The sequence below is a fragment of the Streptosporangium fragile genome, assembly GCF_039534445.1.
GTDB classification, from domain to species: Bacteria; Actinomycetota; Actinomycetes; order Streptosporangiales; family Streptosporangiaceae; genus Streptosporangium; species Streptosporangium fragile.
This window is the reverse complement of the sequence record NZ_BAAAVI010000019.1, coordinates 55,664-113,334: the sequence shown is the minus strand read 5'-3', so window position 1 is coordinate 113,334 and position 57,671 is coordinate 55,664. Positions and strand designations below refer to the sequence as shown.

Annotated in this window: 44 protein-coding genes (2 of these 44 running past the window's edge); 18 read left to right on the top strand and 26 right to left on the bottom strand. The window is 70.7% G+C overall.

Going from position 1 to position 57,671, the window contains the following annotated elements; genetic code table 11:
• Together ABD841_RS15310 and ABD841_RS15305 are read right to left on the bottom strand one after the other, a co-directional pair.
• Positions 1-1,095, bottom strand: the 5' portion of a protein-coding gene (locus ABD841_RS15310) for a serine/threonine-protein kinase (protein WP_344971867.1). Its footprint begins 543 nt before the window's first position; the window shows 1,095 of its 1,638 coding nt (coding positions 1-1,095); the start codon lies at positions 1,093-1,095; its stop codon lies beyond the left edge, outside the window.
• Positions 1,096-1,265: 170 nt separating this feature from the next.
• On the bottom strand, positions 1,266-1,769 hold the full coding sequence (locus ABD841_RS15305; protein WP_344971865.1) for a cupin domain-containing protein: 504 nt from the start codon (positions 1,767-1,769) through the stop codon (positions 1,266-1,268).
• 57 nt (positions 1,770-1,826) lie between these two features.
• Between ABD841_RS15305 and ABD841_RS15300 the strand changes: the two genes are divergently transcribed.
• The 3 genes from ABD841_RS15300 (at position 1,827) to ABD841_RS15290 (ending at position 4,581) form a co-directional block, all read left to right on the top strand.
• Positions 1,827-2,513: a TetR/AcrR family transcriptional regulator gene (locus tag ABD841_RS15300; RefSeq protein ID WP_344971863.1), complete on the top strand. Its 687-nt coding sequence runs from the start codon at positions 1,827-1,829 to the stop codon at positions 2,511-2,513.
• 209 nt (positions 2,514-2,722) lie between these two features.
• Positions 2,723-3,391 (top strand): response regulator, encoded by a 669-nt coding sequence (locus ABD841_RS15295; protein WP_344971861.1) that lies wholly within the window; start codon positions 2,723-2,725, stop codon positions 3,389-3,391.
• On the top strand, positions 3,385-4,581 hold the full coding sequence (locus ABD841_RS15290) for a sensor histidine kinase (protein WP_344971859.1): 1,197 nt from the start codon (positions 3,385-3,387) through the stop codon (positions 4,579-4,581). Before ABD841_RS15295 ends, ABD841_RS15290 begins: the two co-directional genes overlap by 7 nt.
• Here the strand turns inward: ABD841_RS15290 and ABD841_RS15285 are convergent.
• A complete protein-coding gene (locus ABD841_RS15285; protein ID WP_344971857.1) occupies positions 4,530-5,237 on the bottom strand; it encodes a hypothetical protein in 708 nt (235 codons plus the stop codon). The two genes, ABD841_RS15290 and ABD841_RS15285, sit on opposite strands and share 52 nt — an antisense overlap.
• Positions 5,238-5,603: 366 nt before the next feature.
• On the opposite strand from ABD841_RS15285, the gene ABD841_RS15280 reads away from it, so the two are divergent.
• The gene (locus tag ABD841_RS15280) at positions 5,604-6,353 is read left to right on the top strand and encodes a TetR/AcrR family transcriptional regulator (protein ID WP_344971856.1); all 750 of its coding nucleotides are present in this window, start codon (positions 5,604-5,606) and stop codon (positions 6,351-6,353) included.
• A complete protein-coding gene (locus ABD841_RS15275) occupies positions 6,350-8,866 on the top strand; it encodes a PEP/pyruvate-binding domain-containing protein (RefSeq protein WP_344971854.1) in 2,517 nt (838 codons plus the stop codon). The genes ABD841_RS15280 and ABD841_RS15275 overlap by 4 nt, the downstream gene beginning before the upstream one ends.
• A 107-nt stretch (positions 8,867-8,973) precedes the next feature.
• Here ABD841_RS15275 and ABD841_RS15270 read toward each other — a convergent pair whose 3' ends face one another.
• The 8 genes from ABD841_RS15270 to ABD841_RS15235 all read right to left on the bottom strand — a co-directional run bounded on the left by ABD841_RS15270 (position 8,974) and on the right by ABD841_RS15235 (position 21,099).
• A complete protein-coding gene (locus ABD841_RS15270; RefSeq protein WP_344971852.1) occupies positions 8,974-9,426 on the bottom strand; it encodes a hypothetical protein in 453 nt (150 codons plus the stop codon).
• Between the two features lie 354 nt (positions 9,427-9,780).
• Positions 9,781-10,611 (bottom strand): SAM-dependent methyltransferase, encoded by an 831-nt coding sequence (locus ABD841_RS15265; protein ID WP_344971850.1) that lies wholly within the window; start codon positions 10,609-10,611, stop codon positions 9,781-9,783.
• Positions 10,612-10,637: 26 nt separating this feature from the next.
• Positions 10,638-11,846 carry a cytochrome P450 gene (locus ABD841_RS15260; protein ID WP_344971848.1) on the bottom strand — a complete coding sequence of 403 codons (1,209 nt, stop codon included), beginning with the start codon at positions 11,844-11,846 and terminating at the stop codon, positions 10,638-10,640.
• On the bottom strand, positions 11,843-12,652 hold the full coding sequence (locus ABD841_RS15255) for a thioesterase II family protein (protein ID WP_344971846.1): 810 nt from the start codon (positions 12,650-12,652) through the stop codon (positions 11,843-11,845). The genes ABD841_RS15260 and ABD841_RS15255 overlap by 4 nt, the downstream gene beginning before the upstream one ends.
• A complete protein-coding gene (locus tag ABD841_RS15250; protein WP_344971844.1) occupies positions 12,649-17,244 on the bottom strand; it encodes a type I polyketide synthase in 4,596 nt (1,531 codons plus the stop codon). The genes ABD841_RS15255 and ABD841_RS15250 overlap by 4 nt, the downstream gene beginning before the upstream one ends.
• Positions 17,241-19,343 (bottom strand): amino acid adenylation domain-containing protein, encoded by a 2,103-nt coding sequence (locus ABD841_RS15245; protein ID WP_344971842.1) that lies wholly within the window; start codon positions 19,341-19,343, stop codon positions 17,241-17,243. Before ABD841_RS15245 ends, ABD841_RS15250 begins: the two co-directional genes overlap by 4 nt.
• A 15-nt stretch (positions 19,344-19,358) precedes the next feature.
• Positions 19,359-20,249, bottom strand: a complete 891-nt coding sequence (locus ABD841_RS15240; RefSeq protein ID WP_344971840.1) for an NAD(P)-dependent oxidoreductase — start codon at positions 20,247-20,249, stop codon at positions 19,359-19,361.
• A 1-nt stretch (position 20,250) separates the two neighbouring features.
• Complete coding sequence (locus ABD841_RS15235; protein WP_344971838.1) at positions 20,251-21,099, bottom strand: SAM-dependent methyltransferase; 849 nt, start codon at positions 21,097-21,099, stop codon at positions 20,251-20,253.
• Positions 21,100-21,754: 655 nt separating this feature from the next.
• Here ABD841_RS15235 and ABD841_RS15230 point away from each other — a divergent pair.
• Positions 21,755-22,972 (top strand): cytochrome P450, encoded by a 1,218-nt coding sequence (locus ABD841_RS15230; RefSeq protein ID WP_344971836.1) that lies wholly within the window; start codon positions 21,755-21,757, stop codon positions 22,970-22,972.
• 171 nt (positions 22,973-23,143) lie between these two features.
• Here ABD841_RS15230 and ABD841_RS15225 read toward each other — a convergent pair whose 3' ends face one another.
• The gene (locus tag ABD841_RS15225) at positions 23,144-23,689 is read right to left on the bottom strand and encodes an EF-hand domain-containing protein (RefSeq protein WP_344971835.1); all 546 of its coding nucleotides are present in this window, start codon (positions 23,687-23,689) and stop codon (positions 23,144-23,146) included.
• Positions 23,690-24,550: 861 nt separating this feature from the next.
• Between ABD841_RS15225 and ABD841_RS15220 the strand changes: the two genes are divergently transcribed.
• Together ABD841_RS15220 and ABD841_RS15215 are read left to right on the top strand one after the other, a co-directional pair.
• Positions 24,551-24,745, top strand: a complete 195-nt coding sequence (locus ABD841_RS15220) for a DUF5999 family protein (protein ID WP_344971834.1) — start codon at positions 24,551-24,553, stop codon at positions 24,743-24,745.
• Positions 24,742-25,308: an ATP-binding protein gene (locus ABD841_RS15215; protein WP_344971833.1), complete on the top strand. Its 567-nt coding sequence runs from the start codon at positions 24,742-24,744 to the stop codon at positions 25,306-25,308. Before ABD841_RS15220 ends, ABD841_RS15215 begins: the two co-directional genes overlap by 4 nt.
• A 115-nt stretch (positions 25,309-25,423) precedes the next feature.
• Here ABD841_RS15215 and ABD841_RS15210 read toward each other — a convergent pair whose 3' ends face one another.
• Positions 25,424-27,718, bottom strand: a complete 2,295-nt coding sequence (locus ABD841_RS15210; protein WP_344971831.1) for an ATP-binding protein — start codon at positions 27,716-27,718, stop codon at positions 25,424-25,426.
• Between the two features lie 415 nt (positions 27,719-28,133).
• Here ABD841_RS15210 and ABD841_RS15205 point away from each other — a divergent pair, with 415 nt between their 5' ends.
• The 5 genes from ABD841_RS15205 (at position 28,134) to ABD841_RS15185 (ending at position 33,852) form a co-directional block, all read left to right on the top strand.
• Positions 28,134-28,736 carry an RNA polymerase sigma factor gene (locus ABD841_RS15205; protein WP_344971829.1) on the top strand — a complete coding sequence of 201 codons (603 nt, stop codon included), beginning with the start codon at positions 28,134-28,136 and terminating at the stop codon, positions 28,734-28,736.
• Positions 28,729-29,751 (top strand): CU044_5270 family protein, encoded by a 1,023-nt coding sequence (locus tag ABD841_RS15200; RefSeq protein ID WP_344971827.1) that lies wholly within the window; start codon positions 28,729-28,731, stop codon positions 29,749-29,751. The genes ABD841_RS15205 and ABD841_RS15200 overlap by 8 nt, the downstream gene beginning before the upstream one ends.
• 201 nt (positions 29,752-29,952) lie before the next feature.
• Positions 29,953-31,662 carry a heparinase II/III domain-containing protein gene (locus ABD841_RS15195; protein WP_344971825.1) on the top strand — a complete coding sequence of 570 codons (1,710 nt, stop codon included), beginning with the start codon at positions 29,953-29,955 and terminating at the stop codon, positions 31,660-31,662.
• Positions 31,663-31,714: 52 nt separating this feature from the next.
• Positions 31,715-32,677, top strand: a complete 963-nt coding sequence (locus tag ABD841_RS15190) for a metallophosphoesterase (RefSeq protein ID WP_344971823.1) — start codon at positions 31,715-31,717, stop codon at positions 32,675-32,677.
• A 161-nt stretch (positions 32,678-32,838) separates the two neighbouring features.
• Entirely contained in the window at positions 32,839-33,852 is a 1,014-nt protein-coding gene (locus ABD841_RS15185; RefSeq protein ID WP_344971821.1) for a DUF2804 domain-containing protein, read from the top strand.
• Between the two features lie 124 nt (positions 33,853-33,976).
• On the opposite strand, the gene ABD841_RS15180 is transcribed toward ABD841_RS15185, so the two are convergent.
• The 4 genes from ABD841_RS15180 to ABD841_RS15165 all read right to left on the bottom strand — a co-directional run bounded on the left by ABD841_RS15180 (position 33,977) and on the right by ABD841_RS15165 (position 36,708).
• Positions 33,977-34,846 carry a restriction endonuclease gene (locus tag ABD841_RS15180; protein WP_344971819.1) on the bottom strand — a complete coding sequence of 290 codons (870 nt, stop codon included), beginning with the start codon at positions 34,844-34,846 and terminating at the stop codon, positions 33,977-33,979.
• Positions 34,847-35,111: 265 nt separating this feature from the next.
• Complete coding sequence (locus ABD841_RS15175) at positions 35,112-35,468, bottom strand: hypothetical protein (protein ID WP_344971817.1); 357 nt, start codon at positions 35,466-35,468, stop codon at positions 35,112-35,114.
• Complete coding sequence (locus ABD841_RS15170; protein ID WP_344971815.1) at positions 35,465-35,926, bottom strand: hypothetical protein; 462 nt, start codon at positions 35,924-35,926, stop codon at positions 35,465-35,467. Before ABD841_RS15170 ends, ABD841_RS15175 begins: the two co-directional genes overlap by 4 nt.
• Positions 35,927-36,333: 407 nt before the next feature.
• Positions 36,334-36,708 (bottom strand): ADP-ribosylation/crystallin J1, encoded by a 375-nt coding sequence (locus ABD841_RS15165; RefSeq protein WP_344971813.1) that lies wholly within the window; start codon positions 36,706-36,708, stop codon positions 36,334-36,336.
• Positions 36,709-37,185: 477 nt separating this feature from the next.
• Between ABD841_RS15165 and ABD841_RS15160 the strand changes: the two genes are divergently transcribed.
• Positions 37,186-38,247 (top strand): hypothetical protein, encoded by a 1,062-nt coding sequence (locus tag ABD841_RS15160; protein WP_344971811.1) that lies wholly within the window; start codon positions 37,186-37,188, stop codon positions 38,245-38,247.
• Here ABD841_RS15160 and ABD841_RS15155 read toward each other — a convergent pair.
• From ABD841_RS15155 to ABD841_RS15115, 9 genes are all read right to left on the bottom strand, one after another.
• The gene (locus ABD841_RS15155; protein ID WP_344971809.1) at positions 38,171-38,761 is read right to left on the bottom strand and encodes a helix-turn-helix domain-containing protein; all 591 of its coding nucleotides are present in this window, start codon (positions 38,759-38,761) and stop codon (positions 38,171-38,173) included. The two genes, ABD841_RS15160 and ABD841_RS15155, sit on opposite strands and share 77 nt — an antisense overlap.
• Before the next feature lie 307 nt (positions 38,762-39,068).
• The gene (locus tag ABD841_RS15150; protein ID WP_344971807.1) at positions 39,069-39,926 is read right to left on the bottom strand and encodes a hypothetical protein; all 858 of its coding nucleotides are present in this window, start codon (positions 39,924-39,926) and stop codon (positions 39,069-39,071) included.
• Between the two features lie 138 nt (positions 39,927-40,064).
• Positions 40,065-41,606: a serine/threonine-protein kinase gene (locus tag ABD841_RS15145; protein WP_344971805.1), complete on the bottom strand. Its 1,542-nt coding sequence runs from the start codon at positions 41,604-41,606 to the stop codon at positions 40,065-40,067.
• A 24-nt stretch (positions 41,607-41,630) separates the two neighbouring features.
• The gene (locus ABD841_RS15140) at positions 41,631-44,864 is read right to left on the bottom strand and encodes a type I restriction endonuclease subunit R (protein ID WP_344971803.1); all 3,234 of its coding nucleotides are present in this window, start codon (positions 44,862-44,864) and stop codon (positions 41,631-41,633) included.
• Positions 44,861-45,490, bottom strand: coding sequence for a DUF4276 family protein (locus tag ABD841_RS15135; protein ID WP_344971801.1), 630 nt, complete (start codon positions 45,488-45,490; stop codon positions 44,861-44,863). Before ABD841_RS15135 ends, ABD841_RS15140 begins: the two co-directional genes overlap by 4 nt.
• Positions 45,487-46,614, bottom strand: a complete 1,128-nt coding sequence (locus tag ABD841_RS15130) for an AAA family ATPase (RefSeq protein WP_344971799.1) — start codon at positions 46,612-46,614, stop codon at positions 45,487-45,489. Before ABD841_RS15130 ends, ABD841_RS15135 begins: the two co-directional genes overlap by 4 nt.
• Before the next feature lie 35 nt (positions 46,615-46,649).
• The gene (locus tag ABD841_RS15125; protein WP_344971796.1) at positions 46,650-47,720 is read right to left on the bottom strand and encodes a restriction endonuclease subunit S; all 1,071 of its coding nucleotides are present in this window, start codon (positions 47,718-47,720) and stop codon (positions 46,650-46,652) included.
• Between the two features lie 185 nt (positions 47,721-47,905).
• Complete coding sequence (locus tag ABD841_RS15120) at positions 47,906-49,903, bottom strand: type I restriction-modification system subunit M (protein ID WP_344971794.1); 1,998 nt, start codon at positions 49,901-49,903, stop codon at positions 47,906-47,908.
• Between the two features lies 1 nt (position 49,904).
• Entirely contained in the window at positions 49,905-51,776 is a 1,872-nt protein-coding gene (locus ABD841_RS15115) for an N-6 DNA methylase (protein ID WP_344971792.1), read from the bottom strand.
• A gap of 321 nt (positions 51,777-52,097) precedes the next feature.
• On the opposite strand from ABD841_RS15115, the gene ABD841_RS15110 reads away from it, so the two are divergent.
• The 4 genes from ABD841_RS15110 to ABD841_RS15095 all read left to right on the top strand — a co-directional run.
• Positions 52,098-53,333, top strand: a complete 1,236-nt coding sequence (locus tag ABD841_RS15110) for a metallophosphoesterase family protein (RefSeq protein WP_344971790.1) — start codon at positions 52,098-52,100, stop codon at positions 53,331-53,333.
• Complete coding sequence (locus ABD841_RS15105; RefSeq protein ID WP_344971788.1) at positions 53,330-56,782, top strand: AAA family ATPase; 3,453 nt, start codon at positions 53,330-53,332, stop codon at positions 56,780-56,782. The genes ABD841_RS15110 and ABD841_RS15105 overlap by 4 nt, the downstream gene beginning before the upstream one ends.
• Positions 56,783-56,926: 144 nt before the next feature.
• Positions 56,927-57,493 (top strand): integrase core domain-containing protein, encoded by a 567-nt coding sequence (locus ABD841_RS15100; RefSeq protein ID WP_344971786.1) that lies wholly within the window; start codon positions 56,927-56,929, stop codon positions 57,491-57,493.
• 172 nt (positions 57,494-57,665) lie between these two features.
• On the top strand, positions 57,666-57,671 hold the start of the coding sequence (locus tag ABD841_RS15095; protein WP_344971784.1) for a phosphotransferase enzyme family protein. It continues 924 nt past the right edge of the window; the window shows 6 of its 930 coding nt (coding positions 1-6); it begins with the start codon at positions 57,666-57,668; the stop codon falls past the right edge of the window.

The window sequence follows — 57,671 nt, the reverse complement described above, 5'->3', positions numbered from 1 at the left end:
CGCCAGCACGGCGACCGCACCCAGCGCGATCCGGGCGTGCCGTCCCCGCAGGATTCCGGCCGCGGGGCCCGCCGTACGCGCCCGGGCCGCCTCACCGTACGCGGACGCGGGCGAAGACACGGTCACGGACGCGGGCGGGAGCGCGGACGCAGACGCGGGCGGGGGCACGGACGCGGATGGAAGCGGGGGCGCGGACGCGGTCGTGGTCCCGGGATCGGGCAGGGCGGTACCGCGGACGGGCGGTGTCGTCGCCCGGCGGGCGACGTCGGCCAGGACCTGGCGGACCACCTCCGCGCTGGCGGGGCGTGCCGCGGGCTCCTTCTCCAGCAGGGCCAGCACCAGCCTCTCCAGCTCCGCCGGAATGCCCTGGCGGTACCGGCTGGGCGGGTCGGGACGCTCGCTGACGTGCCGGGAGATCACCTCCCCGGCCGGGCCGACGAACGGGGGACGCCCGCACAGCAGCTCGTAGCACACGCAGCCGAGCGCGTACAGGTCGGAGGCCGCGTCGCCCGGCTTGCCGAGAATCTGCTCGGGCGACAGGTAGGCGGCCGTACCGATGACGCTGCCCGCGGAGGTCAGCCGCATCGCGGCCGCGCTCGCGACCCGGGCCGTGCCGAAGTCGACCACCTTGAGCGCGCCGTTCGCGGCGCGGTGCAGGTTCGCCGGTTTGACGTCGCGGTGCACGACCCCGGCCCGGTGCGCGGCGTCCAGTCCGAGCGCGGCCTGCCCGGCCAGGCGGCACACCTCCACGACGCCCATCGGCCCCGTCTCGGCCAGCTCGGCGGCGAGATCACGGCCGGTCAGCAGCTCCATCACCAGGAACGGCCGGCCCTCGTGCTCGCCCACGTCGAAGACCGTCACCACATTGGGGTGGACGACCCGCGCCGCGGTCCGCGCCTCCAGGGCGAAACGCTCGCGCATCGAGACGTCGGTCACCTCCGGCAACAGGATCTTGACCGCCACCGGCCAGTCCCGTTGCAGGTCGTGACCGCGCCACACCTCGCCGGTCCCGCCCCGGCCGATCAACCCGTCCAGCCGGTACCGGCCGGCGAGCACGGCCGACGCCCCTTCCCAACCAACCACGATTCCTGCCATCGCTCCCGTATCCGGCAATTCGGCCCCCACCTTACGGGGGCACGCCGGGGCCGTATGCCGGGAACGCGACAGCACGCGGGAACCGGTCGCGTCCGCGTCCACCCGCACCACGGCGCGCGTCCCCGTCCGAACAGGCGCGACGCCTGATCCCGCGCGGCCGGGCGGTCGGGCTAGCGGCCCGGCAGGTGCGCCGGCGGCGGCCCCAGAAGCTCGATCCCGTGCCTGCGGGCGGCGTGGCCGAGGCGGGCGGGATCGATGGGCGAGAGGTCGGGCAGGCGCCGCTCGCGGGCGGGCTCGCCCACGGCGGCGGCGAAGCGCTCGAAGCCGGACGGCGTGGTGATCTGCAGCGACCGGAGAGGCTCGTCCGGCCCGACGACGAAGCTGTGCGCCAGTCCCACCGGGAAGAACACGACGTCGCCGGGCCCGGCGGTGAAGACCTCGCCGTCGCAGTGGAACTGCGCGACCCCGGACAGCAGGTAGAACAGCTCGTCCTCGGCCAGGTGCCGGTGGAGGGGCGGGGCGAAGCCGGGCGGGTTGACGAACTCGGCGACGGTGAGCCGGCCGCGGGTCTCGGCACCGGTGGCCTTGACCGTGACGAGACTGCCCAGGAACCAGAACGCGTCGCCGTCGTCTCCACGCCGGATGTACGGGCGGGCGGGGGACGGCTGTGCCATGGCCACCCTCTTTTCAATAGATACCGGTATATTCAATATACCGGTAGTATTCCCGATGTGGTCAAGGATCGGCAGCAGAGAAGGCGGTACCAGTCCGCGCTCCGCCAGGACAGCGCACGCCGCACCCGTCAGGCGATCGTCGCCGCGGCCGCCGACCTGTTCGTGGAGCGCGGTTACGCCGCCACCTCGCTGACCGACATCGCCACCGCCGCCGACGTCGCCCGCCCCACCGTCTTCGCCGCCTTCGGTTCCAAGCCGGCCCTGCTGCGGGAGGTGCTCGACCAGGCCCTCGCGGGCGACGACGCCCCCGTCCCGGTGGCCGACCGGCCGTGGTTCCGCCCGGTCTGGGAGGCGGCCACCCCGGCCGCCGTCCTCGACGCGTACGCGGAGGTGTGCACGCTGATCGGCGGCCGCGCGGCACCGATCTTCGAGACCGTCCGCCGGGCGGCCGACGTGGTGCCCGCGGCGACCGAGCTCTGGGAGACGCTGCAGGGCAACCGCCGCGCGGGAGCCCGGATGGTGGTCGAGCATGTGCGGACGCTGGGGCCGCTACGCCCCGGGCTCGACGGCGAACGGGCCGTCGACGTCCTGTGGCTGCTGAACGACCCGGCCCACTTCGACGCGCTGGTACGGCAGCGTGGCTGGGCCAGGGACGCCTTCCGCGACTGGCTCGCCGGCATGATGCGCGACGCCCTGCTCCCCGCCGAGACGTCCCGCTCGCACGGGGCCCCGGCCGCCTGGTGACCTCTGTCGATCTATCGATGACCTTGCACACCCTCCCGGAACAGACACTCGATACGCGAAAAGGCGAGCCGGGGCCCGCTACGCGGCGGACCCCGCCTCCGCCACGCGGCGGAGGCGGATCCGGCCCGCGTCCACACCGGAGAGGGTCGTCACCGCGCGTCGGTTCTCTGTAGCCTGGCGGTCATGCCGGGCAGGAGGCGGAACCGTTCATGACGATCAGACTGGTCATCGCGGACGACCAAGCCATGATCCGCGCCGGGCTGCGGCTCGTCGCGGAGACCGCGCCCGACGTCGATGTCGTCGGGGAGGCCGCCGACGGGGAGCAGGCCCTGGCCGTGACCCGGCGGCTCCGGCCGGACGTGCTGCTGATGGACATCGCGATGCCCCGCCTCGACGGACTGGGTGCCGCCCGGCGGCTGCTCGCGGACCCCCACCCACCCAAGATCATCATGCTGACCACCTTCGACACCGACGCCAACCTGCACGCCTCGCTGCGCACGGGGGTGAACGGCTTCCTGCTGAAGACCTCGCCGCCGGAGCAACTGATCGAGGCGGTACGGGCGGCCGCGTCCGGCGACGCGCTCATCGACCCGGCGGTCACCATGCGGGTGATCGCCTCGTTCGCCACCCGCCACGAGCCGACCGTCCCGCCCGAGCTGGCCACGCTCACCCAGCGCGAGCTGGAGGTGCTGCGCCTGCTGGCCCGCGGCCTGTCCAACCCGGAGATCGCCAAGGAGCTCGGCATCGGCGACGCGACCATCAGGACCCACGTCGCCCGCGTGTTGCAGAAGCTCGGCCTGCGCGACCGCGTCCAGGCCGTCGTGTTCGCCTACGAGGCCGGGGTCGTCCGGGCCGGGCAGCGGGAGCGGCCGTGCTGAGGCCGCTCGGCGACTGGCGGCCGACCCGGCTGGACGTGCTTCTCTCCCTCGCCGTGGGGGTCGCCGGCCTCGTGGAGTCCTTCGGGCGGCAGGGCCCCGGGCCGGGTCAGATCGAGAGCCCGGTGCCGCTGGCGGCGGGGGCGGTCGTCGCCGCGGCGCTGGTGCTGCCGCGGGGCAGGTTCCCCATGACCGCGCTCCTCGGGCTGATCGCGGTGGGCCTGGCCGTGCGGGAGGTCGCGGGCGCCGGGTACTACGCCGCCTGGCATTTCTACTCCACGCTCATCCTCGTCCACACCGTGGGCAGCGCGGCGGAGCTGCGCAGCCGCCGCGGGTTCGCCGGGCTGGGGTGCGTGCTGGTGGCGTACGCCTTCCTGCAGACGTTCCAGCGCAACGACGTCGCCGAGGTGCTGATCGGCGCCATCTTCATGGGTGTGGCGTACGGCAGCGGCATCCTGCTACGCCGCCAGATCGACCGGACGATGCAGCTCGCCGAGCGCACGACGCGTCTGGAGGTGGAACGTGAGGAGCGGGCCCGGCGGGCGGTGGAGGAGGAGCGGGCCCGGATCGCCCGGGAACTCCACGACGTCGTCTCGCACAAGGTGAGCATCATGACCCTGCACGCGGGCGGGGTGCGGATGCTGCTCGGCGACGACCGCGCACGCGAGCGCGACATGCTGCTCGGGGTGGAGAAGGCCGGCCGCGAGGCGGTCGACGAGCTCCGCCTCATGCTGGGGGTGCTCCGCGAGGCCGAGGGCCCCGACCTCGAGGTCGCCCGGCCGGGCCTGGACCGTCTGGAGGAGCTCCTCACGCACGTCCGGGAAGCCGGGCTCCGGGTGCGTCTCCAGACCGTCGGCGAGCGGCGGCACCTGTCGGAAGGGCTGGACCTGTCGGCCTACCGCGTGATCCAGGAGGCCCTGACGAACGTGCTGAAACACGCGCGGGCCACCCGGGTCGGCGTCGTCGTCGCCTACGGCCCGGACGAGCTGACCGTGGAGATCACCGACGACGGCGCCGGCGCCCCAGGAGACGGCCACGACCGAGGCGGGCACGGTTCGGGCGGGCACGGCCTGATCGGCATGCGTGAACGGACCGCGATGCACGGCGGCGACCTGTCCGCCGGTCCCGCCCCGGGCGGCGGCTACCGCGTGGCCGCCCGGTTCCCGGTCGAGGCCCCGGCGACGGCCAGGTGAGGCGGCTCCTCCCCGGCCCACTCGGCGTCGCTCATCCGTAGCATCCGCAGCCCGATCACCCCGGAACCGGCCAGGTAGAGCAGGCCGCCCACGACCGTGCCGATCGGGAAGGCCGGGGTGCCGAAGATGCCCGCGAGCATCGCGAAGGGAGCCCACCACGGCGCGCGGCCGGCGTACGCCAGAGCCAGGCCGAGCAGGAACAGGCCCAGCAGCCCGAGGAAACCCGGGATCTGGAAGGCGAACCTGGCCCCCGGGTCGGCGAGCGCCTCCTCGGCGAGCTTCGCGCCCTGGGCGGGCGGCAGGGCGCTTTCGAGCCGGGAGTAGAAGAAGTCGCCCAGCATCAGCGCGGAGAAGTTCACGACGCCGAGCAGCGCGAGGCCTCCGGCGACGTGGCCGAGGACGACGCCGCGACGCCGGATCAGGTGGACCATCCCGATGATCCCCGGGACCATCAACACCCAACTCCAGTGCAGCAGCGAGGCGCTGACGGAGACCTGGTCCGGGTACCTGCCGTAGATGCCGACGATCTCGTCGGTCCCGCCCTGCCGGAGGTTGGGATCGACGACGACGCCCACGATGTAGAGGAGCGGCGCGGCGATGAGGCAGAGCCCGGCCGCCCGTCTGCGGAACATATGCGGATCGGAGAACACCGACATGAGGCCTTTCCTTGCGTCCGGCCCGCACCGGGAGCGGGCGGGGTAGAGCCGGAAACCTAGGCGGCGCGGAGCCGCACGTCGTCCCCCGCATGACCGATCGCCGCTCCGCGATCGAGCGGACCGCGCGCCCCGCCATCGTGGGCGCCCCCGCGCGACCGAGCCGGCCGCCCACCCCGCCGCCCCGGACACCACCCCGCAGCCGAACCGATCACCCCACCGCTCCGGGCACCACCTCACGACCGGGCCCGCCGCGGGTTCGTCTCCGTGGGCCCCCTCCCGTTCCCGTCCCAGGGGCCGGCGTGGTATCAATTAAATGACCGGATAAAGGGATCTGGTCAAAAATTTCATGAACGGTTCGGGCAGAAGATGACAGCACAGGCCAGAAGGGTGGGGCGGCCACCCCAGGACGCCTCCCACCGGCTCGCGCGGGCGCACCGCATCCTGGACGCCGCCGGCGACCTCGTCCTGCGCTGGGGGTACGACAAGACCACCATCGAGGACATCGCCCGGCAGGCCGATGTCGCCAAGGGCACGATCTACCTGCACTGGCGCACCCGCGAGGAGCTGTTCGCCGCGCTGCTGCGCCGTGAGCGGGTCGAGATGCTCACCGAGGTGCGGCGGCGGATCGCCGAGGGCCCCGGCACGCTCCGCGAGCTGCTCCGGCTGCTCGCCGTCGAGCTGATGCGGCGGCCGCTGATGCGGGCGAGCATCCTGGGCGACTCGGAGGTGCTGGGCAGGCTCATCCGGCGCAAGCGCGAGGGCACCCAGGGCGCCGAGCCGAGCCCCGGCTTCGGGGACTACCTCGCCGTGCTGCTCAGGCACGGCGCCCTGCGGACCGACCGCTCCCCCGCCGAGCACATGACCGTGCTCGCCTCGATCCTGTACGGGTTCCTGTTCGTCCCCCGGATGATGCCGGAGGGTCACGGACCGCCCGACGAGCGGCTGGCGGAGCTGCTCGCCGACACCGGGAGCCGCGCGCTGGAGCCCGGCGTCCCCGTCCCGGCCGACGACGCCCGCGCGATCGCGCGGGCGACCCTGGAGTACGTCGACGTCGCCGTGGAGACCGCGCGGCGGAAGCTCGGCGTCTCCCTCGGCACCGAGGAGAGTGCGCGGTGAAGGTCCTCCCCCTCCCCGACGAGGCCGCCGATCTCGCCCTGGCGGGCGGCAAGGGCGCCTCGCTGGCCCGGCTGGCCCGCGCGGGCCTGCCGGTCCCCCCGGGCTTCCACGTCACCACGGACGCCTACCGGGACTTCGTCGCCCGCGACGGCCTCCATGAGCTGATCATGGAGGCCGTCTCCGGCGCGTCCCCGGAGGAGGCCGCCCCGCGGATCGCCGCCCTGTTCGCCGGACGCGAGATGCCACCGGAGACCGCCGAGGAGATCCGCGCGGCGTACGCGAAGCTCGGTGACGACGTGCCGGTCGCCGTGCGGTCGTCCGCCACGGCCGAGGACCTTCCCGGGATGTCGTTCGCCGGGCAGCAGGACACCTACCTCAACATCCGGGGCGAGGCGCTGCTCGACGCGGTCAAGCGCTGCTGGGCCTCGCTGTGGACCGCGCGCGCCATCGCCTACCGGGTCGCGAACGGTGTCCCGCAGGACGACGTGGCGCTGGCGGTGGTGGTCCAGGAACTGGTGCCCGCGGACGCGGCGGGCGTGCTGTTCACCGCCGACCCGGTCACCGGGGCCCGCGACCGGATAGTGATCAATGCGTCGTGGGGCCTGGGCGAGGCCGTCGTCGGCGGGCAGGTGACGCCCGACACCGTCGTGGTCGACGGCTCCGCCGGCGAGGTCGTGGAGGAGCGCGTCGGCGACAAGAGCGTCATGACCGTCCGCACCCCCGGCGGCACGCGCGAGGAGCCGGTACCCGGGGACCTGCGCCGCCGCCCCGTGCTCGACCACGACCAGGCCCTGCGGCTCGCGCGCCTGGGCACGCGGATCGAGGAACTGTACGGCACGCCCATGGACGTGGAGTGGACGTCGCGCGACGGGACGTTCGCCGTCGTGCAGGCACGCCCGATCACCGGGCTCAGGCAGCCGGTCGAGGAGTGGAACGACAGCCTGACCGGTGACTACCTGTGGACCGGCGCGAACCTCGGGGAGGCCATCCCCGACGTGATGACGCCGTGCACGTGGTCGCTCGTCCAGATCTTCATCCACGAGGCGATGTCGGCGTCGGCCATGCCCGGCTTCCCCCTCGTCGGCAACATCGGCGGGCGCTTCTACATGAACCTCAGCGTCGTGGTCTCCATCGCCCGGGCGCTGGGCATGGGGAGCAGGCTCGGCGCGATCGAGCACGTCTTCGGCAAGCTCCCGCCCGGCCTGGACGTGCCGCTGCTGCCCGCCTCGCGCTGGCAGATCGTCAAGGTGGTGCTGCCGCTCGCCTTCGGCCTGCGGAAGCGGGTGGCGGCCAGTCTCAGGAGGATGCCCGCCTTCCTCGCCACGGCGCAGCGGCGCCACGCGGAGCTGCGGGAGCGGATCTCCGGCGCCGCCACCGCGGGCGAGCTGGCCGCGCTGTGGGAACGGGAGCTGCTGCCCTACTTCGTCGAGGCCTGCCGGGCCCTGGAGGCCGCCGGGCGGCAGGGCGGCAGCGCGCTCGTCATGACCCGCGACAGGCTGCGCAAGCTGGTGGGCGAGATCGACGCCGAGGCCATGCTCACCGGGGTCGGCGCCGACGGGGAACTGGCCAGCCTCGGGCCGATCGTCGGCCTGCAGCGGCTCGGCCGGGGCGAGATCGACCGGGAGACGTTCGCCCGCGTCTACGGGCACCGCGGCGCGCACGAGTTCGAGGTCTCCATCCCCCGTCCCGGTGAGGACCCGGCGTGGATCGACGCGCAGCTCGCCACCCTGGCCGATCCGGAGCACCGGGCCGACGCGCTGCTGGAGCGCCAGCGTGCGGCCCGCGAGGCGGCCTGGCAGCGGTTCGAACGGCGCCATCCCGGCAGGGCGGCGAAGATGCGCGAGCGGGTGAAGCGGTGGAACGCGATCGTCCGCGACCGGGAGACGACCCGTTCCGAGGTGATCCGCGCCTTCTGGGCGCTGCGCGCCTTCGTGCTGCGGGCCGGGGAGCTGACCGGCCACGGCGACGACCTGTTCTTCCTGTCGATCCAGGAGATCATCGCCGTCCTGCGCGGCGCCGACGTGTCACCGGCCGAGGTGGCGACCCGGCGGGCGACCTACGAGCGCTACGCGGCCCTGCCCGCCTACCCCACGCTGATCGTCGGCCGTTTCGACCCGGTCCGCTGGGCCGCCGACCCCGACCGGCGGAACGACATCTTCGACGCCCGGGGCGTCGGCATCCCGGTCGGCGACACGGTGACCGGCTTCCCCGGCGCGCCCGGCGTGGTCGAGGGCGTCGCCCGCGTCATCGCCACCCCCGAGGAGGGCCACCGGCTCGCCCCCGGCGAGATCCTCGTGACGACCCTGACCAACATCGGCTGGACCCCGATGTTCCCCCGCGCCGCCGCCGTGGTGACCGACATGGGCGCGCCCCTGTCCCACGCCTCGATCGTCGCCCGCGAGCTCGGCATCCCGGCCGTGGTCGGCACCGGCAACGCCACCGCGCGCCTGCGCGACGGCGCCAGGATCCGGGTCGACGGTGAGCGCGGCACGGTGGAGCTCCTGGCGCCCTGACCGCGCCCCCTGACAGGGTCCCTCCCCGACGGCGGCGCCCCGATCCGGTGTGATCGGGACGCCGCCGCGGGGGCCGCGACCGGCCGGGGGATCTCGACGGACTCCGCTCAGCCGCGCAGGCCCTTGATGCACCCGTGAATGGCCGCGGCCACGACACCCTCGACGAAGGACAGGTCGGTGCCGAACTTGTTCCAGACCTCGGACACGGCACCGGTGGCGCACTGCTTCGCCTTCCACCACGTCCACTCGCCCGCGGCCTTGGCCGCGTCGACGATCTGGCGCCAGAACCTCTTGACGAAGGCCACGACCGCCCCCCAGCTCCTGGGGGCCTCGCTGAACGCCTCGTCGGGGAACCGGTACTCGTCGTCGGGGTCGCTGTTCACCAGCGACAGGGCCATGGCGTAGACCGTCGCCTCCGAGACACCCGCGGCCTGCGCCGTGGCGGTGAGCTCCCGCGAGAACGACACCGTGTCGGCGGACACCGGAGCGGCCCCGGCCGACACGGCCAGCACCGCTGCCGTGATCAGCGCCGCCACGGCACTGACTGCACGCTTGAGCATGAGATGCCCTCTCTCGTGATGGTTGGCCGGGCGCCCGCGCGCCCCGCCATCGCGGGACACGCTGCCGAAGGCCCTTCGCGCGCCGGTCACTTCCCGGTAACTCGATGCTCACTTACCGTGACGACGGACGATCCGCCGGCGAGCACCGCTGACCCCGGGATACGGAAATCAGTCGCGCCGCACCTCGGGGAGCTGCGCGCGCACTGCTACCGGATGCCCGGCTCGGCGCACGACGCCGAGGACGTGGTGATGTCCGCGGGGTCGGCGGCGAGTGGGTCATCGCGCACGAGCACCACTCTGCCCCGATCCCCCCGCAGGAGGTCGGCCCCTGGACCGGTCGCCCGTGCCGAACGGTCAGCCGAACGGTTTGCGGGCGGTGATCAGGACGCTGCCCGTGGGGACGGTGGCGCAGCCGGCGATGCCGTCGCGGATCCACCGCACGGCCTCGGCGCCGTACTCGGCCGCCAACTCCGCGTGGAGGGTGTCGAGCCGGGCGAGGATCCGCCCGTAGAACGGTTCGGTGTGCTCGGTGAGGTCCTCGACGGCGTCGACCCGGAGACCGGCCGCGCGGAGGGTTTCCGCGTAGGACTCCCGCGACTCGATGGAGACGACCTGGAACATCTCGAAGTACGCCGCCAGCCGTGGCCCGATGTCCTCGGTGACGGGGACGCGCAGGAACGGGGCCTCCAGCACCACCCGGCCACCGGGCCGCAGCACGCGGACGATCTCCGTGAACAGCGGTTCCAGCAGGAAGTGCGGCGTCGACTCGAAGACCAGCACCCCGTCGAACGCGTCCCGCGGGTAGGGCATCGCCAGCGCGTCGCACCGCTCGAAGGAGACCAGCGACTCCACCCCGCGTTCCCGCGCCCACGCCCGGCCCCGCTCCAGCGCGTGCTCGTTGACGTCGATCGCGGTCACCCACGCCCCGGTGGACTCCGCCACCGTCACCGCGGGCCGCCCGTTCCCGCACCCCAGGTCCAGCACCCGGTCGCCCGGCTGCGCCGCCAGCCGGGCGACCACCACCCTGGTCAGCCGGTCGGTGGCCTCCTCGATCGGCGTGTCGTCCGCCGGTCCCGACCAGTACCCGTAGTGCAGGTCGGGCCCGCCGAGCGTCTCGGTCAGCGCGGCCAGACGGTCATAGGCGTCGGAGACCGCTTCGGCCGTGGGAAGTGACGTGTCCGGCATCTTTCCTCCAGTGATGCGTCCTGCGGCTACCAGGACACCGGTAGCGATTCGAGGCCGTAGGCCGCGTTCATCGGGGTGAAGCGCAGCTTCTCGAACGGGGCGTCGAGGCGCAGGGTGGGGAACCGGCGCAGCAGGCGGGGGACGCAGACCCGCAGCTCCATCCTGGCCAGCTCGGCACCCAGGCAGTAGCGCGCGCCGTGTCCGAAGGCGAGATGGGGCGACGGCTCGCGGGTGATGTCGAACCGGTCCGTGCCGGGGCCCAGGTCGGCGTCGCGGTTGGCCGACGGCAGGGAGCACAGGACGTACTCCCCGGCGCGGATGTCCCGGCCGCCGACGGTGACGTCCTCCTCGGCGGTGAACACCTTCCCGAAGGAGACCACCGAGAGGTAGCGGAGCAGTTCCTCGACCGCGCGGTCCACGTCGGCGGAGCCGTCACGCAGCGACGCGGCCTGGCCGGGATGGCGCAGCAGCAGCAGGACGCCCAGCGCGATCGTGCCGGCCGTCGTCGCGTACCCCGCGAGCAGCAGCTGGGCGGCGATCCCGGCGACCTCGGCGTCGGAGAGGTCCTGCCCGTACGAGGAGATCAGCCTGCCGACGAGGTCGTCGCCCGGATCGCGGCGGCGGCGCGTGACGAACGCGCCCATGTACTCGTCCAGTTCGGCGAAGGCGGCCGCCTGGTCCAGGGGTCTCGGCGTGAAGTCGAGCAGCGTGTCGACGCTCCGCCGGAGCCGCTCCCGGTCCGGCGCGGGGACGCCGAGGAGCTCGAAGAAGAGCGCCGCCGGGATCGGCAGCGCGAAGTCCGCGACCAGATCGGCGGGAGGTCCCGAGCGGCGCATCGCGTCCACGTGCTCGTCGGCCAGGGCCTCGATGCGCGGGCGGAGCGCCCGTACCCGCCGGGCGCCGAACTCGGCGTTGAGCATCCGCCGGACACGCGCGTGCTCACGGGGGTCGTACGTCGAGAAGAAACCCGGGCGCGGCGGCGGGAACCCTGCCTCCGGCGGGGGCGGGGGGATGGGACCGTCGACCGCGGCTCTGGAGCTGAACCGCCGCTGGTCCGAGACCACCCGGCGCGCGTCGGCGTAGCGGGTGACCATCCACGCGCTCGCCCCCGTCGAGAGGGTGACGCGGACCACCGGCTCCTCGGCCCGGAAGCGGGCGAACTCCTCGGCGGGGTCGAAGGGGCAGCCGTCCGAGCGGCGGACGAAGAGGGGGACGGCCGGGCTGTCGTCGATCACGATCGGTGCACCTCTTCCACACGTGCCGCGGAGGGCCCGCCGGGCCGCGCCGCCCGGACGGCACCGAGGCGATCCGCGATGTCGGCGACGAGCGCCTCCTCCGCGCCCGCCAGATAGAAGTGGTCGCCCGGGAAGGTCCGCAGCTCGAAGCCCGCGTCCGCGACGCGGTTCCAGGCGCGCATCTCCTCGTGGTCCACGCGCGGGTCGTCCGCCCCCAGGTAGCCGGTGATCGGAACGGCGATCCGGGGGACGTGCGCGGGCCGGTAGGCGTGGAGCAGGTCGTGGTCGGCCCGCAACGCGGGCATCACCAGGTCCATCAGCTCCGGGGAGCACCGGAGCACCGGGTCCCCGGCGGCGGCCAGCTCGGCGAGCTCGCCGTCGTCGAGCGGGGCCGTCCGGGCGTCACCCGCGCACAGGTGCGGTGCCGCGTGCGCGGACACCAGCAGCGCGGCCGGGCGGATCCCGTGGTGCTCGACGAGCCGGACCGCGACCTCGTAGGCGACCACGGCGCCCATGCTGTGCCCGAACAGGGCGAGCGGCCGGTCCGTCCAGGACTCCAGCGCCCGGCAGACGTGGTCGGCGAGAGGTTCCATGCGGTCGATCGGCGGCTCGTTGATCCGGTTCTGGCGGCCGGGGTAGCACACGGCGGACAGTTCGACGTCGGCGGGCAGCCGGTCCTGCCATCCCCGGTAGAAGCTCGGGGCACCGCCGGCGTGCGGGAAGCAGACGAGGCGCAGCCGCGGCGCGGGAAGCGCGTGCCACCGGCGCAGCCAGAGCCGGGGGTCGGCCGAGGTCGTCCCGGTCATGAGCCGTCGCTCCCGCCGGGGAGCGCGGACGGGTCACCCGTCCCGGCGCCCGCCGGAGCCTCGGCGAGCACCTTGGCCAGGCCCTCGATCGTCGGAGCGCCGAACAGCGTCTTGACGGAGATCCGCGCCCCGAACCGTTCCCCGCAGCGCTGGACCACCTGCAACGCGCTCAGCGAGTGCCCGCCCAGCAGGAAGAAGTCGTCGTTCCTGCCGATGTCGTCGACGCCGAGCACCTCCTGCCAGATCGCCAGGAGCTCCCGCTCGCGAGCGCTCCACCCCTCGCCGCCGGTGCCGGGAGGCGGGACGGCGGGACGCGACCGCGATGCGGACGGCGGAGCCTTCCCCGGCCCGGGGCCGGCACTCCCGGGGGGACGGGAGGAGACGACGACCTGTCCCAGGTCGGCGGCGGCCAGGCACTTCTCGAAGGCCGCGACGCCCTCCTCGGGGGTCAGCCCGCCGACCAGGCCCTCGCCGGTGAGCTCCCGGTGGCGGCGTTCCATCTCGCGGGCCATCCCCACCCCGTTCCAGCGGTCCCAGTTGATCGCCAGCGCCGGCACGCCGCCGTCGCGCCGCGCGGCGAGGGCGAAGGTGTCCAGGAAGGCGTTGGCGGCCCCGTAGCAGGTGAGCCCGGGGACACCGGAGAACGACGCCAGCGAGGAGAACAGCACGACGAAGTCCGGACGCACGCCGGCCTCCCGGAGGGCGGAGAGCAGGACGACGGTTCCCTCGGTCTTGGCCCGCAGGGCGGCGGCGACGCCGTCCTCGGTCAGGAACTCCGCCATGCCGCCGCCCGGCACACCGGCGGCGTGGATCACCCCGTGGACGGCGCCGAACCGCGCCCGCGCCTCCCGGAGGATCCCGCCGAGGCGCCGGGCGTCGGCGACGTCCGCGCCGCGCACCAGGACGTCGTCCCCCCGTTCCGCGAGAGCGGCCGAGGACTCCGCGAGAGCGGTCGCGCTGCCCCGGCTCGCCGGGCCGTCCGCGGGAGACCCCGCGCCCCGCCCGATCAGGACGAGCCGCGCCCCGTACTCGCACGCCAGGTACTCGGCGAGCCGCAGCCCGATCCCGCTCGTCCCCCCGGTGATCACGTAGGTCCCGTCCCGGCGTACGGAGGGGCCCGCGCCGGGCGGGACGTCCAGCGGCTCGAACCGCCGCAGCCAGCGATGGCCCGCGCGGAGACCGACCGGGTCCTCCCGGAGCGGCCGGGAGAACTCGCCGAGGAGGTCCGCGGCCCGGACACCGTGGTCCCGGCCATCGCCGGGATCCAGGTCCACGAGCCGGACGCGCACACCGGTCAGCTCGCGCCGGAGCGGCCCGGCCGCCCCGACCGTGAGGGCCGCCCACGGGTCGAGCCGCTCGCCTCCGGTGACCTCCAGGGCTCCCCTGGTGACGAGGCAGAGGTCCGTCTCCCCGGACCGGCCGCCCAGGGCGTGGGCCAGGCCGACGACGTCGCTCAGCGGCGGGCACGTCTCCGCCGGGAGCGCGGCTCCCCAGAGGGAGACGATCCGCAGCGGTCCGCCCGCGTCGCCGCCGATCGCCGTCAGCAGCCGCGCGTAGTGCTCCTTGCGCCGGGGGTCGATGCCGATCCGGTCCCGGGCCGCGACCCGGAACGCGGTCCCGGCGGTGACCACGGTCACCGGCACCCCGTTCCCCTCCAGCTCCGCGGTGACCGCCTCCGCGAGGGGCGACGCGTCGGAGAGCAGGACCCAGCGGTGCCCTCCGGCGGCGGGCCCGGGATCCGCCGGGCGCACCGCCACGTCCCGCTCCCAGGTGATCCCGTACAGGCCGCCGGACGGGTGTTCCCCGGCCGGGGGCGCCGCGGCGCGGATCGGCTCCGGCGGGTGGGCGGTGGCCGCGAAGGGGTACGGCACCGCGGGCAGCCGGAGCCGGCGCTCCGGCCACAGCGCGGGCAGGTCGACCCCGGCGCCCGCCTCCCACAACCGGGCCAGCGCGCCGAGCAGGACCTCCCTGTCGGTCCGCTCCTCCATCGGGTGGCGGGTGACGTTGACGACGACGGAGCCGGTGCCCGCCCCGGCGCGGGCCAGGGCGGTCAGCGTGGTGCCCGGCCCCACCTCGACGAGGATCCTCGGGCCCCGGGACAGGACGTGATCGAGCCCCGCGTCGAACCGGACCGTCGCCCGCAGGTGGGTGACCCAGTACTCGGGGTCGGCGAAGTCGGCGTCGTCGGTCCCCGTCACGTTGGACACGAGGCGCGTCGACGGGGCGTCCAGCGCGATGCCGTCGAGGAAGGCGCGGAACTCGCCGAGGACGGGGTCGACCAGGGCGGAGTGCGCGGCGGTGCCGAGGGGCAGCAGGCGGCAGGCGATGCCCCGCCGCTCCAGGAGCTCCCGCACCTCGGCGATACGGGCCGAGGGGCCGGCGAGCACGCACGACGCCGGGCCGTTGACCGCCGACAGGCAGACCCCCTCCCCGAGGAAGGGCCCGACCTCGCGCTCGGAGGCCGGTACGGCCAGCATCACCCCGTCGCGTATCGAGGCCAGGAGCTCGCCGCGTTTCGTCACGATCGCGAGGGCGTCGCGCAGCGACATGACGCCCGCGACGCAGGCCGCGGCGTACTCGCCGAGGCTGTGCCCCATCAGCAGGGCGGGCCTTACTCCCAGCGACATGAGGAGCCGGGCGAGCGCCATCTCCATGACGAACACGGCCGGCAACGCCAGGGCGGGGTCGGTCTCCCCCGCCGCCGCCTCCCCGTCCGGGACGGGCCGCGCGTCAAAGCCGGACGGCACGCCAGGACTGGGCGGCACGTCAGGGTTGGGCGGCGCATCAGGGTTGGGCGGCACGTCGAAGGCGGACGGCGCGTCCGTCCACAGGGCGCGGAGCCGGCGGGCGGCGGCGCGGTCGGGCAGCAGGCCAAGGCACTCGTCCACGGCCGCGCGGAAGACCGGCTCGTCGCGGTAGAGCTCCCGGCCCATCGCCGGGTACTGCGTCCCCCCGCCCGGGAACATGAACGCCACCTCTCCACCGCCCGCCCGGACGGCGGCGGACGGCCGGGCCGCGTACCCGCACAGGGCCTCCACAGCGTGGGCCCGGTCGCGGAAGACCCCCGCGTAGCGGAAGGGAAGGTCACGGCGGCCGGCGGCCAGCGTGTAGGCGAGGTCGGCGAAGCCGGTGTCGGAGACGTCCTGGAGAGCGTCCGCGCAGGACCGGGCCATCTCGGTGAGGGCCGTCCCGTCCCGCGCGGACAGCGCCACCAGCTGCCACGGACGGGCGGGCGCGGCGGGCGGACGCCGCGGCGGCTCCTCAAGGACGGCGTGGGCGTTGGTGCCTCCGATGCCGAAGGAGCTGACGGCCACGCGGCGGGGGGCGCCGGTGTCGGGCCAGTCCTCCTCCTCCGTCGCCACCGGGCGGAACGGGCTCGTCGCGAAGTCGATCTCGGGGTTGGGGGAGAACGGGACGACGGGGTTGGGCGGGATACGGCCGTGGTGAAGCATCAGCGCGGCCTTGATGAACCCGGCCACCCCGGCCGCGGCGTCGGTGTGCCCGATGTTGGACTTGACCGATCCCAGCCGGCAGTATCCCCGGCCGGTCGCGCCGGCGGCCCGGTACGCCCGGGTCAGCGCGGTGACCTCCACCGCGTCCCCCAGCGCGGTGGCCGCCCCGTGGGTCTCGACGTAGGCGATGGTGTCCGGGTCGACGGCGGACACCGCGAGCGCCGCCTCCACCGCGGCCTGCTGCCCGCGGACGCCCGGCGCCGCGTAACTGAGCTTGTCCGAACCGTCGTTGTTGACCGCGCTCCCCCTGACCACGGCGTAGACGCGGTCGCCGTCGGCCAGGGCGTCCCGCAGCCTGCGCAGCACCACGATCCCGAGGCCGTCCGCGGGGACGAATCCCGAGGCGTCGCGGTCGAAGGAGCGGACCCGGCCGTCGGCGGACCAGACACCGCCCGGCTGGTGCAGGTAGCCCTGGCGGCGCAGGGGCGTCCAGGAGACCCCGCCGGCCAGGGCCATGTCGCAGTCATGGGTGATGAGCGCCCGGCAGGCGAGGTGGATCGCCACGAGCGAGGTGGAGCACGCGCTCTGCACGGTGATGCTCGGCCCGGTCAGGCCGAGCTTGTAGGAGACCCGGGTGGAGAGGAAGTCCTTGTCGTCGGCGGCCATGAGGAGGTCCGCGGAGGTGCCGAGGAAGGCTCCCCGGTCCCGGTCCCGGTGGGTGCCGAGGGTCTGCCCCGCGTAGACCCCGATCGTGCCGGGGAAGCGGCCGGGCGCGTGACCGGCGTCGTCCAGGGCGTGCCAGGCCACTTCGAGGAACATGCGCTGCTGCGGGTCCATCAGGGCCGCCTCGCGCGCCGAGTAGCCGAAGAAGGCGGAGTCGAACCGGTCGGCGTCCCACAGGATGCCGCCGGCCGCGACGAGGGCGGGGTCGGCGATCCGCGCCTCGCTCGCCCCGCCCTCCCGCAGGTCCTCCGGGCTGAGCTCGGAGACGCCCAGGCGCCCCTCGGCGATGAGACGCCAGTACTCCGTCACGTCATGAGCTCCGGGGAAACGGCAGGCGATGCCGACGACCGCGATGTCGGCACCGGACGTGTCGCCGTTCCCGGGGTCCTCGGCACCGTCCACGTTCGTCGTGTTCACCGCTGTCGTCCTTTCCCTCGGCTTCCCCGGCGTTCCGCCAGCGACCGGCTGCCGGCGAGCAGGTTCCGCCGGCCCGCGGCGCCCGTCACGGGCCCGCCGCGCTCCTCGGCGCGCTCACCGCCGCGCTCACCGCCGTGTTCCTCGCCGCGCTCACCGCCGTGTTCCTCGGCGCGCTCACCGCCGCGCTCACCGCCGTGTTCCTCGGCGCGCTCACCGCCGCGCTCGCCGCCCCGGCCGTCGGCGTACGTCCCACCGCCGTCACCGCCCCGGTCGCGCCCGTCGAGCAGCGCCGCCAGCGAGCCCACGTCGGGGGCGGCGAGGAGGTCGGCGACGGGCAACAGCACCCCCCAGCGGTCGCGGACGCCGGCCTGGAACGTGATGAGGTCGGCCGAGGTCCCACCGAGCTCGAAGAAGTTCTCCTCGGTGCCGACGTCGTCGAGGCCCAGGAGCCGCCCCACCAGTTCGGCCACCTCCCGTTCCCGCCCGCCGGGAGGAGCGGCGGACCGGCGTTCCGCCCGCGGGCGCCCGGCTCCCGGGCGCGGCAGCGCCGCGCGGTCGACCTTGCCGTGGGACGTCAGCGGGATCCGGTCCAGCGTGACGAAGATCGACGGGATCATGTACTCGGGGAGCAGGCCGGAGAGGAACCCGCGCAGCTCGCCGGCGAGGACCCGCGGTCCCTCGGAGAGCTGGACGTAGGCGGTGAGCCGGGCGGTCCCGGACTCCTCGCCGGTCGTGGTCACCACCGCCCCGGTGACGCGCGGATGGCGCACCAGGGCGGCCTCGACCTCCCCCGGCTCGATCCGGTACCCCCGGACGTTGAGCTGGCCGTCGGCCCGCCCCACGAACTCGATGTCTCCCCCGGGCAGCCGGCGGGCGAGGTCCCCGGTCCGGTACAGGCGCGCTCCGCGGCGGCCGGAGAACCGGTCGGGGACGAACCTCTCCCGCGTCAGGTCCGGCCGGTTGAGGTACCCCCGCGCGACGCCGCGCCCGCCGACGCACAACTCGCCGGTCTCCCCCTCGGGGACCGGGTCGCCCGCCGGATCGAGGATGCGCACCTCGACCCCGGCCAGCGGGCGGCCGATGGAGGGTTTGCCCTCCCCCGGCCGGCAACGGCCCGCCGTCGCGGAGACGGTGGCCTCCGTGGGGCCGTAGGCGTTGAACAGGCGCAGCCGCGGCGCCCACCGCTCCACCAGGAACTCGGGGAGCGGCTCGCCCCCCGACGTCAGGGTCGTGACCGGTATCGGGACGTCCTCGGGAAGGGTGGCCAGGAGCGACGGCGCCCCGGAGAGGTGGGTGATGTCCAGCTCGCGGAGGACCCGGCTCAGCTCGGGTCCGTACAACGGCGCCTCCGCCGCCGGGACGCACAGGGTCCCGCCGTTGAGCAGGCTCATCGCGAACTCCCACACCCAGGCGTCGAACGTGAACGGCGCGAACTGCAGGACGCGGGCACCCTCCAGGTCGCCGAAGAGCAGGCGCAGGCCCTCCGCCAGGTTGGTCACGCAGCCGTGCTCCACCAGCACCCCCTTGGGGACCCCGGTGGACCCCGAGGTGTAGAGCACGTAGGCGAGGTCCTCCGCCCGCGCTTCCGGAACCGGAACGCCCGGCGCTCCCGGAACCGGAACGCCCGGCGCTCCCGGAACCGGAACGCCCGGCGCTCCCTGGACCGGGACGCCCGGCGCTCCCTGGACCGGCCCGTCGCGGTCAGGTCGGACGGCGCGCAGGGCGCGTCCGGGCAGCGGGCCCTCCGGGTCCCGGTCGGCGACGACGACCCGGGCGCCCGTGTCGGACAGGACCAGGTCGTTGCGCCCCGCCGGGTGCGCCGGGGGCAGGGGCACATAGGCGGCGCCCGCCTTCCAGACGGCCAGGACCGCGACGGGCAGCAGGAAGGAGCGCTCCATCAGCACGCCCACCGTGTCGCCCCCGCGCACACCCGCCGACACGAGCTCGGCAGCCAGGGCCGTGGTGCGCTCGTCCAGTTCCGCGTAGGTCATCCGCCAGCCCGGGTGGACGAGGGCGTCACGTCCGGGCGCGGTCTCGGCCCATCTCCCGAAGAGGCGGTGCGCACCGGCCCCGCCGTCGCTCAGTTCGAAGCCGCGCATGCTTCCCCTCAATGCTTACGGGCGACGGCCGTGGACGGCCGCCCTGCGACTGCGGAACCGCTCGGTGAGCACCGCTATATGCTCGCGCCGGTAGCCCTGGTCCATCGCCTCCCGCACGCGTTCGCGCATCACGCCGAGGTAGGACCGGTCGATCCCGGCCCGCTCGGCGATGCCGGTCAGGTTGTCGAGGACGTCCAGGTGCGACGTCAGTGGCGCCTGCTCGAACGTGTAGTCCCGGCGCGCGATGAGACCGAGCCCGACGTCGATCGTGTTCTGGAAGCCCGGGTCGTAGAGCGGCACCGACTCGGCGAAGTCACCGAGCGGGACGCCCATGGTCTCCGCGATGGCCGAGCACTCCAGGAAGCCGTTGACGAACGCGTAGTAGAAGGCGCTGGAGACGACGTGGTAGGCCTTCACGTAGCCGGGATCGGCGCCGAGGTGGACCTGCTTGCCGGCCAGCGCCGCGGTCACCCTTCCCAGCTCCTTGAAGTCCTCGGCCGCCCCGCCGTAGACGGCGAAGCAGTCGCCGGTCCCGATGGCGTCGGGGTAGTTGAGGATCGCGGCCTCCATGTATCTGCCCCCCGCGGCCTCGACCCGCTCACGCAGGGGGGAGACGTCGTCGGGGACCCCGCTGGCGTTCTGGACGACGAGCCGGCCGGAGAAGTCCGGCGCGGCCTCGTCGAGAACCCGGTGGGTGATCGCGTAGTTGAGCAGGCACAGCAGGGTGATCGGGGAGGCCGCGACCGCCTCGGCCGCCGTCGCGTGAACGCGGACCCCCCTCCCGGCGAGCGCCTCCGACCGTTCCCTCGTGCGGTTCCAGACCGAGACCTCCAATCCGGAGTCGGCGCAGGCCCGTACGACCGCGGAACCGATCACTCCGGTCCCGATGACCGTCACGTCCGTCATGTCAGTGCTCCATCCTGGTGAAGGTCATGACCACTCCGCCGACCTCGGCGGTGTCCGCCCACGCGGCGAAGACATCCAGCAGCCGCGCGGCGCCGGGCACGCCGCGCTCGGCTTCGAGACGCGCCCTGCGCTCTCGCAGCCCCGACACGAGCCGGGGGAAGGAGTCCCGGACGTTCTCCGTGACGTCGACGAGCTCCGTGACGGCCATTCCCGCCTGTCGCGCCGCCGCCGAGTGCTCCTCCGGCGAGTCGAACGACACGGCGTTCAGCATGGTCAGGTAGGGACCGATACGCTCGCGGATCTCCTCGGTCATCGGCACCCGGAGGTAGGGCGTCTCGACCACCAGGCGGCCTCCCGGGCGCAGGACCCTGGCGATGCCCCGGTAGAGGGCGGTGACGTCGAAGTGGGGGGTGACCTCGAAGGCGAGCACGGCGTCGAACGAGGCGTCGGCGAAGGGCAGGCGCATCGCGTCGACGTGCCGGAACTCCACCATCTCCGCCACGCCCTGGGCCCTGGCGTGCTCCGCTCCGTTGCGCAGCGCCTCCCGGTCGACGTCGACGGCGACCACCCGGGCGCCCAGGGTCCGGGCCACGCGCACCGCCGGGCGGCCGTTGCCGCAGCCCACGTCCAGCACCCGGGATCCCGGCCCCGCGCCCAGCCGGGACACCACGACGTCGGTCATCCGCTCCGTGGCCTCCTCGATGGAGGCGTCGTCATGCGGGCCCGTCCAGAAGCCGTAATGGCGGTCGGGCCCCGCGGTCTCCTCCACCAGCACCGCGAGCTCGTTGTAGGCCGATTCGATCTCTGAGATCTCCGAGCGCGAGGACGGGCCGGTCCACACGTTTCCCATATCCACCCGAATTTCGAAGTAGCCGCCACCCAGGCCGGAAACCAAACCCCTGGAAATGCAAAATGTTGGGTTGTCGCCGATAGGTTGACAGGAAATGTCGACACGGCTCCACCGGCCGAGCGAAACCGTAGCAGCAACCACCTCCGGAGTCGACATCGAAACCTGCCCCTTCTCCGAACCAGGCCAACATTTCACCGAAGGCCGCGGTGAGCATTCATGGCTCCGCAGTGGCATGGTTTCCGACCAGGTCAGGACGGGGTGGTTCATTCCGGAGCGGGTACCCGCCGCACCCCCATGAGACAGGACGTGAATGACTCTGGTTTGTCATAAATCATTCGGTGATGCGACTCCGGACGCGACCGGAACTTCTCCCTCCTGGTTTTCCCTTGCCCCGGCCGGGGGTATTCCGGATCCGGGAGCCGGCCGCCCGCGTGAACGGAGAACAGCCGACCGCCGGAACCGTCAAGCCGAATACGACAAAGGGCGGCACATCTTGCCCGGAACGTGGCGGAAACCGGAGACGGCGTTTCTCCGGCTCTCCGGCGGGACACGCGTCCAGGCTTCCGAACCGGTTCGGGGACGACCGGCGAAGACGGCAGGGACCGTCACCGGCCCCGAACGCAGCGAGCGAACCGAGTCCTTCACCGGAGAGACCGTGGACATCATTGCCGAGCCCGTCGACTACCCCTTCGGGCGGCCCACCCGCCTCGACGTCGCCCCCGAATACGCGCGGTGCCGCGAGCGGCCGGGGCTGACCAGGATCCACCCGCCCTACGGCGACGACGCCTGGCTGGTGACCCGCTACCACGACATCCGCCTGGTGCTGCGCGACCGCCGCTTCGTCCGCACGCCCCCTCCGGGCGGCGACGAGGCACGCCTGACGGCTCTCCCGCTCCAGGACAGCATCCTCAACACCGACCCGCCGCAGCAGACCCGGCTGCGCAGGGCGGTGGCGAGCGGGCTGAGGTTCAACGCCGAACGGATCGACCTGCTCCGGTCGGCGGCGGAGCGGCACTCCCGCCGGCTCATCGCCGAGTTGCCGGACGCGCCTCCCCCGCACGACCTGATCGACGGCTACGTCAAGCCGCTGGTCGTGGAGGTCCTGTGTCCCCTGATCGGGATCCCCCGGCAGGACCTCGCGGTCTTCCTGAACTGGTTCGAGGGGTTCGCGAGCACCGCGCTGCCCGCCGACGTCGTGGAGGCCAGGGTCGAGGAGATCTCCCGTTACACCGACCGGCTCATCGCCGCCCGGCGTGCGGAGCCCCGCGACGATCTCGTCAGCGTCCTCGCCCGCGCCCGGGTCCGCGGCGAGGAGGGGGACGAAGGCGCGGGGGACGGCCTCACCGAGGCCGAGACCAAGGAGCTGGTCAACGACGTCCTCCTGGCGATCGACAACGTCTCGACGCAGTTGTCGAACGCCTCCTACCTGCTGATCACCTCGCCCGCCCACCTGCGGGAACTGCGGACGCACCCGGAGCTCGTCCCCCAGGCGGTCGACGAACTCCTGCGCTACGCGCCGTTCCCCTCCCACGTCACCTTCGCCCGCTACGCCACCGAGGACGTCGAAGTGGGCGGAACGCTCGTACGCGCGGGCGAGCAGGTCCTCCCGGCCCTGCCCGCGGGCAACCACGACCCCTCCGTGTTCGACGATCCGGACGAGCTCGACTTCCACCGGAGCGTGAACCCCCACCTGTCCTTCGGTTACGGCACGCACCACTGCATGGGGGCGCCCCTGGTCCGCATGCTGATGCGCGTGGCGATCTCCTCGCTGGCGGAGTGCCCGCCGATGCGCCTCGCCGTCCCGGAGGAGGAGCTTCCCTGGCGCTCGGACCTGCTGATCCGGCGCGTGGAATCCCTGCCGGTCACCTGGTGACGCGTCCGCGCGAAGACGTCGCCCGATGACGCGTCCACGCGAAGACATCGCGCCCGGCGACGCGTCCGTGCGGAGGTTCCTCCGTCAGCCCACCCGCCGGAATCCCCGCGAGGCATGGGAAAGGGGTGGCGACCGGCCGACGGCACGGACGCCACCCCTCACCTGACCGGCCTACTTCACCTGGCCGAAGACCTTGCCGACGCGCGAGTCGAGGTTGTCGACGACGAAGAAGTCCCGACACGCCTTGAAGTACTCCTCGCTGCTGATCAGGCCGTCGCGGTTGGTGTCGATGTTGGCCGCGCCCTGCTCAGCGTCGGTGCCCGACAACCCCCAGGCCCGCAGCAGCTCGGCGAACTCGGACGGGGACAGGAGGCCGTCGTCGTCGACGTCGGCCGCGGCGAACTCGGCGTCGGTGATGGGACGGAGCAGCGCGTCGGCGTTCTGCTTGTCGGCGTTCCCCTCCATGTAGGCGCGGAACTCCTCCTTGGAGATCTCCTGGTCCTTGTCGGTGTCGATGGCCTCGACCATGACGACCCAGGCGCGCTCGTAGGCCTCCACGAGGCGGCGGCCCTTGGCGGACGTCTTGTCGTAACCGAAGTGGCTCAGGGTCCGCTCGCCCAGCGCCTGGAGGTCGCTCTTCTGGATCCTGCCGTCGCCGTTGACGTCCACCAGCTTGAACCAGTGGTCCGATTTGCGGGCGATAGTACCGGTAGCCATTCTTTTCTCCATTCACATAGATGGCCGGTTCCGCAGCCGGAATACCCGCGGATAAGGAAAGGCAAAACCAAGAAGAGAAATTTCCGGTCCCACCGTGAGCGACATCACCGGATGATCGGCAACAAATCCATATTCTTCACGCGCCACCGAACCGGTCGCCGCACCACGCCCGGGAGCGGCGACGACAGGCCCATGAGCAGGCCACGGCCCCGGCGGCCCTCCCGGGAAACACCTGGAAATCGTTTACGACCGACAAAGAACGGCGCGGCACGCGAAAAACATTCACCCCGATCGGGCATAGACGGACCCGGAGGAAAGCCACGATGACCGGAGAATCAACCGGGAATCCCGAAATCCAGGTCACGTCCTCCGCGCCGTACGCGCCGCACGCGTCGGCGGGAGCCCGGCCGGGAACCCCGGCGAGAATACGACCGGGGCGCCGCACGGCCCCGGTTCCGTGCCGGGCACGGGCCCCCGCTCCGCGCCCGGCGCGGAACCCGGGTGGCGGGAGAACGCCGAGTCCGGCACCGGACACCCGGCGCGCGGCACACGACAACGGCACCCGGGCCAGGGTGATCGGCCACACCGGGACACCGGGCACCCGGCACCCGGCACCCGGCCCACGACACCCGGCATCCGGTACACGGGCCAGGGCGACCGGCCGTACCGGAGCATCCGGCAAACCGGACCTGCCGGTAGGTGGCCGCCCTCCCGGGTGGCCACCTACTGCTGCATACCTAGTTGGAGCTGAATAGGTATCGGTATGGGTGTTTATCCCGTCCCGCTTCTCCCTCGCGGCGGGACATGCTGATCCTGCATCCATGTACTCCGCCGGAACCGGCGAGGACGAAGGGCACAGGCATGTGCGAGCACCAGCCCCCATGTCCGACCGCGGACGCTCCCGACCGCGAGGCGGCCTGCCTCGTGGCTTTCCACCCCGAGCAGGGATGGGGCCTGCTCTGCAACGGCGTGGTGGCCTTCGACGACGCCGGCGAGCTCCTGCCGGACGGGCGCAGCATGCCCGCCCGTTCCGTCCCGTGCCGACCGGCGGCATGAGCCCGCTCTCCCGGGGCGGGCTCGCCGTCTCCGCGCGGGGGCGCACCTTCTCCGTACGGGGGCGCACCGTCTCCGCGCGAGGGCTCACCGTCTCCGTACGGGGCCGCGCCGTCTCCGTGCAGGGGCGCACCGTCTCCGTACGGGGCCGCGCCGTCCGTCCGGCGATGGCGCCCCGCGCCCGGAAGACCTCCTGGAAGCTCCCGCCCACGCCGGCCTCCGTGCCCAGAGGTCGTCACCTGATCCGCGCCCAACTGGCCGAGTGGGAGCTGGACGAGCAGGTCGAGGTCGTCGAACTGCTCGTCAGTGAGCTGGTCACCAACGCGCTACGCCACGCACGGGGGACGATCCGCCTCGGCCTCTCCGTCCGGGACGGCCTGCTGCGCTGCACCGTCGGTGACGAGGACCCCACGCCGCCTCGCATGCGCCGGGGCCGCGACGGCGGCGAGGGAGGGCACGGGCTGCACCTGCTCGCCCTGCTGTCCCGCCGTTGGGGCAGCGCCCGCGTCCTCGGGGGCAAGGTCGTCTGGTTCGAACTGCCCGGACGCGTTCCCCCGGAACGTTAAGCCTGCCGGACGGGAACCGCCGTACCCGGCCATCGGACCGGAACGGACGGTCCTCGCGGTCGCTCCCCTCCCCGGGCGGACCGCCCCGGCGCGCTCCGGACCGGCGTCACCGGGGTCACCCGTCGGCGGCCCGGTCCCGCTCGCAGACCCAGGCGGCGATCTGGGCCCGCGAGTTGAAGCCGAGCTTGTTCAGGATGTGCTCGATGTGGCCCTCGGCGGTACGCTGCGCGATCACCAGTGCCGCCGCGATCTCCTTGTTGGTCAGTCCCTGGGCGACGAGCCCGGCGATCTCCGTCTCCCGGCGGGTCAGCGGCGACGGCTCTCCCGTCTCCGCTCGGGGCCCGCCGTCCGTACCGCCCTCCTGGAGGGCGTAGGAGAGCACCTCGTCCCGGGAGAGCTTGGCGCCTCGTCTGACGGCCGCGCCGAAGGCCGGCTCCCCCAGGGCTTCGCGGGTACGGGACTCGCACTCGTCGTGGTAGTGGACCAGGTGCCCGTATCCGGAGAGCGGTGCCCCGATCGCCCGCCAGACGGCCTGCAGGCTGCCCAGCAGCCGGGCCGCCCGCTGGTACCGCCCCTCCGTCGCGGCGATCCAGGCCAGTGCCTCCAGATTCATCCCGACCCCGAGCAGGTCGTCGAGCGAGCGGTTGAACCTGAGGCTCTCCTTCTCCAGCTCGGCCGCGCGCCGGGTGTCGCCCCGGCGCCAGACCTCGATGCCGAGCGCCATCATCGTGTACGCCCGGTGCCAGCCCTCCTGATGGGCGTCGCATATCGCGAGGGCCTCCTCGCCCGCGGACACGGCGCGCGCCGGATCGCCCCGGAAGGAGTGGGCCAGGCAGAGCCTGACGAACGCCGACGCCAGGCCCACCGGGTCACCGGTGGCGCGGTGGCGTGCCACGGCCTCCTCGTAGAGCGTGATCGCGGATTCGACGTCCCCCCGGCACATGGCGACCATCCCGGAGTAGAGCGCGACGTAGGCGAGGACCGGCTCCTGCCCCAGCCGCTCCCCGAGGGCGCGGCTCTCCGCCAGCATCGCCGCGGCGGAGTCGACATCGGCCTGGATGACGGCCAGCCAGCTGTCGGCCCACAGCGCCCGGGCCCGGACCTCGCCCGCCTCGGTGTCGGCGGCGAGTCCCCGGTCCAGCCAGCGGCGCCCCTCACCGAGGTAGAAACCGGTGATCCAGTGGTAGAGCAGGTCGGTGGCCATGCCCAGGCCGGCTGTGACCTCCGCGGGCTCGACCGGCTCGGCGAAACAGCAGTCCAGGGCGGCGCGCAGGTTGGCGTGCTCCAACTGCAGCCTGGTGAACCAGGTCACCTGGGACGGGCCGAACAGCTGCGCGTGCGCCCGCGCCGCCAGCCTCCGGTAGTAGTCACGGTGCCGCCGTTGCAGTGTGGCCTCCTGCCCCGACGCGACGAGCCGTTCCCGGCCGTACTGCCGGATCGTCTCCAGCAGCCGGTAGCGCACCCTCGCCGGAGCCGACGGATGCTCCTCCCGGATCAGGATGGACTTGTCCACCAGCCCGATCACCAGGTCGACGACCTCCTCCCGGGCGATGCCGTCTCCGGAGCAGACCTCCTCGGCCGCCTCCAGGTCCAGCGTGTCGGCGAAGACCGACGCGCGCGCCCAGAGCAGCCGCTCCTGTTCGGTGCACAGGGCGTAACTCCAGTCGATCAGTGCGCGCAGCGTCCGCTGGCGGGGCAACGCCGCCCGGGAGCCCGCGGTGAGCAGCCGGAACCGGTCGTCCAGCCGGGCGAGTAGCTGCTCGACGGAGAGCGCCCGCAGCCGCACGGCCGCCAGTTCGATCCCGAGGGGAATGCCGTCCAGCCGACGGCAGATCCGCACCACCGCGTCCTGGTTGGCCTCGGTGACGGCGAACCCCGGGAGGACGGCCCCGGCCCGCTCGGCGAACAGCCGCACCGCGTCGCACTGCGCGAGCGACCCTGCGGAGATCCGCGGGGTTTCGGAGTCCGGCAGCGGCAGCGGTGGCACGGCCAGCGTCTGCTCTCCGGCGACGCCCAGGGCTTCCCGGCTGGTGGCCAGAATCCGCAGGTCGGAGGTGGAGCGCACCAGCGTCTCGACCACCGTGGCACAGGCGTGCAGCAGGTGCTCGCAGTTGTCCAGGATCACCAGTGCCTGCTTCTCCCGCAGATGCTCGGCGAGCACCTGCACGGGTTCCCGGGCCGAGAGGTCCCGGATCTCCAGGGCTTCGACCAGGGCCTGGGCGAGCAGTTCCGGGTTCTCCAGCGCGGCGAGCTCGACCAGCCACACGCCGTCGGGGAAGGCCCGCCGCACGTCGGCGGCGACCCGCAGGGCCAGCCGGGTCTTGCCGACCCCGCCGACACCGGTGAGGGTCACGACGCGCGCCCCGGACAGCAGCCGCTTGACCTCGGCCACCTCTCGTCGGCGCCCCACGAAACTGGTCACCTCGGCCGGTAGCGCGCATGTCCGCCACCGCCTGGAGGTGCTTGCCACCGCCGCGTTCATCCACACCTCACACCGGTTCCGGACAGCAGGCAACCGTGCATTAGAGACAATTCGGACAAAGCCCAGGTTATGCACGGACCTTTCCGGGTGCGCCCTCCGGGCCACTCCGGTCTCCCCGGGCACGCCGCCCGGAGGAACCGAATGCTGGTCGGTCCCGGCATCGGGTCCCGGTCTCCCCGGGCACGCCGCTCGGAGGAACCGAGGCGGGCAGGCTCTGCCCCGCGCCCCGCCCCGCAACCGTGGACGAGCCCGCCTCGCACCCGTGAAAGCAAGTCGGCGTATCGGGTGATAAGGGATGACCGCCGATCGCGTTCGAAAGGTTGCACATGACAGGGAGAGCATCGTGACCGCGCTGTCCTGGGCCGCCCGTCCAGCGGAGGACGCCGAGGTCGTCCGGCTCTCCCTCGACGAGTCCGAGCGGTTCAGCGCGGTCTTCGACACCTACTTCGGCGAGATCCACCGCTACGTCGCCCAGCGGCTCGGCGCCGACGGCGCGGAGGACATCGTCGCGGAGACGTTCCTCACCGCGTTTCGCAAGCGGGCGCGCTATGACCCGTCCCGCGCCAGCGTACGGGCGTGGCTGTACGGGATCGCCACCAACCTCATCGGCAAGCACCGCCGCGTCGAGGTGCGCACACTGCGCGCGCTCGGGCGCCACGGGCCGGATCCCGACGCCCCCGGGCACGAGGAGCGCATCGCCGTACGGGTCAGCGCGGAGAGCCTGCGGCCGAGCCTGGCGGCGGCTCTGGCCGGGCTCCACCAGCGGGACCGCGACGTCCTGCTCCTCGTCGCCCTGGCCGGACTGAGCCACGAGGAGATCTCCACGGCCCTGGGCATCCCGTACGGAACCGTCGCCTCCAGGCTGAACCGGGCCAGGAAGAAGCTCCGCGCCGCGCTGGGCGGCACCAACCCGATGGCCGAGTCCGAGGAGGCCGGACGTGGATGAGCTGGAGAAGATCCGCGAGCTGTACGGCGAGCCCCCGGCCGACCCGTTCCTCAAGGCGAGGGTGCGCGAGCGGTTGGCGGCCGAGCCCCGGCGTCGCCGGCTGCCGTGGACGACGGCGGTGGCCGGTCTCGCCGCCGCGATGGCGGTCACGGTCGCGGTCGCGGTGCCGGGGACGCCCGGCGAGGTGCGGCCCCCGGGCCAGACTGCGACGGTCTCCGGGCGGTCGATCCTGCTCGCGGCGGCGGCCACGGCCGAGGCGGACCCGGTGGCGACGAGCGCGTACTGGCGCGTCCGGAAGCTGTACCGGCAGACGCACCCGGAGCGGCTGGGCAGGGGCGAGAACCGCTACTGGGTGGTGGAGTCGCGGCTCACCGAGCAGTGGGCCGCCCGGGACGGCAGGGTCTGGTCCGGCTCCCGGACGCTGGGGGCGCGTCCGGCGAGCGGGGCCGACACGGAGGCCTGGCGCCGCGACGGCGCTCCCACCGAGTGGTCGAGCCGGGACCGTGTGCTGTCCATGTCGCCGGAGAAGGGCCGGCTCACGGCCGTCACCGGCAGGGCGCCCTTCAGCATGGCCGGGCGCGGGATGACCTTCGAACAGATCCAGGGGCTCCCGGCCGACCCCGCCGCGCTGAAGGCCCGGGTGACCGAGGCGGTGCGGGAGGGCGCGCCGACCGGCGCGCTCGACGGCGTCGTCGCGGACGCGCTCAGCGGCCTGCTGTGGAGCAAGCCGTCCCCGCCCGACGTGCGCGCGGCCGCCTACCGGGCCCTCGCGGAACTGCCGAACGTCCGGTACCTGGGCGAGGCCGTGGACGAGCGGGGCAGGAAGGGGGCTGCCTTCTCCTTCACCGTGCAGGCCACCGAGACCGTCCGGCGGACGCTGATCATCGATTCCGCCAGCTCCCAGGTCCTGTCCTCCACCGTCACCGGCCGGCCGGGGGTGGTCGGCGACCAGGTCGAGGTGGTCCTGGACGCGGGCTGGACGGACGACCCCCCGGCCGTCCCCGGACTCCCGTGACCCACCGGCCGCCTTCAGCCTCCCCGGCGCACCGGCCGCCCCGAACCTTCCCGTCCCGCCGACCGCCGTCGGACCTCCGTAACCCGTTCGCGGCCCCCTGACCTCCACGGCCCCGCCCGCCCGGCCCCGTCTCCCCTAGCCGGCCCGTTCACCCGGTTCGTGAGCGCCCGGCCCTTCCACGCCCGCAAATGGAGCAAACGCTTGTTTAACTATGCCCGCACGGCCCTCGGCCTGCTCCCGAAACGTCCCGCCGGCCCCTCCTCCGCGGCGGGCGACGGCCCGGTCGTCTACACGGCCGACTGGTTTCCCGCGATCAAGGTGTCCGAGGTCATGGAGGGGCGGGTCGCGTTCGTCGGCCTGCCCTCCGCCGACCTGGGCACGGACATCGACTGGCGCCTCGACCCGTACCGGAACCGCTCGTGGGCGCTGAACCTCCACGCGTTGCGGTGGATGGGACGGCTGGTCGCGGAGTATGAGCGGTCCGGCAGGCGGGAGTACCTCACCCGCGCCGGCGAGATCGCCGAGGACTGGGTGCGGAAGAATCCCCGCGGCGGCCCCGGGGTCAGCCCCTGGGCCTGGGCCGAGCACGCGGTCGCGCTGCGCGCCCCGGCGCTGGTCTGCCTCAGCGCGTACGTGCGCACCGGCTGGCTGTCCGGCAGCCTGGCCGAGCACGCCGAGATCCTGTCCGACCCCGCGCTCTACCGGCAGGGCCACAACCACGGCCTGGACCAGGACATCGCCCTGCTGGCCGTCGGCTGCCGCCTCGGCCGGGAGCGGTGGCGGGACCTGGCCGTCCGGCGGATGGCCGAATCGGCGGAACTCGCCATCGACGAGCAGGGCGTGCTCCACGAGCAGGCCCCGCGGTACGGGATCTACGTGCACCGGCGGCTGGGCACGGCGATGGACATGATCGGAAGGTCCGGGGCCGAGGTCCCCGCGGTCCTCGCCGCGCGGCGGAAGGCGCTGGAGACGTACATCAGCCATGCCACCCAGCCCGACGGCCGCCTGGTGCCGATCGGCGACAGCCCGGCCGACACGCGCCCCCCTGGTTTCCCGCACGAGGAGCCCGTGGTGAAGGTGTTCGACGGCGGCTATGTCTTCGGCAGGACGGCGTGGGACGACCCGGGATCGGCCTACTACTCGATCAGGTTCGGACCCGGGCGCCGGCTCCACGGCCACGAGGACCACCTGGGCGTCACCTACCACGCCCAGGGTCGCGACATCCTGGTGGAGGCGGGCTTCCACTCCTACGAGAGAACGGCCTACCGGGAGTGGACGGCCTCCCCCGAGGCGCACAACGTCCCCGTCGTGGTGGGCGCCGCGTTCCGCGAGCGCACGGCGACGCGCCTCGTGCACGCGTCCGTCGGCCCCGGGCGGCAGTTCTACCGGCTCACCGACGACGCGTACGGGGTCGGCCGCACGCGCTCGGTCCTGGTCGGCCACGGCGCCGACCTGATGGCCGTACTCGACGAGGTCCCGGCCGGGTCGGCCCTGCGCTCCCTGTGGCACTTCGCCCCGTCGCTCACGATGGTCTCCGCCCGCGGCGGCAGGACGGTGCTGGCCGACGGGACCTGGCGGGTGACCCTGCTCCAGTTCACGACGCCCTCGTGCCGCCCGCTCGACGGCCAGACGATCCGAACGGGGTCGATCTCCACCGGTTACCTCAAGCGGGCGGAGGCCGTGACGGTGCTCTCCCCACCGGCGGCGTCCATGCTGACCGTGATCGTGCCGGGCACCGGCGACCCGGAGGTCTCGTACTCCGGCGGGCAGGTGACCGTCCGCACCCCCGCCGGCCCCGTCTCCTTCCCGCTCTCGCTCGACCCGCCCCACGGCGCGGTCCCACCCGCCGAGCGGCCACCGGAAACCCCGGACACATCGGGACATCCGTGCTTTTCGGCCAGGTTTCTCTGATTGGTTGGCCCAGCGTCATCGATCGGTGGCCGAGACCTACGGAAAATCGGCCATGCGTAAACCCCTATTCACGGCAGCCGTCATCGTGGCCTCGCTGGCCGCCGGCCTCGTGTCCCCCGCCACCGCCCAGGCCGACGGCGGCCCCGCCGTGACCTTCGCCCTGCTCGGCGACACCCCCTACGGCGACGCCCAGCGCGCCGAGTTCCCCGCCCTCGTCGAGGCCGTCGACGCCGACCCGGACGTACGCTTCGTCCTGCACGCCGGCGACGTCAAGAACGGCTCCTCCACCTGCGACGACGCACGCTTCGCCGACCTGGCCGCGCTCTTCGGCACCTTCGACGACCCGTTCGTGCTGACCCCCGGCGACAACGAGTGGACCGACTGCCACCGCACCGCGGCGGGCGGCTACCTGCCCACCGAGCGCCTCGACGCGGTCCGCCGGGTGTTCTACCCGACCGCCGGCCGCACCCTCGGCGGCCGTCCGATGCCGGTACGCACCCAGGCCGACGACCCGCGCCACAGCGCCTACCGCGAGAACGTGCTCTTCACCCGCGGCCGCGTCGTCTTCGCCACGGTCCACGTCGTGGGCAGCGAGAACGACCTGGAGCCGTGGGCCCAACTGCCCGGCGGGGACCGGCCAGAGCTTCGACTGGCCGAGTTCGAGGCGCGCAAGGCCGCCGCGCTCGACTGGATCGACACCGCCTTCGCCACCGCCCGTCGCACCCACGCTCCGGGCGTCCTGCTGATGATGCAGGCCGAGCCTCTCGACACCCCCGGGTTCGCCGAGATCCGCGCGCGCGTCACGGCTCAGGCCCGCGCGTACGGCAAGCCGGTCCTGCTCGTCCACGGCGACGAGCACGTCTACGAGGTGGAACCGTCCTACGCGGGCGTGTCCAACCTGACCCGGCTGGAGACGTACGGCGCCACCGCGACCCAGTGGCTGCGCGTCACCGCCGACCCGAAGGCGCCCGGCGTCTTCTCCTGGGAGCCCCGGACGGTGCCGGCCGCCGGGTGACACCGCCGGCGCCGGCTCGCGCGTACGCGCTCCAGGGTGGTCACCGGCCGAAGGCGCCGGTGACCACCCTGGGGGTGGCGGAGTGGAGAACGATCCGGTCATGCCGCGTCCCCGGAAGACCCCGGGTGTCCCGGATGTCGTTCCTGGTTAAGCTGCGGCACATGTCCACTCACGAGGCGTCCACGCACGAGCGGGAGATCACCGAGCCGATCGATCTGTGCACCCCCGCCGGGCGGCTCGACCCCGCCGCCGTCGGCTGGTCACGGACGCCTCTGCACCGCTGCAACCTGCGCGGCTGGGGCCGGACCAAGCGCTGGGAGTACTGGTGCGTCATGACACCGACGCACCTGATCGCCGTCACCGTCAGCGACATCGACTACCTGGGCCTCAACAGCGTCTACTTCCTGGAGTACGGCGGGCGCGAGTTCACCAGGACCAGCATGGTCCCCTTCGCGCGCGGCGTACGGCTGCCGCAGAGCCTGGGCGACGGGGACGTGGCCGTGCGGGGCCCGGTGACGGCCGAGATCCTCCGGGAGGAGGGCGGCACCCGCCTCCGGGCGCGCTGCGCCACCCCCGGCGGGCCGCTGGTGGCCGACCTGCTGGTCGCCCTCCCGCCCGGCCACGAGACGCTCAGCGTGGTCATCCCGTGGAGCGAACGCCGTTTCCAGTACACCTCCAAGCACACCGCCCGCCCCGCCGAGGGCACGGTCCGGATCGGCTCCGCCGAGATCGACTTCGGTGGCGGCTGGGGCGTGCTGGACCACGGCCGGGGACGCTGGCCGTACGACACCGTGTGGAACTGGGGCGCGGCCTCGGGGCGGACCGGCGGCCACGTGGTGGGCCTGCAGTTCGGCGGCAAGTGGACCGCCGGCACCGGGATGACCGAGAACGCGCTGTGCGTGGACGGCCGGCTCACCAAGATCGGCGAAGAGCTCGACTGGGAGTACTCCGACTTCCTCGCCCCGTGGACGGTGCGGACACCCGAATCCGACCGGGTCGACCTGACGTTCACCCCGTTCCACGAACGGGCCGACCGGACCGACACCGGCCTGATCCTCAACGACACCCACCAGTGCTTCGGCCGCTACTCCGGGATCATCCGTCCCCACGGCTGCCCGCCGATCGAGGTGGACGGCCTCCTCGGCTGGGCCGAGCAGGTTCACATGCGCTGGTGACGGGCCTCAGCCGGGGGTGAGTCCGGAGCGGCCGGCGACCGCGGGGCGTCCGCGACCGGATCACCGGGAACTCGTCCGCCGCGGATGGGCCCACCGGCGCCGGACGCGCCCGGAGGCCGGGGCCTCACTCCGCGACCACGCCGCCCAGGCCGAGGTCGTCGTCCCGCGCGATCGGCGGCTGGTGCGGACGCTCCCGTGCTCCGCGGCCGCCCCGCAACCGGACCAGCCAGGCCGGTGCGGAGCGCCTGCCCGGGCCGAGGCGGTAGGCGCCCAGCAGCCAGTCGGCCAGCCGACCCCGGTCGATGACGATCACGCCGTGCTCGTGGGCCGTGCTCGCGGCCTGCGCGCTGAGACGGTTCGAGGTCACGAAGACCCCCCGGTGACCGCGGTAAGGCCTGGCCTGCAGAGCCCCCACGAAGTCACGCACCGCGCCGGGACCGACCGGACGCGTGTAGTACTTGCACTGGACCGCGTACGCCCGGCCGTCCGGCGCGACACCGACCACGTCCACGCCCCGGTCTCCGGCCCCGCCGAGAACGCGGACCCGGCCGAAACCGTCGCGCCGCAGCAACTCGGCCGTCAGCTCCTCGAACCGGCGCGGATCCAGGCGGCCCACCCCGGCCCGCCGCAGCGCCTCCTCCCGGTAGGCCGCGCCCATGCGCCTGACCAGCAGGACGGCGCCCACCGACAGGGCGGCGACCACGGCGACGACGCCGAGCAGCACCGTCCAGGTGGACGCCAGGACGTCGAGCACCGTGGGCAGCGCGATGAGGGCGGCCGGCGGAGCAAGGAGCCACAGGAGGCTGATCCCGCCTTTCTTCCCGAGGCCGCCCTTCTTCCGGCTCCGGCGGGTGGTGCGTTTCCGTGCTGGTGATCTGCGCCTCGCCATCGAGACCTCCAGGAGGGGAACGGGGAAGACGACGCCCAGTGTGAACGACGGCCCCGACAGAATCCGCCGCCCCACCTGCCGCGGTGCCCCGGTTCTGATCTCCATCGCGCCAGACCGCAATCGGAAAAGCGGCCGCCCGCCCACCGCCGGCGAGTCGACCCGGCCGGCACAGCGGAACGAAGCGATCATGCGATCACCGCACCCCCCGAAGCGGACCCTCGGCTGCCTCCGCAACGCTATGGATACACCGGCCCCCGAACAGGCGAGTGGCTCAGTTTCCTCCAGAAGGTACGCAACGAGCTCTGAACTCGACCAGCGCGTCCGTAAGCCAACCAGGACCGGCCGGGGGCGGCATGCTCGACCGGCGGGTTCAGGCGTCGGTGTCCTTGGGGTGACGCGGTGAGGCATAGACGAGATGGACGGTTCGCCGAGGCTCGTCGACAAGGTAGCGCACTCGGCCCCCCGCGGTGACCTCGTACTCCCACTGCGGATATTCGCGACCGGCCAGCGTCCCGGTGGCAAGACGACCACGCAGCCGGTGCTGCCGATCCGGGTCCTCCTGCGACAGCGGATCCGCGCGCAACGCCTCGAAGCAGCGCCGGGTGTTGCCCGCAGCCTCGGCGCACAGGTCGATCCATCCCTTGGCCGCCTCGCCGGTGGCGAACCGCAGGTGCCACTCGTCACCGACCGGTGGTGGGGCCACGGCATCGCCGCGCTTGGGGCTCACGGCGCGGTCACCTCGCCGTGGTCCTCATCGGGCAGCGCACGGGTGAGCTGCCCGGTCAGCACGGGGTCGGCCAGGATACGGGCGGTGGCACGCCATTCGACGATGACCCGGTGCAGCGTGGTGTGGACGTCCAGGTCGACCGCGTCCCGTGTGGCGTCGACGAGCTCCTGGACGAACTCCCGCTTCTCGTCCGCGGAAAGGTGCCGGACCCACGGAAAGACCGCGGGCAGGGCATGCAGGACGGCGCGAACACCCTCGGCGCTGGCCAGAAGCGCGGCGATCATGCGAGCTGCGACATCCGCCGTCTCCTCGCGCTGCCGGTCGTGCCGGGCTGTGGATATGAACAGGTCCTCTCCATCGCGACGCTTGACGTGCACGCGGTGGAACCGGTCGATGGTCTCGGCGACCCGCTTGGAGTGCTTCGACAGGTCGGAGAACGGGACAGTCGGCATGGCCATACCACACCATACTTCGGAACACATTCCGAAGTAAAGAATGTCTGGGCCGGCACCGTCCGCCGCTCCCCATGAGAACGCCGCTACCGTCACACTCACGAGCGCAACAGGCTCTATGCGGCTGCGGTCAGTCCCAGAAGTTGAACAACACCTCTCCGATCGTTTCGGGCTTCCAGCGACGGAACTGTGCCAGCTCGTTCTCCGCCCCGCCCCCGCAGGTTCGACACCGAGCACCCTGCCGCCCGTACGGCGCGCCACGTCGTGAACGATCCGGGTGAACTCCCGTGGCTTCGCCTTCCGCACCGGTGGCTCTCCCCCGTCCCGGAACCCGGTCGCCCCGCGCGGCAGTCTGAAGGCCGCCGACGGGCACGGTCTCCCCCGTTCCGGCTCCGGAGAGGAGGCGCCGCCCGTCACGGCCCGGTCCCGGTCCGGCGGAACTCGTGCACGACCTCGATCAGGCCGACGATGTGGTCGTTGAACTCCGCCAGCTCCTCGGCCGGCACCCACAGCTCCAGGATGTCCCTGCCGCCCGCCTGCCGGACCGGGTAGCGGGCGGCGAAGTCGCCGTCGACCCGGAACCGGGTGACGTAGCCGACACCCGAGTGCGGGACGTTCCAGTCACGGGCGATCCTCACCGCGTACTCCTCGTTCAGCACCGGATAGAAAATCGGCTGCTCCGGCAGGCGCGGCGGCCATCTGCGCCACCCCGACCGGCGCACCAACTCCAGCTCCTCCGGCCCGGTCGGCCGCCAGAGCGTGGTCAGCCCTCCCGGCTGCGTCACCACGGGCGTCTCCTTCCCTCGTCCCCCGGCTTTCCCGAGGTCCGATTCTGCGCAGGCGGACTCGGGGAAGCGACCGGTTTTCCCGGCCCGGTGATCGGTACGGACGGCGTCCACGGTCCCGCCGGACCGGGAGGGCATCGGGAATGACCGTGTTCTCGGACGCTCCACGAGACGAACGGAATCGAACGCGTCCACCATGCTCGGCACGCCGATGAGACCGGCGGTGGAACCGGGGTGATACCGATCGGTCTGCCGGCCGCCGGGGTGATCTGCGCGTGCCCGCGGGGAGATCCGGCAGCGGAGCCGGGATGAAGGCCGCCCGGGATGACCCACCGGCGGGCCTGCGGCCCTGAGGCTTCCCAGGGTCCGAGGCCCCGTCCGCTCGCCGTCCGGCTACCGGGGGCGGCACCGGAGGCCGGGCAGCGGTTCCCAAGCGCCCTGCAAGCGACTCCTTCCATGATCACTCTTGGAAGGAGCATCATGCTGAAGGAATGGAAGACGCGAAGCGCAGGGCGTGCCGTCGTATGCCTGCTCGCCGCGTCCCTGTGCGAACTGGTAGGCACGGCGGTCGGCCTCGTCCTCCTGTTGAGGCTGGGGATCGATCTGAAGTACGCCGACGGAGCGAGCGTACCCCGGGAGATCGCGTACGAGCATCTCCGGTCGTGTGTGACCCTGTGCGCACAAGCCGGTGCGATCTCGCTGGTCATGGCGGCTCTGACCTGGCGGTGGGGTGCGACCGCGGAGATGCGGACCGTCACGGTGGTGGGTTTCGTACCGCACACGGTGTGGTCTTTTCTTCCCGGCATGCCGCACCTGGGGTCCGGATACGACCCGTACATGGAGTGGTACCCGGTCACGCTTCTGTGGCTGGCGGGCGCAGCCGGGCTCCTCTACCTCGCGGGGACGGTCTTGACCTTCTTCCCCACGCCGGTTCTCCAGGCGGAACAGGGCCACGAGAGCGGGACCCGAGGCGACGTCGCCGCGGTCGCCGACACCGCCGTCGGCACACGGGACGAGGGCCCGGTGACGCAGGACCGGAGGAAGCAGAAGTCGGGGCGTGCCGCCATGTGCGTGGCGGGAGCGGCTCTGTGCGAACTGGTGATCGCGGGGGTGGGCCTGGCGCTCACCGTGACGGCGGTGATCGAGCTGCGTCTCGATGACGAGAGGGACTTCGACCTGGCGTCCGCGCTGTACACGCTCCAGGAATGCGCGCACGCCTACGCCGCGGCCGCCGTGTTCACGCTGACCGTGGCGGCTCTCGCGTGGCGCCGGGGCGCGACGGCGGTGGTGCGGACCGTCATGGCGGTGGGTCTCGTACCGCACACGGTCGGGTCTTTCTACTCCGGCTTCGTGCCGTTGGGCCTCTCCCACGCGGATCCGTACACGGACTGGTACGGGAGTGTGATCCTGTGGCTGGCGGGCGCAGCCGGGCTCCTCTATCTCGCGGGGACGGTCTTGATTTTCCTCACAGGGGGCACCGGCCGCGGCGGACGCCCCCTACATGCCGGGAACACCGCACTACGCCCGGACGGCCGTCTCTGAGCGACTCGTAACCGCCGATCCGGCGGCGGGCCATCGTTTGCGGCCGTCCTGAAGCACCGAATCCAACCGCCCGTTCATCGTCCCGGACCACATCGACGAACGGGAACCCGGCGAACTGGGCCTCCGGATCGTCACAGAGTTCATTCACGGACACTGCGGTGCCCAGTGAACCCCGCCTTACACGGCACCAGCCAGGTCGGAACCGGCGTCTGGTCCGACCTGCCGACACAGCACCGCTGCCCACAGTTTCCGCGGCCTCCACACGGATGGGAGCACACACGACATCGATGCCGGACACCTCACCGTTCTCGATCTTGGAGATCCATGCCCGGGTCACGCCAAGCGCCTCGACGAGCTCCACTCGGGTGAATCTGGCCGCCTTGCGCATCTCGGCAAGCCGACAGGCGCACACATACGCCTCTCGGCGCCGACCGGCGGCCTCCTGCCCTGCCGCCACCAAGGCCGTGGCCGTGATCACGCCCCGGTCCGCGCTCGGGAACCGGCCAGTGATCATGAAGGGGCGGGGAACCACCCGCCGGTCCACCAATAGTCCAGTACATGCTCCCGCGCGCCCACCAGGCAACAAACCGGACACTAAAATGATCAGCAAAAGCAACTACGAAGGGCAAGGCGGGCAGGACTCGAGCCCGCGATCCAGGGATTATGAGCGTTCCTCATCCCGTGACGCCCCATTATCGGCCATGCCGGGCGAGGACGTTTCCGCACTTCAGCAGCGGTTTCCAGTGACGGCTACTGACAGCCCGTACATTGGCACAGACACCCATCCGTGCCTACCAGGCGCCCCATCACGAGGGTGATTGCTATTGGGAACCCAGGCCGAGCCCACTGATGGGGAGAACACTGAGCGAACGGCGGGCAAGTTCCCGAGCCGCCGGAGGAAGCTGCCGTTCATCGGCGAGGACACCGAGAGTCTCGTTCCCGGTGATCTCGTCGACTAAGCGCAACTCCTCCGCCGCTTGAACTCGATGGAGTGGCTGGAGCGTACGATCTGTGGCCAGTTCCGCGAGGAAGATGGCTCCATACTCAGGGACGCGCCTTGCGACGGCAGTCGCCAGCCTGAGCCGGTCAGCGCTCGCGGCTTTGGGAGACCGGATCAGTTCATCAACCGCTTCGGGAAACGCGGTGCTGCATGTGTGCCGGACGAATTCCACAGCGACGGCGGCCCTGGTCTTCACCGGGGCCGTCTGGTCCCCGATGAACTCCATGGTGATGAGGCCCGCCCAGCTCTCCCCCTGCACATCGAGTAACCAGGACCAGCGGTTCTTCGGGAGCAGTCGGCGTACCTCGGCATAACCCGCCTCGAGACATTGGGAGACGAGTTCGGCTGCCGCGCGGTGGCGCAGCTCATCGGGGAGCCCTTTGGTGGCCACCACATGGCAGAGACCGGCGAGATACTCGGAGCGGTTTGCCTGGCCTGCCCACCTCGCACCAGCCGTGACCCGCGTCAGTCCCGCGCCGAACGAGCTGGGCGTCGAGATGAGCCACTCCGCCGCAGAGGCCGCGGCACCGCCACGCATCCAGCAGGCGTTGACCGCCGGCAACCGGGCCATGTCCTCAAGGTTCTCGTCTACCATCCGGACAAGGCACCCAGCGATCATGTCGTCCGGGACACGCCGCCTTGCGGGCACATCGCATCCAGGAAGAAGCAGGTCGGTCATGCCGTCTCCTCACTGTAGAAATCATTCGGCACCGATCCTCCGATCCTCTTCGAAGGCCGCACCCCACGTGTAATGATCGTTTTCTCCGACCGGCCGCCGCCCTTGAACGAGCTCGGCCAACCACTGGGAATCCGCCCGCTACCCGTCGTACTGATCGAGACGGGCGAGGTATCCGTCGATCTCGGCGACCTCCGGTGAACTCTCGCCGAAACGTACGGCCCGCTCCTCCCGGATCACCTCGAACGCGGACCGCGCCTCGGGGAAACACCGTGTCCGTGCCAGGAGCACGGCGATCTGGAGGCGGATCTCCTCGGTCCGCGGGTCGTCCTCATCCGCGGAGAGTCTCCACTCGGGCAGCAGGTTCTGGAACGCGGCCAGCGCGACCGTGTCCTCTCCCAGGAGGGACCGGCAACTGGCGGCGTAGTAGCGGCACTGGAGCACGTCCGCGTCATCGTCCCCGTACAGCTCCGCGAGCACGGTTCCGGCGGCCTCGAACTCGCTCAGCGCGCGCCGGTAGGAGCCACCGGCGAAGAGCACTCCCGCCAGGGCAAGTCGGAGATCCGCCGCGAGTCCCCGGTCCTTCTCAGCTCGGTCGACGGCTTCCGCGAGAAGATCGGAGGCCTCGGCGAACTGCTCGGCCTCCGCCAGCAGGGCGGCCCGTTCCCTGATCTCGTCGGCCTCCTCCACCGGCAGGGTTTCCCCGGAAGCAGGCGTGGGCGTGGGCTTCCTACGTGGCGACGCCGCCATGGGCCTGGTGAAGGGCCGCGTGGGGTCCAACTCCGGCCGTACAGCCTGCGCGCCGACTGCCTTCACGTACGGCAGGAGCGCCTCGTAGACGGACTCAGCGTCCGGGCGGTCGTCGGCGTTCTTCGCGAGCATTCGCAGGATGAGCGCCTCGATGGGCGAGGGCACGCCAGGGCGGAGCGTGGTGACCGGGGGTGGCGGGGCGTGCACATGGTTGTACTTGACGGAGGCGTCCGCCTTGAAAACGAGCTCACCGGTGAGGAGTTCGTACAGCACGCAACCCAGCGCGTACACGTCGGCGGCGGGCCCGAGGCCGCTGGAAAGGCACTGCTCGGGAGACATGTACGAAGGGGTGCCGATGGTCTGCCCGGCCATGGTCAGCCTGGCGCCGTCCCGCCCGTCGAGCAAAGCGGCGATCCCGAAGTCCAGCACCTTCACCACGCCACCATTCGTGACGTACAGGTTGCGTGGCTTGATGTCCCGGTGGACCACGGAGACCCGGTGCACCTCGGCAAGGGTCGCAGCGACCTGCGCCACGATCGCCGCTGCCCAGGCGATCGGCGGAGGGTCGTCCCGGTAGTCCTGCTCGCCGATCAGGTCGTGGACCTCCGCTCCGGTGAGCAACTGCATGACGACGTACAACTGCCCGGTGTTGCGGTCCTCCCCGGCGTCGTGCACGGCCGGGATCCCCCCGCAGTTCAGGCTTGCGGCGGTCTTGACCTCACGCAGGAACCGCTTGCGTGCAGTCTCCCGATCACCCGTGAGAACATACGGTTCCTTCATCAGCTTGACCGCGACGCGCCGGTCCAGCACAGGGTCGTAGCCGATCCACACCTCGCCCATACCACCCTGGCCGATCGGCTGGTGGAGTCGATACCGATCGGCGATCAGACGGACCCCTGTGAGCTCGGTCATGGTCTTCAGCCTGACAGCCATGATCAAGCTATGGCAAGCAGGACATCAGCCCTCTGACTTGGCATCCGGTGATGTTTCACCCGTACGGCGGAGCCGACGTTCCGTCTCACGACGTGCCGGACGGCGGATCAGATCATAGGCCTGCTTCCTCGCCACCTGGGTGAACACTTCCTTGAACTCGGGGTCCTCGCCGAAAAACCGCTTCACCAGTGTGTCGTTGGCCTCGGCTCGCTCCCCCACTACCCGGCGCAGGTGTTTGTCGAAGACCTGGCCAAACTTGTCGAGGTCGTCCAGGACGAGTCCCGCCTGCTGGATCGCCTCGTTCTCGGCGAGCGCGACAACTTGCTGACCGAACCAGATCTGGTCCCCGGTGTCGAGATCCCAGCCATACCTCTCGTTGATCTCGGCGATCACCTGAGAGAGCGGCACCTCCTCGTCCTCTCGCACTCCGCCGGCCCCGTCCGCGGAGAAGTCGGGCAGCATCTGCGCCCCTTGGGGGGTGAGGCTCACGTCCTGGTGGCCGGACTGGACGATCCGCAGGTGGGTGAGGTCCACCGGACCAATGTCGATCCCGGCTCCGGCGTTCGGCTTGATCCGGTTGGCGAGATACCTCCCGTAGCGGTAGAGGGCCTCCAGGTCGCGATCGGGGTAGCCCGCCACCTGCGCGAGGTAGCTGTAGGCGCGGACGAACTGGTCGAGTGCCTTGCGGAAGCCCTCGGCCGCCTCCGGGTCACTCTCCTCGACCTGGAGATAGCGGTCCCTGGCGGGCTCGGTGAGCCGGTTGAGCAGGACGTGCGTCTCCTCGATCTGCGCGGGCGTCGCCTGCGGGCTCTCCACTTCCAGCTGGGCAAGGGCGAACGCCTCGATCTCGCTGTCGTCCAGCAGTTGGTAACCCTTGAGCTCGTGCTCCTTGAGGTAGAGCAGGTTGGCATCGGCGGGCTGGGCGTTGGCCTCCTCGTAGTAGCGCTGGAACGACTTCTGGATCTTCTCCGCATCGTTGGCGAAGTCCAGGACGAAGACGTCCTCCTGCCGCTTGAGCGGGTGGGTGCGGTTCAGCCTGGACAGCGTCTGGACCGCGGCCACCCCCTCCAGCTGCTTGTCCACGTACATCGCGGCCAGCAGCGGCTGGTCAAACCCGGTCTGGTACTTGTCCGCCACCACAAGAATGCGGTACTCGTCCTGGTCGCGGGTGACCGCGTGAGGGTCGTCGGCCTTGACGTAGGCGAACTTCGCCGGCAGCTCCCGCTCTGAGAACCCGTTGAGCTTCCCTTCGGTGTAGTCGATCTCATCGAGGGTGAGCGTGCCGGAGAAGGCAACCAGGGTGCCGCAGTCGGCGAACTCCCGCTTGCCGACGTAGGCCCGGATGGCCTGGTAGAGCCGGACGGCATGCTTGCGGTTGCCAGTCACGACCATCGCCTTGGCCCGCCCACCAAGCAGGTGCCTGATGTGTCCCCGGAAGTGGTCGATGATGATTTGCGCCTGCTGGTCGAGCGCGGCCGGGTTCAGCTTGACCGCCCGAACCAGCTCCGACCTGGCCTTACGCGCGTCCACGGTCGGATCTCCGTCCGCCTCGGCCTCCAGGGCGGCCTTACGCAACCGGAAGTAGGTGTCGTAGGTGCTGTAGTTGCCGAGAACATCGAGGATGAAGTTCTCCTCGATGGCCTGGCGCATCGAATAGGTGTGGAACGGCTTGCAGATCTGCTTCCCGCGCTCGTTCACCTCTCCTGTCGGGGTGCCGAAGAGGTTGAGTGTCTTGTCCTTCGGCGTCGCGGTGAACGCGAAGTAGGACAGGTTGGGGTGCCGCCCCCGCTTCGCCGCCGCGGAGGTCAGTGGATCCGTCTCGTCGTCGCCGCTGCCGAGCAGCTTTTTCACCGCGTCTGCGGACTCCCCCGACTGTGAAGAGTGCGCCTCATCGACGATGATCGCGTAACGCCGGTCGTTGAGCGCCGACACTTTCTCCCGGACGAATGAGAACTTCTGCAGGGTGGTGATGACAATCCGCGCCGTCTGCCCGGTGAGAGCGCGGGCGAGTTGCTCGGAGTCCTCGTCGATACGCTCCACCACACCCAGCACGTGGTCGAACTGGTGGATCGTGTCCTGCAGCTGCTTGTCCAGGACCCGCCGGTCGGTCATCACGATGACCTTGTCGAAGACCGGTTCATTGGGGCCGAGCCCTTTGGCGCGGGCCTCAGGGGCGATCAGCTCGGCGTCCTCGGGCGTGTGCAGCGACGAGAGCCGGTGGGCCAGCCAGGCGATCGAGTTCGACTTGCCGGACCCCGCCGAGTGCTCCACCAGGTAGTTCCCGCCCACCCCGTGCCGGGCCGCGTGCTCAGTCAGCGTCCACACGACGTGCCACTGGTGGTAACGGGGGAAGATCAGCGGCTTGCGGTGGGCGTCGCCCCGCTTGGCGACCGGCGCCTTGCCCTTCTTGAGGCCCTCGTCCTCGACGTGCAGGAAGCGCTGGATCAGGTCCAGCCAGGCGTCGGGCTGCCACACCTGCTCCCACAGATAGGACGTCCGATAGCCGGTGGCATCCGGCGGAAGCAGCGGGTTGCCGGCCCCGCCGTACTGGCCCGGCCCGCGGCTCCCTGTGTTGAACGGCAGGAACCGCGTATCGTCTCCGGCGAGCCGAGTGGTGACGAACACGAGGTCCTGGTCGACCGCGAAGTGCGCCAGTGTACGGCGGGCGAAGATGAGCTCCTTGGCGTCACGGGACTTGCGGTACTGCCTCATGGCGTGGTGGACGTTGCTCCCGCTGCCCTGGTTCTTCAGCTCGGCTGTGGCGACGGGGACGCCGTTGAGGAAGAGCGCCAGGTCCAGCGCCTTGAGGGGATCTGCGGACGAGTAGCGGAGCTGCCGGACAACCGTCAGGCGGTTCGCCTCGTACTCCTTGAGCGCGTCTGCGGCGAGGGTGTGGCTCGGCCGGAAGTAGGCCAGCCGGATTTTGATCCCCTGATCCTTCACACCGCGCCGGAGTACGTCCAGCGCTCCCCGGTTGTCGATCTCCCGTGCGACCAGTTTCGCGAACTCCCGCATCGCGGTCTCGGTCACCACCGGCTGCGGGTTCTTCTCCGGGTCGTACGGCTCGCGAGCCCCACGTCGCCGCAACAGCTCATCCCACGCCTCCATCTGGGTCGCCCCGATGAAGGCGAACATCTCCCCGGTGTCGAGCCCGAACTCTCGGTTGTAGTGAGAGGAGTAGCCCTTCTTCCAACCGGAGTCGAGCAGGGCTTTCTCGATCACGTCCTCGAACGGCTTCTCGGTGTGCGCACCGCTCATGATCCACCTCGTAGAAGTCGTTCGACGTCACGCCAGAACTTGTCGAAGGAGGGCGCCGCCTTGCGGGCCTGCTCCATGTCGAAGACCGCGGCCAGCGCCGCCTGGTCCACGGTCTCCTTGTACCGTGTGCCATCGGTCTTGCGGGCGGAGAGCCATCCCTTGGCATCTCGGATGCCTTCCGGATTCGGCGGCGGGACCAGCGAGTCGGAGAGCCCCCGGCACCCGGACAGCGACGCTGCGGCCGCCAGAAACCACGCCTCGAACTCCCGGTGGGCGAGCACCACCGAGATCTCCCTGTCACCGCGCGCCTGCCGGGCCCGCTGAAGAAGCGCGGGACCGAGCGCGGCAGGGCAGTCGTCGTCGGAGTCGATCAGCAACAGGACGCCGCCCGCGCCGGTGACCTGGTAGGACGCCTGAAGGACAGCTCCCTCGACGCCGCCGGGAGCGACGAGTTTGCTTCGCGGAATACGGCGCGGCGGGGGAATCCGCATATCCCAGAGCGAGAACGTCTGGGCGATCCTGCGCAGCAGCACGGGAAGCGCAGACACCTCACCGTCACCCTCCACAACGGAGGCGATCGTGATCGGACCGATCACCTGGGGGGATGCGGTGATCGGGTCGTTCATCCGCCTGCCTCCGGCTGAAGCTGGCCGCCACGCATCAGCTCACCGAGCGTGGTGCGTTTGTCCCGGACAAGACGACGGCTGACCTCGTCGATCTCTCCGATCACGGTGATCCCATCGGTCATCGTCACCACGCGCACAGAGGCCGGATCGACGTCGTCCCGGTCGAGCAGGTCGGCGCTCTGCGTGGTGATCACAACCTGGACCCGCTCGCTGGCCTCGGTCAGCGCGTCGAACAGCGTTCCGGCCGCCGCCGGGTGGAGCGCGGTCTCCGGCTCCTCGATCGCCACCAGCGTCGCCTGCCCGTCCAGTACGGCAGGCTGGAACAGTGCGGCCAGCACGCCTGCCGCGTGGAGTGTCCCCTCCGAGATGGCCTCAGGCCCGAAAGAGCGTTCCCCGCTGCGAGTGCGCAGTTCCACGGTCGAGTAGGTGTCGATGAGGCGTTGGTTCACGCCCACCGCTTCCGGGACGATCGCCTTGAGATAGTCGTCGACGCGATTCTTGAACGTGGGATGGTTCCTCGCGAGATGGCCGAGAACGGACCCCAGGCGCTCTCCTGAGTAACCAAGCTGGGTGCCTCGCCGGTCGGGCTCGATCTGTCGCATGCGATCGGTGTCCAGGTGGTGGAAGAGCATGGATCGCAGGCTGTGGTAGACCTTGCTGAGCTCACTGTGGGTTGCAGCCAGGGGCAGAAAAAGTCGATCAGGTTCGATTCCTCCCACTCCTGCGATATGGCCGGACTCCACATTAAAACCAGGCCGCTGGATCTCGCCCTCATTCCCAGTAAGGCGAACCAGACAGTATTCTCTCCTGACGACCAACGACCGGTGTTCTGTAATGTCCCGGCCGAGCGTGAAACCGTACTCGACCGGTGCCGGCTCGCCATCCACTTCGACGGCGAACTCCAGCTCGATGGTGAACTCATCGATGGCTTCCGGCCCTCGGCGAAGCACCTCACTCAGGCCACCGCGCTTTGCCACGGCGTCGGCTGGCGTCGAGCCTAGCGCGTCTGCCACGAACAACAGCGCATCGACAAAGTTGCTCTTCCCCGCTCCGTTGGGCCCCAGCAGGACCAGTAGCGGGGTGAAGGCGACCTCACAGGAGGCGATGCTCTTGTAGTCCTTCATCCGCACCCGCTGTAGGAACGGCACCACCCGGACCATCACACCCCCCGCGCCGTCGTCACATCGATCTGCCCGGTCACCGCCGCCGTGATGAGTGCCTGCTTCCGTTCAGCGAGCAATGTCAATTGCGTATCGATTGCTCTCATTAAACGGCTCGTCGTTTCTCTACTGGCGTTGAGGATCCGCACGATCCGACGCTGCGAGTCAAGCCCTCTCAAGGGGATCGGGAATTTCATAATTTTGCTACTGTTCGTCGAAGCCAGATTGGTAGTCTTCGAACCGGTACTCTCGAAGTAGCAGCGCCCATGCATGGACTGCGTCAGCAATACCAGATAGTTGCCATCAAGCCTTTCTCGATCAGGCCTGATGGCGAACACATGGTTCTGGTGGAGACAATCAGGGATCTCCCCGCGCCAGACAGTTCCGCGCCCCAACTTGTCGAGGTCTCCCCCCTCCGTCATCAACACATCACCCGAACGAAGCGTACTGCGATTTGCCATGGCACGAGGAACCTGAATCTCACTTATCCCAGAGAGGTCCACCTGTCCAGCCTGGACATTAGCGACTCGCAGATAAGGCCGGGTGACGACGTCACCACCCAGTTCACGCCCCTCATGAACAGTTATACCAGCCTGCAGCTTGCTCAGATATCCGAGACGAACCATAGGTATTCCTGGAATAAATTCAGGGAGCCATGGCCATGCGCGATCATTTCCAGATGCTCCAACAATCCCAGGAGTGAGCATCTCTGAAATTTCGACAAAAAATCTTTCCTCAACACCATCACGCTGACTCGACCGCGCGGAAATTAGGCCATCGATAAGCGCCACACTGCCATCAAGGAAACTGGCGATCCTTCGCTGCTCCTCCAGCGACGGCAAACCTACACCAATATCCGCCAGATCTTCCCAGTAGAGACGCCACTGTGCCGGGCGAATCCCCTTGGAACGTTTGCCATACTCAGCGACAAGCGGCTTCGACCTGAGAAGGTAATGTAGGTAAGGGCCATGAATGTCAGACGACACCGAACAAACAAGGTAGTCGGGACTGACAATACCGGAGTATCGAGACACGGCGATCGACCCCTGCCATGCCTTCATCTTGTTCACGACGAGATCCCCAGCCTTGACGACCTGGTATCTCGACACATCGATAGGGGTCTTGTTGAAGTTGTCACTCCGCGAGTCTTTTGGAACAACGCCGTGATCACGATAGACAGACAACACCGGAAGGTCAGGCCGGTTCACTTCTTCTCTCGGGTGCAGAAGATAGCGGAGCCGGATTCCAGTCCCCCTCATTCGGTCACCTCCGCCAGCAGCTTCTGGATCTGGGACTCAAGCTCCTTAAGTTCGGCATCGATCTCAGCCAGTGGCCGGGGCGGCGTGTAGACGTAGAAGTGCCGGGTGAAGGGGATCTCGTAGCCGACCTTGAAGCGCTCCGTGAGCTTGGTCTTGGGGTTCTTAATCTCGGCGATCCAGGCGTCGGGAACGTGCGGGAGAACCTCGCGAGCGAAGTACTCGTCGATGTCCTCCTTCAACGGCACGTTCTCGTAGTCACGCAGGTCCGGGTCGGGAACCGGCACACCCTTCTTTGCCTGGACCTCTCCCTCGGGGTCGGTCACCGCCACCGCGTTCCAGACGGCCTTGTCGACCGATGCGTCCGGCCAGATGACCCCGCCCTCAGCCGCGGCGGCCAGGAGCGCCTTGCGGGCTTCGACCCTGGTCCACCAGACTGTGCCTATCAGCGGCTTGAATGCCTCGATCAGCAGCGTCCCCTCGGCGTATCCCGCAAACGCCTTGGACTCTGCGATCGCCTCCAGCGTCTCCTCGGTCATCTCGAAGCGCTGACGGAGGGGGCGGTCGATGGTGATGCGCTTGTACCCGAAGTCCTCGTTGTCGAAGACTTTCACCTTGCCGTGGCCCCAGTGCTCCGGATCGGCCGCCGCATCGAGGGCCTCGCCGTACAGCCTGGTGATCTCGGTGATCTGCTCCTCGGTGATCTGCTTGCGCTTCTCACCCAGCGACTTTCGCATCTTCGTCCAGTAGTCGCGGGCGTCCAGCAGGATGACCTTGCCCTTGCGCTCGGAGTCCTTGCGGTTGGAGAGGATCCAGAAATAGGTGGAGATGCCGGTGTTGTAGAAGAGCTGGTCGGGAAGGGCGACGATCGTCTCCAGCAGGTCGCGTTCGAGGATCCAACGGCGGATCTCCGACTCCCCTGAGCCCGCACCGCCGGTGAAGAGCGGGGAACCGTTAAGAACGATCGCCAGGCGACTGCCACCCTTCGACGGCGGGCGCATCTTGGAGATCATGTGCTGGAGGAAGAGGAACGACCCGTCGTTGATTCGGGGCAGCCCCGCGCCGAACCGGCCGGAGTGCTTCAGTGCCTCGTGTTCGTTTTTAACGTCATCTTCGACGTTCTTCCACTCCACCCCGAACGGCGGGTTGGCCAGCATGTAGTCGAAGGTCCTGCCCGGATACTGGTCGTCGCTGAAGGAGTTGCCGAGTTTGATGTTGCTCGGGTCGTGCCCCTTCATCATCATGTCGGACTGGCAGATCGCGTAGGACTCCGCGTTGAGCTCCTGCCCGAACACCTCGACGTTGACCCCGTCGCGGCTCTGGGCCCTGATGTGCTCCTCGGCCGCGCTGAGCATGCCGCCGGTGCCGCAAGCGGGATCGTAGATGTTGATGACATCACCGGGATTGTGCTTGCCCAGGTCCGGAGCGAGCAGTAGGTTCACCATCAGCTCGATTACCTCGCGCGGGGTGAAGTGCTCTCCCGCAGTCTCGTTGGAGGCGTCAGCGAACTTCCGGATGAGCTCCTCAAAGACGTACCCCATACCGTGGTTGTCGACCTGCTTCGGGCCGAGGGGAAAACCCGCGAAGGCCTGCACCACCTTGTAGAGCAGCCCGGCGTTGTCGAGCCGCACGATCTGCCGATGGAAGTCGTACTTCTCGATGATCTCCTGAGCGGCCGATGAAAAATTGTTGACGTAGTCCTCGAGGTTCTTGCGCACGTCGGCGGGAGCAGCGCCGATGGTCTCGAAGCTCTGCTTCGAGCGGTTGAAGAACCGTATGCCGATCTGGTCGCAGATCAGCTCGTCCTTGTCGGGGAAGTTGTAAGCGACGTCCTTCTGCCACACCAGCTCGCGGGTCGGCGCCATCACGTAGTCCATCCGCCGCAGCACGGTGAACGGCAGGATCACCCTGCCGTACTCCGACTGCTTGTAGTTACCGCGCAGCAGGTCAGCCACCTTCCAGATGAGGCCCGCCAACTGCCTGTGGGTGGTCTCCACGTCACTCGCCTTCCGAAGGGGGATCGAACAGTCCGGTCGTCAGACCGTCGTGCGCAAGCCGTACGACATCATCACCGAGAGCCGCCGCGCGGTACAGCAGGTCCGCGAACTCGGCCAGCCGCCGGAACTCGGCACCGTAGTGCCTCTGCTCAGCCAGGGGAAGCCGGGGAATGACCGCTCGCCGCACGTCGTAGCGGAATGTTCCGGTGCCGGTGACCGCCTGGCGGACGTTGAGCTCGCTGCGCAGGAAGCCGGCGACGAAGTATGGATCGAGCACGTCGAGGTCGCAGCGGAGCAGGTGCCGGTCGGGCGGCGGCTCGTCCAGCGGCTCGGTGAGGACGACCGGCGGAGCCGCCGCATCCAGAACCGGCACGAGGACATCGCCCGGGCACGGCCTCAAATCCGAGCGGGGAGCGTCACGGCTGAGCAACACCTGTACGGCTCCCGCCTTCACCAACTCGGCGATCGACACCATCGAGAAGGGACGGTGCGGGTCCGCCTGCCCGTAGCGGATCGGTGGCCCCCCCGCCAGAGCATCCAGCAGCGGCGCAAGGCTGTCCAGGGCGGCGGCATGTTCGTCGGCGACGCCGTGGACCGGGCGCTGGACGTGGCGGGCCGGGGTGAGATCCACCTCGTCGTCGAGCAGGCCGACCACGGGAACCTCCGCGGTCACACCCGGTTCGTCCGCGAACACTCCTGCCTTGGCGCGCAGGCGGTCATGGCCGAAGGTGGAGGCGTCGACCATGCGTACTGTCGTCGACGATGACACGCTATCCCTGGACGAGCGCCTGAGAATCCACAGGTGCAGGCCGAGGGAGTGCCCGCTCGCCAAGCCGGGGGGCAGGGCGACGATCTCACGGATCACGCCCGCGCGGAGTAGTTCGCTCCGGACGCGCCGCCCCGACCTGCGGGATGCCACGGCGATCGGCATCACCAGGATCGCGGTACCGCCCGGCCGGAGATGGGCGTAGCAGTGCTGGAGCCAGGCCAGCTCGGACTCCGCCCGGGGCGGCAGGCCGAACTCCCAGCGCGGGTCGTACCCGAGGTCCTCGTAGCCCCACTCCCGGATACCGGTCGGCGGATCGCAGACGACCAGGTCGTAGCCCGGTACGGCCGCGAACGCGTCGTCGCGCAGCGAGTCACCGGCCCTGATGTCGCTCTCCTCCCCCAACCGGAACGCGGCAATCCTGGCGAGAGCGGGGTCGACTTCTTGCCCGGCAGGTGACGCCCCTGTCTTCGCCGCCAGCACCCAGAGCAGGGTGCCCGTCCCGCACGCGGGGTCGAAAACTGTCTCACTCGGTCCAGCCACGGCCGCGATCAGCGAGGCCAGTTCCGCGGAGGTGGCCGGGGCCGTGCGCGCCGTCGAGTCGACGTAGCGGCTGTGCAATTCCTCGAAGAGATCGCGGGCCGGGTGTCCTCCCATGACGACGTCGGCCAGTCGGTGCCAGAACGCCACCTGGTCGGGGCGGAGCCCCGCCTGGAAGGGCGGGCCGCCGGGCAACCCCGTCTCCTGGGCAGCCACAACAGGGAGACGTTCCGCGACCACCTCGTCAGGCTGGGACAGGTAGGCATCCCACAGGCCCGCGCAAGAGAGGAAGGAGGCCACGTCGGCCAGGACGTCGGCCAGGCGGCCGTCCTCGCTGTAGACGCGGAGCTCCTGCCAGAGACGATCGAGTGGCTCGATGATGGTCGCTCTGCCGCGAGCCGCGAGCCAGCGCTCAACGTCCACGAGTGCGTAGAGCGGATTGGCCAACGTACCCCCGACAGGTGACGGGAAGTCCGGGTGCCTGCGCCGCCAGTTGCTGACAGCGGCCCTCTCGACCCTGGCCAGTCGGGCGATCTCGGCGGCGGTCACCGTGACGTGATCCCCCATGCGAGCCCTCTCCTCCGGTCTGCGTTAGCAAGAAGATAGCTCAGGTCGACTGTTCACGCCAACGAAAGTTAGACATGTTGTTTGCATTGCTAACAACTGCTCTAATGAGTAGCGTCGAGCACACTATCCCCCCATCAAGGAACCGACTCCGCATCCGGCCCAGCGCACTCCATGGCCGCAAACATGGTTCCCGCGCCATATTTCACCTGATCACGCCCTATTGGAACGTACCTATCAATTTCATCTTTCGCCCCATCCTTGCCTTTCCTGCACGCCATCATCAGTGATCAGAGGATCACCCGGGTCCAGAGGAGACAATCGGTGAAACTGATCCACGCCGCCGACCTTCACATCGACAGCCCGCTCCGCGGCCTGTCGGCCTACGAGGGCGCACCGGCCGAGGAACTGCGCACCGCTTCCCGGCGGGCACTGGAGAACCTCGTCGATCTCGCGATCTCCGAATCGGTCGACGGCGTCCTCCTCGCCGGGGACGTCTACGACGGTGACTGGCCCGACTTCCAGACCGGTCTGTTCTTCGGCAAGCAGATGTCGCTGCTGCGCGCGGAGGGCATCCCCGTCTACCTTGTCTCGGGCAACCACGACGCGCAGAACAAGATGACCCGGCGGCTGCCGCTGCCGGACAACGTCCGCGTGCTCGACGTCGACGAGCCGGAGACCGTCTGCGACGAGAAGGCCGGGCTGGCCGTGCACGGGCAGGGTTTCCCCCGCTGGGACATCACCGACAACCTCGCCCTCGGCTACCCCCCTCCCCGCCAGGACCTCTTCAACGTCGGCCTGCTGCACACCGCGCTGAACGGCCGCGACGGCCACGACAGGTACGCGCCCTGCACTGTGGATCATCTTATGGCGAAGGGGTACGACTACTGGGCGCTCGGCCACGTACACAGCCGCGAAGTCGTCCTGGAGGACCCGTGGATCGTCTTCCCCGGGAACATCCAGGGCCGCCACGCCCGGGAAACCGGGTCGAAGGGCTGCACCCTCGTCACGGTCGGCGGCGACCTGCGAGTGCGCTCCGCCGTCCACCACGACCTGGACGTCGCCCGCTGGGAGCATCTCCGCATCGACGTCTCCGGAGCGGAAGACCTCGATGCCGTCGCCGATCTGGTACGGGCGCGGCTCGGCGCACTTCCCTCCGGGAAGCTGCAGGCCGTACGGATCAGCCTGACCGGCCGCAGCAGCACTCACCTGCCGCTCTGGAACGGGCGACACCGGTTCGTCAACGAGATCCGCTCGCTTGCCAACGACCTCGGTGACCTGTGGGTGGAGAAGGTCCGCATCGAGACCCGGCTGCCCGACACGCCCGATGAAGGCACCGCGGGGCTGCTCGCCGATCTCCGGCACACGGCCGCGGCGCTCCACACGGACGCCGACGCTCTGCGCCAGGTGGTCACCGGTCATCCTCTCTACGCCGAACTGCCGGCAGAGGTACACGGCCGGGACGGGCTCCGTCCCGACGACCCGGAGTGGCTGCGGCGCCTCGGCGACGAGGCCGTCGACCTGCTGGAATCCATGCTCACGGAGGGACGGAACCGATGAGAATCGACCGACTGGACCTGATCGCGTTCGGTCCCTTCAGCGGGATGACGCTGGACCTGTCGGCGCCCGGGATCCATGTGATCACCGGGCCGAACGAGGCGGGCAAGTCGACGGCACTGCACGTGTTCGACCAGATCCTCTACGGCATCGACGAGCGGTCCCGCTACGACTTCGTCCACGCCAAAGGGGCGTTGCGGCTCGGCGCGCTGGTGCGGAGCACGGACGGCACCGCCCTGGAGATCGTCAGGATCAAGGCGCGCAACGCACCGCTCCGCGGCTCCGACGGAGCGGCGCTGGACCAGGCGGTCCTGAACGCGGTCCTGGGAGGAATCGACCGATCCACCTTCACGTCGGTGTTCGCTCTCACCAGTGCCGAGCTCCGCCAGGGCGGTGAGGCCCTGGCACGCGGAGGCGGAGACTTCAAGCAGGCACTGGCCGCCACCCGGTCGGGGGGTCGCCTGTCCGAGGCGCTGCGCGCCATCGACGAACGCCTGGGCGCGCTGTACAAGCGGCGGGGCCAACTGCCGCGGATCAACACTCTCCTGGCCGACCTGAAGCAGGCGAGGGAGCGCGTACGTGCCGCCGCTCTGCCTCCGCAGGAATACCTCGACAGAAAGCAGGAGGTCAAGAGCACCGAGGAGACCCTGAACAGGCTCACTGAGGAGCTGAACCAGGCCAGGAGCGAGCACTTCCGCCTGGACCGGCTTATCCAGGCTCTGCCCGCGCTCAACCGCCGCCGCGCCCTGCTGGCCGACATCGAAACTCTGGAGACCGCGGGGGCGATCGCCCCGGTGGAGGCCGTGGAGCGACTCCCCGGGTCGCTGGAGGCCCTGCGGCTGGCGGAGAGCAAGCTGGCAGACACGCGGCGGCGCCTCGACGAGGTCGTGCATGAGCTGGACGAGCTGACCGTCGACGACGACCTGCTGTCCGCGGAGGAGGCGATCGACGCCCTCTACCAGGAGCGGAAGGCGGCGTTGGAGGCCGCCAAGCGGCTCGCGAGAGCCTCCGGCACCGTGACCGATCTCCGTGACGAGGCGCTCTCCCTCCTCAACCAGGTCCATGCGGAAGCGACGTTGGACGACACCGATCTCTACACGGTGCCCAGGCCGGTGCGGACACGCGCCCAAGAGCTGCACGACCGGCGCACCGCCATCGACGCGGCCCTGGCGCAAGGACGTAAGGCGCTGGACCTGCGCCGGCGCAAGCTGGAGACGGCGGAGAAGCGGCTCAGCGAGCTTCCTCCGCTTGAAGACGCGAGGCCACTCCGCGCCGCCCTCAACGCCGTCCCCCAGGACCTGCTCACCCGCATGGCCGCCGCCGACGAAGAGGTCCGGCGAATCGACAGCACCGTCGAGCGGCTCCTGCTGGAGTTGAGAATCCCGGTGCAGCACGTCGATTCCATGATCGTGCCCACCCGGGCTCAGATCACTGAGCATGCAGAGGCGCGCAACGACCTTAAACGGGACGGGCGTGACCTCGCCAAACAGCGGAAGACACTGACCGCCAAGCTGGAGGACAAGCGCCTTAACCTGGCCACGCTGCTGAGCGGCGACCCTCCCCCCACCGAAGCGGAGCTCGCTGAGGCCCGGTCCGTCCGGCATGAGTTCTGGCGCGCGGTCCGCAACGGACAGCACGACAGAGCCGGGGAGTTCGAGCTGGCCCTGGAGCGCGCCGACCAGATCGCCGACCGGATGCGGCGGGACGCGTCCCGGATCGCCGACCGCTACCGGCTGGAACTCGAAATCAGCCACGACGAGAAGGCGCTGGCCGCGCTCGACGAGGAGCAGACCGCCCTGGACCGCCGGGCCGACCGGTTGGACACGGAGTGGGACTGCATGTGGGAGGGCTTCCCCGGTCCCATACCCAGACCCGGTGCCGCCGCGTCCACTCTGGACGGTGCCGAGAAGCTCCGTGAGAGCCTCGGCGAACTCGGTGACGCCCGGGCCCGTCTCTCCTCCCTGCGTGAGCACGCCGCCTCGCACATCGCGCGGCTCCGCGAAGTCCTGAGGTTCCCGGAAGGGGTTCCGTCGTTGGGCGCAGAGAACGCCTTGGCGGAACTCCCCGAGCTGCGCGAGATCGCCGAGAACCGGCTGGCCGTACAGGACGAGCTGGCACGGACGCACAGCACGTGCGAAGATCAGGTCCTCGCGGCCCGCGACGAGCTGAGCGGCGCCGAAGCCGAGATCGCCGAACACGAAGGGGACATGGCCGACTGGGAAACCGCCTGGCACAAGCTGCTCGAACAGGCCAAACTGCCCGCCGACCGGGACACCACCTCCGCACTCGCCGACCTGGAGCGGCTCGACCAGGTCGGCGCTCAGGTAACCGAGGCCGCCAAGAACGAGCGGGACTCTGAGCAGGCCACCGCCACGCTCGACCGGTTCCACTCACTGCTGGCGTCCACCGCCTCCGCATGCGGTCATGCGGTGTCGAACGACGAGACCGAACGCCACCGGCTTGTCGGCGACCTCTGCAAGAAGGCTAAGGAGAGCCGTTCCGCTGCCGACCGGCGTGCCGTACTCCAGGAGGAGCAGGCCAGGTTGCGTGCCGAGACCCGTGACCTCGACCGGACCGCCGACGAGATGAAGGCCGAACTCTCGGAGCTGTGTAGAAGGTGCGGAGTGGACGGCGTCGACGCCCTGAGCGAAGCCGTACGGCGGAGTGAGTTCCACAGGGATCTGAAGACGAGCCTTGCGGAAGTCACTGCGGCGCTTCCGGCCGACGCCGAGGCGCTGATGGCGGAAACCCCCGTAGACGACCAGGACCTGCTTCAGGCTCGGCTGCTCGGACTCGCCGACCGTGTCAGCGACCTCGACGCCCAGCGGACTCGCCAGTCCGAGCTGTTCGGCGAGAAGAAGACGGAGTTCGCGCGCTTCGACGGGTCCGCCGCCGCCACTCAGGCCGCCGCGCACCTGGAGACCACCGCGGCCGCGCTCCTGGAGGAGAGCGAGGAGTATCTCCGCCTGCAGATCGCCCGGAGCATCGTCCTGGCCTGCATGGAGGAGTACCGGCAGTCACAGCAGGATCCGGTCCTCTCGCGGGCGAGCCTGCTGTTCGAGCAGCTGACGCTCGGTGGCTACGGCGGGCTGGAACTCGACCAGGAGGGGGACTCCCCGATCGTACTGGCACGGCGCGGCTCCGATCTGCTGACCGCCGGCCAGCTCAGCGAGGGGACCCGTGACCAGCTCTATCTCGCGTTGCGACTGGCTTCCCTGGAACGTTACGCCGAGGAGGACCGTGCGCTTCCGTTCATCGTCGACGACATCTTCATGACCTTCGACGACCAGCGCACCCGCGCCGCCCTGGGTGTACTGAACGGGATGGCCGACCGGTTCCAGACAATCGTCTTCACCCACCACGACCACATGGCGGAGCTCGCCCAGGCGGAGCTTCCCTCGGACCGCGTGCACGTCCACCGGCTGCCGCGGTTCGTTCCCGCGGCGAAATGACAATCTCCGTACTTCGCGGAGGCGTAACCTCGTGCAGATGGTGGCGGCCACCCGCAGCGGCGACGTGGACGGCGTGACCTTCCACTCGGATCGCGGTTCGGAGTACACCGCCGCCCGCTACAGGACCTGTGCCGGCACCCGGGCATGGTGCAGTCGATGGGCCGCGTGGGCTACGCGCTCGACAACGCAGCAGCCGAAGCGGTCAACAACTCCCTCAAGGTCGAGTATGTGCACCACCACCGGTTCCGCACCCGGGCCGAGGTCCGCCTGAAGGTCACCACCTGGATCGCCGACTTCTGCAACACCAACCGGCGGCACAGTGCCGACAACGGCTTGGCGCCCATCACATTCGAACGTTACATGATCGAGAAGAGGACAGCCTCATTGGCCCTGCCGAGGACCGCTGTGGCATGGAACCGTTCCCACGCTTCCAGGGGATTGGCAGCCAGCGTGTCTTCCCAAGATGCCATGGCCACCATCGAAGCCATGACGGCGATCGCACCCTGGTCCGTGCTGGGAAATCAACCTGCGATCACAGAAGGACGGAAACCGCCCGGTGGACCGATGCGCCCACCGGGCAACGAACCGGACGTACAAGCGATCAAGAAAACGACACATTCGCAGGTGGATGAGGGTAGGGCGGGCGGGACTCGAACCCGCGACCCAGGGATTATGAGTCCAAATCGCTCCGATATTCGATCAAGCATCTGACCTGCATAAATGCCGATACGCCTTTGATGTCTTCTTCCCGTTGGGAAGGCATTGGGAAATGATCATGTTCACTTGCGCTCGCCGCACTCCATGCGATTGAGGTCGATGAAGCGGGTCGTCGTCAGCGTGCCAGCATCAAGACGCTTTCAGAAGCAGGGGGTACCGTCAGCTCATGACC

Bases quoted from the DNA above. Each gene is read 5' to 3' on its own strand.
- ABD841_RS15255 (WP_344971846.1), bottom strand. From the start codon at position 12,652: ATGACCGGGACGACCTCGGCCGACCCCCGGCTCTGGCTGCGCCGGTGG.
- ABD841_RS15295 (WP_344971861.1), top strand. From the start codon at position 2,723: ATGACGATCAGACTGGTCATCGCGGACGACCAAGCCATGATCCGCGCC.
- ABD841_RS15160 (WP_344971811.1), top strand. From the start codon at position 37,186: ATGCTGAAGGAATGGAAGACGCGAAGCGCAGGGCGTGCCGTCGTATGC.
- ABD841_RS15150 (WP_344971807.1), bottom strand. From the start codon at position 39,926: ATGACCGACCTGCTTCTTCCTGGATGCGATGTGCCCGCAAGGCGGCGT.
- ABD841_RS15180 (WP_344971819.1), bottom strand. From the start codon at position 34,846: ATGGAGATCAGAACCGGGGCACCGCGGCAGGTGGGGCGGCGGATTCTG.
- ABD841_RS15245 (WP_344971842.1), bottom strand. From the start codon at position 19,343: ATGCGCGGCTTCGAACTGAGCGACGGCGGGGCCGGTGCGCACCGCCTC.
- ABD841_RS15305 (WP_344971865.1), bottom strand. From the start codon at position 1,769: ATGGCACAGCCGTCCCCCGCCCGCCCGTACATCCGGCGTGGAGACGAC.
- ABD841_RS15270 (WP_344971852.1), bottom strand. From the start codon at position 9,426: ATGCTCAAGCGTGCAGTCAGTGCCGTGGCGGCGCTGATCACGGCAGCG.
- ABD841_RS15190 (WP_344971823.1), top strand. From the start codon at position 31,715: ATGCGTAAACCCCTATTCACGGCAGCCGTCATCGTGGCCTCGCTGGCC.
- ABD841_RS15135 (WP_344971801.1), bottom strand. From the start codon at position 45,490: ATGAACGACCCGATCACCGCATCCCCCCAGGTGATCGGTCCGATCACG.
- ABD841_RS15155 (WP_344971809.1), bottom strand. From the start codon at position 38,761: ATGATCACTGGCCGGTTCCCGAGCGCGGACCGGGGCGTGATCACGGCC.
- ABD841_RS15235 (WP_344971838.1), bottom strand. From the start codon at position 21,099: ATGGGAAACGTGTGGACCGGCCCGTCCTCGCGCTCGGAGATCTCAGAG.
- ABD841_RS15240 (WP_344971840.1), bottom strand. From the start codon at position 20,249: ATGACGGACGTGACGGTCATCGGGACCGGAGTGATCGGTTCCGCGGTC.
- ABD841_RS15185 (WP_344971821.1), top strand. From the start codon at position 32,839: ATGTCCACTCACGAGGCGTCCACGCACGAGCGGGAGATCACCGAGCCG.
- ABD841_RS15265 (WP_344971850.1), bottom strand. From the start codon at position 10,611: ATGCCGGACACGTCACTTCCCACGGCCGAAGCGGTCTCCGACGCCTAT.
- ABD841_RS15285 (WP_344971857.1), bottom strand. From the start codon at position 5,237: ATGTCGGTGTTCTCCGATCCGCATATGTTCCGCAGACGGGCGGCCGGG.
- ABD841_RS15170 (WP_344971815.1), bottom strand. From the start codon at position 35,926: ATGGCCATGCCGACTGTCCCGTTCTCCGACCTGTCGAAGCACTCCAAG.
- ABD841_RS15100 (WP_344971786.1), top strand. From the start codon at position 56,927: ATGGTGCAGTCGATGGGCCGCGTGGGCTACGCGCTCGACAACGCAGCA.
- ABD841_RS15215 (WP_344971833.1), top strand. From the start codon at position 24,742: ATGAGCCCGCTCTCCCGGGGCGGGCTCGCCGTCTCCGCGCGGGGGCGC.
- ABD841_RS15220 (WP_344971834.1), top strand. From the start codon at position 24,551: ATGTGCGAGCACCAGCCCCCATGTCCGACCGCGGACGCTCCCGACCGC.
- ABD841_RS15280 (WP_344971856.1), top strand. From the start codon at position 5,604: ATGACAGCACAGGCCAGAAGGGTGGGGCGGCCACCCCAGGACGCCTCC.
- ABD841_RS15225 (WP_344971835.1), bottom strand. From the start codon at position 23,689: ATGGCTACCGGTACTATCGCCCGCAAATCGGACCACTGGTTCAAGCTG.
- ABD841_RS15130 (WP_344971799.1), bottom strand. From the start codon at position 46,614: ATGAAGGACTACAAGAGCATCGCCTCCTGTGAGGTCGCCTTCACCCCG.
- ABD841_RS15145 (WP_344971805.1), bottom strand. From the start codon at position 41,606: ATGGCTGTCAGGCTGAAGACCATGACCGAGCTCACAGGGGTCCGTCTG.
- ABD841_RS15115 (WP_344971792.1), bottom strand. From the start codon at position 51,776: ATGGGGGATCACGTCACGGTGACCGCCGCCGAGATCGCCCGACTGGCC.
- ABD841_RS15105 (WP_344971788.1), top strand. From the start codon at position 53,330: ATGAGAATCGACCGACTGGACCTGATCGCGTTCGGTCCCTTCAGCGGG.
- ABD841_RS15140 (WP_344971803.1), bottom strand. From the start codon at position 44,864: ATGAGCGGTGCGCACACCGAGAAGCCGTTCGAGGACGTGATCGAGAAA.